42 protein-coding genes, 1 tRNA gene, 2 rRNA genes and 5 pseudogenes (2 of these 50 only partly in view) are annotated in these 56,098 nt (G+C 59.8%); 24 read left to right on the top strand and 26 right to left on the bottom strand.

Annotation, left to right across the window (positions count from 1 at the left end):
* Together HP062_RS06995 and HP062_RS07000 are read right to left on the bottom strand one after the other, a co-directional pair.
* Positions 1-856 carry the 5' portion of a PAS domain-containing sensor histidine kinase gene (locus HP062_RS06995; RefSeq protein WP_042932009.1) on the bottom strand. 1,256 nt of this gene lie to the left of the window's left edge, so 856 of the gene's 2,112 nt are visible here — the first part of the coding sequence; its start codon is at positions 854-856; its stop codon lies beyond the left edge, outside the window.
* Between the two features lie 146 nt (positions 857-1,002).
* Entirely contained in the window at positions 1,003-1,692 is a 690-nt protein-coding gene (locus tag HP062_RS07000; RefSeq protein WP_010460977.1) for a GntR family transcriptional regulator, read from the bottom strand.
* 140 nt (positions 1,693-1,832) lie between these two features.
* Between HP062_RS07000 and HP062_RS07005 the strand changes: the two genes are divergently transcribed.
* The 7 genes and pseudogenes from HP062_RS07005 to HP062_RS07035 all read left to right on the top strand — a co-directional run bounded on the left by HP062_RS07005 (position 1,833) and on the right by HP062_RS07035 (position 9,189).
* Positions 1,833-2,918, top strand: a complete 1,086-nt coding sequence (locus HP062_RS07005) for an ABC transporter ATP-binding protein (protein ID WP_010460980.1) — start codon at positions 1,833-1,835, stop codon at positions 2,916-2,918.
* 1 nt (position 2,919) lies between these two features.
* Positions 2,920-3,837 (top strand): ABC transporter permease, encoded by a 918-nt coding sequence (locus HP062_RS07010; protein WP_102593986.1) that lies wholly within the window; start codon positions 2,920-2,922, stop codon positions 3,835-3,837.
* On the top strand, positions 3,834-4,622 hold the full coding sequence (locus tag HP062_RS07015; RefSeq protein WP_010460984.1) for an ABC transporter permease: 789 nt from the start codon (positions 3,834-3,836) through the stop codon (positions 4,620-4,622). Before HP062_RS07010 ends, HP062_RS07015 begins: the two co-directional genes overlap by 4 nt.
* Before the next feature lie 17 nt (positions 4,623-4,639).
* Positions 4,640-5,701 (top strand): extracellular solute-binding protein, encoded by a 1,062-nt coding sequence (locus HP062_RS07020; RefSeq protein WP_010460986.1) that lies wholly within the window; start codon positions 4,640-4,642, stop codon positions 5,699-5,701.
* Between the two features lie 133 nt (positions 5,702-5,834).
* Positions 5,835-7,031 (top strand): amidohydrolase family protein, encoded by a 1,197-nt coding sequence (locus HP062_RS07025; protein ID WP_172791136.1) that lies wholly within the window; start codon positions 5,835-5,837, stop codon positions 7,029-7,031.
* On the top strand, positions 7,028-8,515 hold the full coding sequence (locus HP062_RS07030; protein ID WP_172791137.1) for an amidohydrolase family protein: 1,488 nt from the start codon (positions 7,028-7,030) through the stop codon (positions 8,513-8,515). Before HP062_RS07025 ends, HP062_RS07030 begins: the two co-directional genes overlap by 4 nt.
* Positions 8,516-8,527: 12 nt before the next feature.
* Positions 8,528-9,189 (top strand): annotated as a pseudogene (locus HP062_RS07035) (flavin reductase family protein).
* A gap of 51 nt (positions 9,190-9,240) precedes the next feature.
* Here the strand turns inward: HP062_RS07035 and HP062_RS07040 are convergent.
* From HP062_RS07040 to HP062_RS07075, 8 genes are all read right to left on the bottom strand, one after another.
* Positions 9,241-9,900: a DUF799 domain-containing protein gene (locus tag HP062_RS07040; protein WP_010460994.1), complete on the bottom strand. Its 660-nt coding sequence runs from the start codon at positions 9,898-9,900 to the stop codon at positions 9,241-9,243.
* Positions 9,897-10,238 (bottom strand): DUF4810 domain-containing protein, encoded by a 342-nt coding sequence (locus HP062_RS07045; protein WP_370654478.1) that lies wholly within the window; start codon positions 10,236-10,238, stop codon positions 9,897-9,899. Before HP062_RS07045 ends, HP062_RS07040 begins: the two co-directional genes overlap by 4 nt.
* Before the next feature lie 60 nt (positions 10,239-10,298).
* Positions 10,299-10,973 (bottom strand): CsgG/HfaB family protein, encoded by a 675-nt coding sequence (locus HP062_RS07050; protein ID WP_162179691.1) that lies wholly within the window; start codon positions 10,971-10,973, stop codon positions 10,299-10,301.
* 215 nt (positions 10,974-11,188) lie between these two features.
* Positions 11,189-14,287, bottom strand: a complete 3,099-nt coding sequence (locus tag HP062_RS07055; RefSeq protein ID WP_218585115.1) for an error-prone DNA polymerase — start codon at positions 14,285-14,287, stop codon at positions 11,189-11,191.
* The gene (locus HP062_RS07060; RefSeq protein ID WP_172791138.1) at positions 14,263-15,678 is read right to left on the bottom strand and encodes a DNA polymerase Y family protein; all 1,416 of its coding nucleotides are present in this window, start codon (positions 15,676-15,678) and stop codon (positions 14,263-14,265) included. The genes HP062_RS07055 and HP062_RS07060 overlap by 25 nt, the downstream gene beginning before the upstream one ends.
* Positions 15,679-15,685: 7 nt before the next feature.
* Positions 15,686-16,303, bottom strand: coding sequence for a translesion DNA synthesis-associated protein ImuA (gene imuA / locus HP062_RS07065; RefSeq protein ID WP_010461005.1), 618 nt, complete (start codon positions 16,301-16,303; stop codon positions 15,686-15,688).
* Positions 16,303-16,920, bottom strand: coding sequence for a transcriptional repressor LexA (gene lexA / locus HP062_RS07070; RefSeq protein ID WP_042932007.1), 618 nt, complete (start codon positions 16,918-16,920; stop codon positions 16,303-16,305). Before lexA ends, imuA begins: the two co-directional genes overlap by 1 nt.
* Before the next feature lie 38 nt (positions 16,921-16,958).
* Entirely contained in the window at positions 16,959-17,876 is a 918-nt protein-coding gene (locus HP062_RS07075; protein ID WP_010461008.1) for a LysR family transcriptional regulator, read from the bottom strand.
* Positions 17,877-17,979: 103 nt separating this feature from the next.
* Between HP062_RS07075 and HP062_RS07080 the strand changes: the two genes are divergently transcribed.
* Complete coding sequence (locus HP062_RS07080) at positions 17,980-19,722, top strand: amidohydrolase (RefSeq protein WP_172791139.1); 1,743 nt, start codon at positions 17,980-17,982, stop codon at positions 19,720-19,722.
* Between the two features lie 109 nt (positions 19,723-19,831).
* The gene (locus HP062_RS07085) at positions 19,832-20,569 is read left to right on the top strand and encodes a TorF family putative porin (protein WP_172791140.1); all 738 of its coding nucleotides are present in this window, start codon (positions 19,832-19,834) and stop codon (positions 20,567-20,569) included.
* A gap of 30 nt (positions 20,570-20,599) precedes the next feature.
* Here HP062_RS07085 and HP062_RS07090 read toward each other — a convergent pair.
* Positions 20,600-21,567, bottom strand: a pseudogene (locus HP062_RS07090) (Gfo/Idh/MocA family protein).
* 15 nt (positions 21,568-21,582) lie between these two features.
* Positions 21,583-22,470 (bottom strand): Dyp-type peroxidase, encoded by an 888-nt coding sequence (locus HP062_RS07095; protein ID WP_077749693.1) that lies wholly within the window; start codon positions 22,468-22,470, stop codon positions 21,583-21,585.
* Between the two features lie 400 nt (positions 22,471-22,870).
* Here HP062_RS07095 and HP062_RS07100 point away from each other — a divergent pair, with 400 nt between their 5' ends.
* Positions 22,871-24,496 carry an NADP-dependent glyceraldehyde-3-phosphate dehydrogenase gene (locus HP062_RS07100; RefSeq protein WP_010461018.1) on the top strand — a complete coding sequence of 542 codons (1,626 nt, stop codon included), beginning with the start codon at positions 22,871-22,873 and terminating at the stop codon, positions 24,494-24,496.
* A 68-nt stretch (positions 24,497-24,564) separates the two neighbouring features.
* The gene (locus HP062_RS07105; RefSeq protein WP_172791141.1) at positions 24,565-25,584 is read left to right on the top strand and encodes an FUSC family protein; all 1,020 of its coding nucleotides are present in this window, start codon (positions 24,565-24,567) and stop codon (positions 25,582-25,584) included.
* A gap of 8 nt (positions 25,585-25,592) precedes the next feature.
* Here HP062_RS07105 and HP062_RS07110 read toward each other — a convergent pair.
* Positions 25,593-26,485: pseudogene (locus HP062_RS07110) on the bottom strand (DMT family transporter).
* Positions 26,486-26,620: 135 nt separating this feature from the next.
* Here HP062_RS07110 and HP062_RS07115 point away from each other — a divergent pair.
* Entirely contained in the window at positions 26,621-27,058 is a 438-nt protein-coding gene (locus tag HP062_RS07115) for an Lrp/AsnC family transcriptional regulator (RefSeq protein ID WP_172791142.1), read from the top strand.
* 57 nt (positions 27,059-27,115) lie between these two features.
* Entirely contained in the window at positions 27,116-27,445 is a 330-nt protein-coding gene (locus HP062_RS07120; protein WP_010461025.1) for a YceK/YidQ family lipoprotein, read from the top strand.
* 59 nt (positions 27,446-27,504) lie between these two features.
* Here the strand turns inward: HP062_RS07120 and HP062_RS07125 are convergent, their stop codons facing one another.
* On the bottom strand, positions 27,505-28,176 hold the full coding sequence (locus HP062_RS07125; RefSeq protein WP_010461027.1) for a Bax inhibitor-1/YccA family protein: 672 nt from the start codon (positions 28,174-28,176) through the stop codon (positions 27,505-27,507).
* Positions 28,177-28,299: 123 nt separating this feature from the next.
* On the opposite strand from HP062_RS07125, the gene HP062_RS07130 reads away from it, so the two are divergent.
* Positions 28,300-28,387: transfer RNA gene (locus HP062_RS07130), tRNA-Ser, on the top strand.
* Between the two features lie 273 nt (positions 28,388-28,660).
* Here the strand turns inward: HP062_RS07130 and HP062_RS07135 are convergent.
* The 9 genes and pseudogenes from HP062_RS07135 to HP062_RS07170 all read right to left on the bottom strand — a co-directional run bounded on the left by HP062_RS07135 (position 28,661) and on the right by HP062_RS07170 (position 40,227).
* Positions 28,661-30,787, bottom strand: a complete 2,127-nt coding sequence (locus HP062_RS07135) for a TonB-dependent siderophore receptor (RefSeq protein WP_172791143.1) — start codon at positions 30,785-30,787, stop codon at positions 28,661-28,663.
* A gap of 273 nt (positions 30,788-31,060) precedes the next feature.
* The gene (locus HP062_RS07140) at positions 31,061-33,130 is read right to left on the bottom strand and encodes a 3-hydroxyacyl-CoA dehydrogenase NAD-binding domain-containing protein (protein WP_172791144.1); all 2,070 of its coding nucleotides are present in this window, start codon (positions 33,128-33,130) and stop codon (positions 31,061-31,063) included.
* A gap of 14 nt (positions 33,131-33,144) precedes the next feature.
* Entirely contained in the window at positions 33,145-34,416 is a 1,272-nt protein-coding gene (locus HP062_RS07145; RefSeq protein ID WP_256666120.1) for an OprD family porin, read from the bottom strand.
* A gap of 84 nt (positions 34,417-34,500) precedes the next feature.
* On the bottom strand, positions 34,501-35,502 hold the full coding sequence (locus tag HP062_RS07150) for an ABC transporter substrate-binding protein (protein WP_172791146.1): 1,002 nt from the start codon (positions 35,500-35,502) through the stop codon (positions 34,501-34,503).
* 36 nt (positions 35,503-35,538) lie between these two features.
* Positions 35,539-36,306, bottom strand: a complete 768-nt coding sequence (locus tag HP062_RS07155; RefSeq protein WP_017339233.1) for an ABC transporter permease — start codon at positions 36,304-36,306, stop codon at positions 35,539-35,541.
* Positions 36,303-37,151: an ABC transporter ATP-binding protein gene (locus tag HP062_RS07160; RefSeq protein WP_083376550.1), complete on the bottom strand. Its 849-nt coding sequence runs from the start codon at positions 37,149-37,151 to the stop codon at positions 36,303-36,305. Before HP062_RS07160 ends, HP062_RS07155 begins: the two co-directional genes overlap by 4 nt.
* 179 nt (positions 37,152-37,330) lie before the next feature.
* Positions 37,331-38,521 (bottom strand): acetate--CoA ligase family protein, encoded by a 1,191-nt coding sequence (locus HP062_RS31305; RefSeq protein WP_306163360.1) that lies wholly within the window; start codon positions 38,519-38,521, stop codon positions 37,331-37,333.
* Between the two features lie 87 nt (positions 38,522-38,608).
* Positions 38,609-39,421: pseudogene (locus tag HP062_RS30985) on the bottom strand (CoA-binding protein); the annotation flags it as partial.
* On the bottom strand, positions 39,418-40,227 hold the full coding sequence (locus tag HP062_RS07170; RefSeq protein WP_172791147.1) for an enoyl-CoA hydratase/isomerase family protein: 810 nt from the start codon (positions 40,225-40,227) through the stop codon (positions 39,418-39,420). The pseudogene HP062_RS30985 and the gene HP062_RS07170, both read right to left, overlap by 4 nt.
* A gap of 120 nt (positions 40,228-40,347) precedes the next feature.
* On the opposite strand from HP062_RS07170, the gene HP062_RS07175 reads away from it, so the two are divergent.
* Positions 40,348-41,142, top strand: a complete 795-nt coding sequence (locus HP062_RS07175; protein ID WP_172791148.1) for an IclR family transcriptional regulator — start codon at positions 40,348-40,350, stop codon at positions 41,140-41,142.
* A 165-nt stretch (positions 41,143-41,307) separates the two neighbouring features.
* Here the strand turns inward: HP062_RS07175 and HP062_RS07180 are convergent, their stop codons facing one another.
* Positions 41,308-42,183 carry a LysR substrate-binding domain-containing protein gene (locus tag HP062_RS07180; RefSeq protein WP_010461058.1) on the bottom strand — a complete coding sequence of 292 codons (876 nt, stop codon included), beginning with the start codon at positions 42,181-42,183 and terminating at the stop codon, positions 41,308-41,310.
* A 143-nt stretch (positions 42,184-42,326) separates the two neighbouring features.
* Between HP062_RS07180 and HP062_RS07185 the strand changes: the two genes are divergently transcribed.
* From HP062_RS07185 to acs, 9 genes and pseudogenes are all read left to right on the top strand, one after another.
* A complete protein-coding gene (locus HP062_RS07185) occupies positions 42,327-42,677 on the top strand; it encodes a RidA family protein (protein ID WP_172791149.1) in 351 nt (116 codons plus the stop codon).
* 48 nt (positions 42,678-42,725) lie between these two features.
* On the top strand, positions 42,726-44,117 hold the full coding sequence (locus HP062_RS07190) for an FAD-dependent oxidoreductase (protein ID WP_077749698.1): 1,392 nt from the start codon (positions 42,726-42,728) through the stop codon (positions 44,115-44,117).
* Positions 44,118-44,420: 303 nt separating this feature from the next.
* Complete coding sequence (locus HP062_RS07195; protein WP_172792552.1) at positions 44,421-45,587, top strand: 2-aminoethylphosphonate--pyruvate transaminase; 1,167 nt, start codon at positions 44,421-44,423, stop codon at positions 45,585-45,587.
* A gap of 265 nt (positions 45,588-45,852) precedes the next feature.
* Entirely contained in the window at positions 45,853-47,196 is a 1,344-nt protein-coding gene (locus HP062_RS07200) for an MFS transporter (protein ID WP_010461067.1), read from the top strand.
* A 39-nt stretch (positions 47,197-47,235) separates the two neighbouring features.
* Positions 47,236-48,063: a phosphonoacetaldehyde hydrolase gene (gene phnX, locus HP062_RS07205; protein ID WP_010461068.1), complete on the top strand. Its 828-nt coding sequence runs from the start codon at positions 47,236-47,238 to the stop codon at positions 48,061-48,063.
* 75 nt (positions 48,064-48,138) lie between these two features.
* Positions 48,139-49,659 carry an aldehyde dehydrogenase family protein gene (locus HP062_RS07210; RefSeq protein ID WP_172791150.1) on the top strand — a complete coding sequence of 507 codons (1,521 nt, stop codon included), beginning with the start codon at positions 48,139-48,141 and terminating at the stop codon, positions 49,657-49,659.
* A gap of 183 nt (positions 49,660-49,842) precedes the next feature.
* Positions 49,843-50,820 (top strand): annotated as a pseudogene (locus tag HP062_RS31430) (cache domain-containing protein); the annotation flags it as partial.
* 201 nt (positions 50,821-51,021) lie between these two features.
* Positions 51,022-51,726 (top strand): methyl-accepting chemotaxis protein, encoded by a 705-nt coding sequence (locus tag HP062_RS31435; RefSeq protein ID WP_372242819.1) that lies wholly within the window; start codon positions 51,022-51,024, stop codon positions 51,724-51,726.
* Between the two features lie 75 nt (positions 51,727-51,801).
* On the top strand, positions 51,802-53,757 hold the full coding sequence (acs, locus tag HP062_RS07220) for an acetate--CoA ligase (RefSeq protein WP_172791152.1): 1,956 nt from the start codon (positions 51,802-51,804) through the stop codon (positions 53,755-53,757).
* 178 nt (positions 53,758-53,935) lie between these two features.
* On the opposite strand, the gene rrf is transcribed toward acs, so the two are convergent.
* Positions 53,936-54,051 (bottom strand): 5S ribosomal RNA (gene rrf / locus HP062_RS07225).
* A gap of 158 nt (positions 54,052-54,209) precedes the next feature.
* Positions 54,210-56,098: ribosomal RNA gene (locus tag HP062_RS07230) — 23S ribosomal RNA — on the bottom strand (it continues 1,003 nt past the right edge of the window).

The raw sequence follows: 56,098 nt of genomic DNA on the forward strand, positions 1-56,098 counted from the left end.
AGCGGAACGGCTCGCCCTGCTCGTTGAACTCGCAGCAGCCGCTCGCCTGCACCCACAAATAACTGCCGTCGGGGCGCAAGACCCGGTACTCGGCGTTGAAGGGCTCGCCGGTCGCCACTGACTGACTGACCCGTTCCTGGACCCAGCTGCGGTCGTCGGGATGAATCTTGGCTTCAGCAATGTCGGCGGGCAGGTCGGCCAGGTTCTGCTCGGTCGGGTAGGAGAACGTCCGGGCGAAGCGCTCGTCACCGGACAGCACGTTGCCCTTGATGTCCCAGACGAACGAGCCGAGCAATGCCCCGGCATTGAGCGCCAGGCGCACCCGTTCGTTGTCGGCGCGATAGGCGTCTTCGGCTTCCTGGCGCCGGCGTTCGGAGATCACATATTCAGTGGTTTCAACGACCATCGCCATGACCCCGGCGGGGCGCCCTTCATCATCGGCGACAGGGCTGTAATAGAGGTCCAGCCAGACGTCTTCGGGGACCCCGTCGCGTAGCAATTCCAGCAGTTTATTACGATAGGACAAGGTGCCGCCGGCCAGGCATGTATCCACCACATGTCGATTGAACTCGGCCACTTCCGGCCAACCCAACTCGACCGGCGAGCCCAGCAGATACGGATGGCGGCCACCGGCAAACGTCGAGTAGGCATCGTTATAGATCATGTAGCCCTCGCGCCCCCAGAGCATCACCATCGGCAGTGGCGACGCGAGCATCAGCCGCACCGTGCTGCACAGACTGGCGGGCCAGGTGTCGATGTTTCCAAGCTCGGTCTGGCTCCAGTCGAACGCGCGGATGCGCCCGGCCATTTCACCGTTCCAGCCGGCACACCCGTGGCTATCAGATAGAAACTGCATCGACTGGCTCTTTGTCCCTGTGAGTGACTGAAATGCGGGATCGCAGTGCGAGGACGGCACGTGCCCGTTTGTTTCGAGCATCGCCGACGCCAATGGTTTCATATGAGGTTAGCCGATTCAAACCGTGCGGGCTTTTGTGGCGAACGCTAGACCTCAATCAGGTGCTTGAGCGGGTGGTAGCCGGTTTTCAGTGTGGCGGCAACGTCGAGGATCGCCTTCTCGATACCATTCAAATGCATGCAGGTCAGCTCGATGGCCGCGCTTTGATTGCCGGCCTCGATGTACTCGATCAGCCGAAGATGTTCGTCATCGCGGCACGCCTCGTGGCTGTCGTCATCGAGGGCGGCGGCGTACAGCGAGGCACGGGAAATCAGCTTCTGGAACCAGTCCAGCAGCACCGGGTTGTTCAGGCTTCGCGCGAGTTTGATGTGGAACTCGCCGAGCAGATGAATCAGCCGTTCGTGGTCGCCGCTGCGGTGCGCTTCATCTTCCAGCAACAAATGATCGCGCAAGTCCTGGGTCACCGCGGTGTCCCGACGACGGCAGAGTTCGCTGACGATTCCGATCTCGATCAACCGCCGGGTTTCGAACAGCGAACGGATCTCTTCGTCGCTGGGCAACGACACCGATGCCCCCTTATTGGGCTCGGTGGTGACCAGCCCATCCGCTTCCAATTGCTTGAGCGCGGCACGAACCGACGTGCGGCTGACATTAAAAAGTTCGGCCAGCGAAGCCTCACCGAGCTTCATGCCGGGGCGCAACGAACGTTTGCTGATCGCCTCGTAAACCCCTTGGTAGACGCGGTCGACTGTGGTTTCGAGTTTCTTATCGGTCATTTCAACCCTCCTTTAGCGCTAAACAACCGGCCCCAGGCGATGAGCAGCCTTTGAAAAAGGGGGTTGCACGGGCAGATTAATCCGGTTATTTGTAGATTGCATCCAGATATTGCATACAATAATTAGAGGATTGCACCATTATGGGTCAACCAATAGCTATCGAAGTGCGTAACGTCTCTAAACGGTATTCCGACGATCCGGGACTGGCTCCAGCCCTCGACAACGTATCAGTCGACATTGCCGACAACGAATTCTTCACCCTGCTCGGCCCTTCCGGCTGCGGCAAAACCACCCTCCTGCGCACCATCGCTGGCTTCGAACATGTCAGCGACGGCGAGATCCGTCTGGCGGGTGAACCGGTCAACGATCTGCCGCCGTTCAAGCGTCGGGTCAACACCGTCTTTCAGAGCTACGCGCTGTTTCCGCACATGAGTGTCGCGCAGAATATCGCCTTCGGCCTCGAGATGCAGGGTCTTGATCACAAGCAAATTGCCCAGCGTGTCGATGAGATGCTGGCGCTGGTGCAAATGCAACACCTGGCCAGGCGCAAACCGGCCGAATTGTCGGGCGGTCAACAGCAACGCGTAGCCCTGGCCCGGGCCCTGGCGCCGAAACCCAAAGTACTGTTGCTGGATGAGCCGCTGTCGGCGCTGGACCTCAAGCTGCGCAAGGAAATGCAGGTCGAACTCAAGCGCGTACAGAAGGAAGCCGGCATCACCTTCATTTTCGTGACGCATGATCAGGAAGAAGCGCTGACGCTGTCTGATCGCATTGCCGTGATGTCCGCCGGCAAGATCCTGCAGATCGGCACGCCCAACGACATTTACGAACGCCCGCAACATCAATTCGTCGCCCAGTTCATCGGCGACATCAACTTCCTCCCCGGACACCTCAAGCGCGGCCAGCAGAACGAAAAACTCTTCGTGCCGAGCGGCATGCCGGTGGAAATTCCTTGCCCGGCTCAAGGCTTCGACGGCGCCAAGGTGCAATTGGCCTTTCGCCCGGAACGTTCGCAACTGGTCGATCCGGCGCAACCGCATCACCTGCGCGGCGTAATCGAAGCGGTGTTGTATGTCGGCACCGCGACGCTTTATCAGTGCCGCTTGAACAACGACATCAAGGTCATGCTGCGCGAAAACAACGAAGGCCTGAACCGTGGCCGGGTGGTCGGTGATCGCGTGGCGGTCAATCTGCCGCCCCACGCCTGCCTGTTGATGGAGGCCTGAGATGAGCGTCAGCAGCACTTCTCCCGCCCTCAACCGCGCCCTGTTACTGAGCCCGGTAATTCTGACCTTGCTGGCGCTGATCGCGATTCCGCTGGGGATCATGGGCTACATCAGCCTGTTGCCGCGCAATGTGTATGGCGGCGTCGACTGGCAGGCCGACTGGCAATTGCAAAGCTACGTGCAGCTGTTTTTCCAGGAAGGATTCGACGGTGAACTGGAACTGAACTGGGTCTACGCCCAGGCGTTGTTGCGCTCGGTGTTCCAGGCGGGTGGCACCACCATGCTGTGTTTCCTGTTCGGCTTTCCGGTGGCCTTGTGGATGTCGAGCCTCACGCCGCGTCGGCGCAACCTCATGGTCTTGCTGATTACCATCCCGTTCTGGACCAACCTGCTGATTCGCAACTACGCCTGGCTGATCATCCTGCGCGAGCACGGCTGGGTCGCGCAAAGCCTCAACGCGCTGTTCCCCCAGGCCGGCGGCATCACCCTGCTCTACAACGACTTCGCCGTCTGTGTCGGGCTGGTCTACAGCTTCTTGCCGTTCATGATTTTGCCGATCTATTCGACCCTGGAAAAACTCGACTGGCGCCTGGTGGAAGCCGCCTACGACCTCGGTGCCAATCGCTGGCATGCGCTGAAGCGGATCATCCTGCCGCTGTCGATGCCGGGGGTGATTGCCGGTGCCCTGCTGGTGTTTGTGCCGAGCCTGGGGGCCTTCATCACCCCGGCGATTCTCGGCGGTGGCAAGACGCTGATGATCGGCAACCTGATCCAGCAGCAGTTCGGCACCGCGCGCAACTGGCCGCTGGGCAGTTCGCTGTCGTTCCTGTTGCTGGGGATTCTGCTGCTGTCGCTGGTGGGTTACGCGCTCTATAGCCGCAGCGCTGCCAAAACACTACGTCGGGGAGCCACCGCATGATCGCCCTGCACCTGAAAAAACTGCCACTGACCCGCGAAGTCAGCCTGCTGATCCTCGCCTATCTGTACGTGCCGATCTTCGTCCTGATCGCCTACAGCTTCAACGCCAACCGCTCGGCGACGGTGTGGACCGAGTTTTCGTTCGCCTGGTACGGACGGATTCTGGCCAACCCGTCGATCCAGACGGCGGCATTGAATTCGATCATCGTCGCCAGCATCGCCACGGTCTGCGCCACGGCGATTGCGCTGCTCGCGGCATTGGCAACGTACCGGCCGTTCTATGGACAGAAGATGGTCGAGGGGGGGATCAACCTGCCGCTGATCCTGCCGGAAATCGTCACCGCCGTGGCCACGCTGCTGCTGTTCATGGCGCTGGGAATCAAGCTCGGTTTGCTGACGGTGATCGTCGCGCACATCGGCTTCTGCATTCCCTTCGCGTACCTGCCGATCCGCGCACGCCTGAATGATCTGGACAAGAGCCTGCTGGAGGCGGCGAACGACTTGTACGCCAACCCGTGGCAGGTTTTCCGCCGGGTGACGCTTCCGCTGTTGTGGCCGGCAGTGCTGTCCGGTTCGGTGCTGGCGTTCGTGGTCAGCCTCGACGATTTCATCATGACCTTCTTCGTCGCCGGCCCGGGTTCGACCACCTTGCCGGTGTACATCTTCTCGGCAATCAAGGCCGGCGTAACACCGGAGATCAATGCGATCTCGACCCTGATGCTGTTGATTTCCATCGTGCTGGTGGTGCTGGCCTTCTGGCTGGGACAGCGCGGTAAACAACAATGAGCCTGGAGCGTTCTCGAATGAAAACAAAAAGCATGCGTCCCGCTGTCGCCGGTCTGGCCCTAAGCTGCTTCACTGCACTCACTGCGTTCGGCGCGCACGCCGCCGAACCCAAGGAACTGTTTTTCTACAACTGGACCGATTATTACCCGGTCGACCTGCTGGCCAAGTTCGAAAAGGAGACCGGGATCAAGGTCACCATGGACGGCTACGACAGCAACGAAACCCTGCTGGCCAAGTTGCAGGCCGGTGGCGCGGCGTATGACGTGATCGTGCCGTCGCAGTCGATCATGCGCACCTTGATCAACCAGAACCTGCTGCTGGAAATCGACGCCTCCACCCTGCCCAACTTTCAATACGTGAAACCCGCATTCCGCGATCCGGTATTCGACCCCGGCCGCAAGTTCTCCGCACCGTATTTGTGGGGCACCACCGGGTTCTCCTATGACAGCGCGCGCGTGCCCGGCGGCAAGCTCGACGATTCGTGGAAAGAGTTCTTCGAACCGCGCAAGGAACTGCAAGGGCAACTCGCCGCCCTCGACACTTCCAGCAGCGTGATCAACGCCGCCAGCCATTACCTGAACGTCGACGAATGCAGCGAAAACCCGCAGGACGCCAAGCGCATCCTCGAACTGCTGCAAAAACAGAAACCGTTCCTGAAGATGTACAGCTCGGACAACACCGTCGACCGCATGGCCTCCGGTGAAGTGATCATGATGCAGAACTGGAACGGCTCGACCGCACGCGCCACCTTGCAGAAGAGCACCATCAAATACGTGTATCCGCGCGAAGGCCTGGCGATGTTCCAGGACAACTTCGCCGTGCCGAAAAGCGCACCGCACCCCGGTAACGCGAAGATTTTCATCGACTGGATGATGAAACCGGAAAACGCCGCCGCCGTGTCCAATTCCATTGCCTACGCCAACGGCATCCAGAGCGACAAGCTGCTCGACGCCAAGTGGAAAGTCATGGACGCCATCAACATGCCCGACGAATTCGCCTCGCGCTTGCGGCCGGAGAAAGAGTGCAGCAACAAGGCGCGGGAGCTGCAGGATCGGGTTTGGTCGAAGCTCAAGGGCTGAGTGCCTGGCTTTAGACCGAGGCGCGGCCTTCGCGGGCAAGCCTTGTTCCTACAGGGGAATGCGCATCCTTGTAGGAACGAGGCATGCCCGCGAAGACGCCGGCCAATCCACCATCAAATTTGAGGTGTATGCAATGACTCACCCCCGCTGGCTACGCAACGTGCGCCCCTACGGCGCCACAGCCGAAGACCTGCTGCTGGAAAACGGCCTGTTCAAACAACGCCGCCCGGCCTCCAACACCGCGCTGGCCGCCACCGACATCGACGGCCAACACCAGCTCCTCACCCCAGCCCTGGTGGAAAGTCACGTCCACCTCGACAAAACCCTGTGGGGCCAACCCTGGCGCCCGAACAGCGCCGGCCCGACCCTCAAGGACTACATCGCCAACGAGCGCCGCGTCCTGCGTGAAGTTGACGCGCCCATCGCCCATCGTGCCGGCGCGTTGCTGGAAAACTGCATCGCCCGTGGCTCGCTGACGATGCGTTGCCACGTCGACATCGACCCGGAATTCGGCCTGCGCCATGTCGAGGCCATGCAACAACTGCGCGACATCTACCGCGACCTGATCGACCTGCAACTGGTGGTGTTTCCGCAAACCGGCCTGATCAGCCGCCCCGGCACCACCGAACTGATGCGCGAAGCCATGGCGCTGGGCGTGGAAAACGTCGGCGGCCTCGACCCGTGCGGTATCGACAACGACCCGGTCGCGCAACTCGACTTCGTGTTCAAGCTGGCCAGCGAATTCGACCGTGGCGTCGACATTCACCTGCATGACAAAGGTGAACTGGGCCTGTGGCAAATCGCGTTGATCGCCGATTACACCGAGCGCTTCGGGCGGCAAGGTCGGGTGATGATCAGTCACGCTTACTGCCTGGGGATGTTGCCGTGGAGTCAGGTCAAACCGCTGGCAGAACGCTTGGCGGCGTTGAGCATTTCGCTGATGAGTTCGGCGCCGGCCGATTGCGCGGTGCCGCCTTTCCTTGCGTTGCGTGAAACAGGCGTGAATGTCTGCCTGGGTTCGGACGGCATTCGCGATGCGTGGTCGCCGATGGGCAACGGCGACATGCTGGAACGGGCAATGCTGCTGGCCTTGCGCTTTGACTTGAACAAGGACGATGAACTGGCCGCAGCGTTCGAAGCGGCGACGGTGAACGGTGCCCGGGCGCTGGGTTGTGAACGGTATGGATTGGAGATCGGCCAAGCGGCGGACTTCCTGCTGATGCCGGTACAGACTTTGGGCGAAGCCGTGGTTTCTCGACCCGTGCGGCAGGTTTATCGCGGCGGTGAGTTGATCGCCTCAGGTGGTCGGCTGCTGGAAAGCCGCTTGTGAAATGCATCGGTCTGAAGGCCAGTTGCGTGGTCGGCTTCGACGGCACGCAGCATGTGCTGTGGCGCGACGGCGAAGTGGTGTTCGAAGGTTCGCGCATTGTGTTTGTCGGGCGTGGTTTTACCGGGCCGGTCGATCAGTGGATCGACTATGGCAATGCGTTGATCGGCCCGGGTTTCATCGATCTGGACGCACTCGGGGATCTGGATTCCACGGTGCTGACGCTGGACAACGGCGATGAACGCGACATGGGCCGGATGTGGTCTGAGGACTATCTGGCGGCCGGTCCGCGCGAGAGTTTCGACCCCGATGAAGAAGTCTTCAAATACCGCTACGCCTTCACGCAGTTGATCCGCAACGGCATCACCACGGCCCTGCCAATCACCTCGATGTACTACCGCGAGTGGGCCGAGACCTACGACGAATTTGCAGCGGTGGCCGGCGTGGCGGCCGAACTGGGGCTGCGCACTTACCTCGGCCCCTGCTACATGAGCGGCATGAGTTATTGGCGGGCCGATGGCACCCTCGGGCATCACTGGGATGAAGCCCGGGGAATGGCCGGACTCGATGCGGCGGTTCGGTTTTTCCATGATTTCGAAGATGCGCACCAAGGCTTGATTCGCGGCGCCTTGTTGCCGGATCGCATCCAGACCTGCACCCCGGCGCTGCTGCAACGCACCGCTGCGCTGAGTCGCGAATTGAGCGCGCCGATGCGTTTGCATTGCTGCCAGGGGCTTGGCGAGGTGGCGATGGTCGAGCAACTGCGTGGTGTGTCGCCGCTGCACTGGTTGCAGCAACTGGACCTGCTGACCCCGCGAAGCCTGCTGCCCCACGGCATCTACACCTCGGGCGATGACGATCTGCAACGGGTGGTGGATGGAGGCGCAAGCCTGGTGCATTGCCCGGTGGTGTTTGCTCGCGATGGTGAGGCACTGAATTCGTTTGGGCGCTATCGGGCCAAGGGCATCAACTTCGCCTTGGGCACTGACACCTGGCCGGCGGATCTGCTGGAAAACATGCGCCAGGGGTTGAACATCGCCCGTTTGATGGAGGGCGGCGATGCGTTGACCTCCACGCTGGACATGTACAACGCCGCCACCCTCGGCGGTGCGAAAGCCTTGGGCCGCGATGATCTCGGTCGCCTGGCAACCGGGGCCAAGGCCGACATCACGGTGTTCAGCCTTCGCGGCCTGCACCTGGGGCCGTTGTTCGATCCGCTGAAAAACCTGGTGCTGGCCGGGCGCGGTGACGACTGCATCGCCAGTTACATCGACGGCCGCTGCGTGATGCAAGACGGCCAGGTTCAGGGCATCGATTACCCCGCTCTGCAACGCCAGGCCCAACAACAATTCGAAAAACTGATGCGCAGCCACAGCGACCGGGCCATGGGCCGACCGGACTGGAAAACCCTGTTCAAACCGGCCATTCCGTTCGCCGATGACTACAGCGCAGACGCGCCGTTGAGCGTAATCAATCCCCTTATTTAGAGATGTCTGCCAATGCAAAGCTTCGACTTCAGCACATTGAGTGCGCGGGACAAATACAAGATTCTGATCGGTAGCGTGGTGCCTCGGCCGATTGCGCTGGTCACCACGATTGATGGCGAAGGCCGGATCAATGCCGCGCCGTTCAGTTTCTTCAATGCGCTGTCCGCCGACCCGCCGATCCTGGCGCTGGGCGTGGAAAACTACGGCGACCAAAGCCCCAAGGACACCACCCGCAACATCCAGCTCAATCAGGAATTCACCGTCAACATCGTCAGCGATGCGCTGGTGGAGGCGATGAATGTATGCGCGGTGCCCTTCGCGCCCGGCTTCGATGAGTTGACGGCTGCGGGGCTGACGGCGATTGCCGGCACCACGGTCAAATGCCCGCGCATCGGCGAGGCGCCGGTGGCGTTGGAGTGTCGGCGGATGATGGCGCTGTCCATCGGGCAGTCGCGGGAAATTATCTTCGGGGAGGTGTTGATGGCGCATGTGCGGGACGAATTGATCGACCCGAAAACCTTGTACATCGATCAGCTGGGGCTGGATGCGATCGGGCGCATGGGTGGGCATGGCTATGCACGGACCCGGGATTATTTCGATTTACCGACGCGGTCGTTGCAGGCGTGGACGGATGCGCCGGGGGTGGGGAGCGGTTTTGGCCTGCCACCAAATGATCGTCCCTTAACTGATCGTTCCCACGCAGCGTGGGAACGATCTCACTGGGTTCAATCAGTACCGTATTTCGGCGAACGCGGTCCGTACAGCAAGCCCGCCGGTTGACCGGCCGACAGCAGGCGCGCACTGGCCACACCGGCAATCGGGTGACCGGCGTCGGTGGCGCTGTTGATCACTTGCTTGACCGCTGCCGTAATCAGCATGCCAACCAAGCCGCCGCCACCGTTGTTGCCGCCCTCTTCGCTCGAAGCCCGGGCCGAGCCGGTCCACAGGGTGGTGCCGCTCTTGAGGTCTACCAGTTTCGCGGTGGCGGTCACCACGGTTTCGCTGCTGATGATCATGTAGCGCGTACCGTAGTCCGTCACGGTGATGTACAACGCCGCATCGGCACCGAAAATTTCCTGCAGCTTGTTGGCCGGGGCCTGGTGAATGTCCGCCGGTGTGGTCAGGCCATTCTGGCGGAATGTCTCATCGACCAGGGTGATCGGCAGTACGTAGTAACCGGCTTCTGCCAACGGGTACGTGACCTGCGACAACATGCTGTAGGACGCCTTGACGTCCGGCGAGTTGTTCAGCGGCGGCAGCACCAGAATGGTTTTCGGACGGGCTTGCTTGTACGCCGAATAGTCCACGGTCTTGGGGCTGACGCAGCCACCGAGCACAGCCAGCGCCAGCAACCCGGCCATCAGTTTCAATGAACGCGCGATCATTGGGTGTCTCCGGTCTTGGCGTTTTTAAGCAGAAAATCCATGTACGGCGTCGACTCGGGAAACAGGGTTTTCTCAGTCCTGAACTGCTGCACCATCTGATCGTCCTTGCCCATGCTCAGGTACAACAGCCCCAGGTGAGCGTGGTAGCCAGGCGGCGGCGTCTTGCCGGTGGACTTGATCTTCTGCAGGTCGCGTTCCAGCGCTTCGGCCTGGGCTTCCTTGGGTTCTTCACCCTTGAAGTACTCGTAAACTTCCGGCTGGTAGCTTTCCCACTGGTAAAGGGTTTTCGGGCCGGCGCAACCGGCCAACAGGCCGCTGACCAGCAATGTCGACGCCATCAGCGCCCACGACACATACGTCTTGAACATGCTTTTACCGCTCCTTGTCATCAACCTTGATCAGTTACCCGGTTTCCATGCCCCGGCGTTCATCCCGTCTACCAGGCGATTGATCGCCTCGCGCATGGCCAGGTCGAGCACCTTGCCGTTGAGGGTCGAATCGTAGGCAGCGGTGCCGCCGAAGCCGATGACTTCACGGTTGGACAAGGCGTACTCGCCCGCGCCCTGAGTCGAATAAACCACTTCGGAGGTGCTGATATTGACGATGTTCAGGTTGACCTTGGCGTAGGCCACCTGGGTCTTGGCGCGACCGAGAATGCCGAACAGCTGATGGTCGCCGGTTTCTTTGCGGCCGAACTCGGTGACATCACCGGTGACCACAAAGTCAGCACCCTTGAGGCGCTGGGACTGGCCCTTGATCGCGGCTTCCTGCTGGATCTCGCCCATGTTGTCGCGGTCCAGCACGCTGAAGCGGTTGGTTTGCTGCAAGTGAGTGATCAGGATGGTCTTGGCCTGACCGCCGAGGCGATCCACGCCGTCGGAGAAGATGCCGCGCATGTAGCTTGAACGGTTGTCGAACTTGCCGACCGCCATGGGCACACGAACACCGGCATACGCCACGCTGGCGCTTTCGACTTTTGCGACTGGCAAGGCGCGCGAGCTTTCCGTGGCGCAACCGGCCATGCTGCCCAAAAGGGCAATCGCTGCCGCCGATACCAACATCCGAGAGATCATTCTCACTGTGCATTCCTTCTGAAAAAACGGTTTATCCCGGCACGGCAATAGCCAACCGCTGCGGATTGCAGCGGCGAAAAAGCGAGGGGGAATCAAATCGATAATCGACGTGCGGGACGTCGGCGGCCGGCATTATGCCAAAGTGCCATCACTGATAACAGTGTTTAATTTTTTATTGGCGCCAATGCATTGGCTGTCGCGATCAGTGGTTGGGATCAGTGGAAATCGCGGCTGCGCACGCTGATGCCATCCAGCAATGGGCTCAGGTCGCTCAAGCGTCCGGCAATCAGGTGGCGCACCTCGCCTTCCTTTTCCCAGCGGCCATCGACCTTGAGCAACTGCGAGCCGACCAGCACTTTTCGCTGCCGATCAGCCAGGTCGCGCCAGACGATGACGTTGATGTTGCCGAATTCGTCTTCGAGGGTGACGAAGGTCACGCCACTGGCCGTGCCCGGCCGTTGCCGGCCGGTGACCAGCCCGGCGACGCTGACCGGTCGCCCGTGCTCGACCTCCATCAGCTCTTTCGAACTGCGGCAACGTCGGGCTTTCAACTCACCACGCAACAACGCCAATGGATGCGGACCCAAGGTGGTGCCGACACTGTTGTAGTCGGCCAGCAGGTCCTCGCCCACTGTGGGTTTGGGCAGATAGATCGCAGGTTCTTCCTGACTCGGCAGGCCGGCAAACAAACCGAGCTGCTTCTGCACCCCCGCCACTTCCCAGCGCGCCCGATGACGGTCACCGGCCAGCCCCCGCAGCGCACCGGCATCGGCCAGTTGTTCCTGGGCACGGGCGTCGAGTCGTGCGCGCTCGCCCAGGTCGGCGATGTCGACAAATACACCCTTTGCCCTCGCCGCTTCGATGCGCCGGGCATCGTCCTCGCGAAAGCCCTTGATCATCCGCAGCCCCATGCGAATCGCCGGCTGCGCGCCGGTGATCGGTTCGAGGCTGCAATCCCAGTCACTGGCGCGCACGTCCACCGGGCGAATCTGCAAATGATGCCGGCGCGCGTCCTGCAGAATCTGGTCCGGGCTGTAGAAACCCATGGGCCAACTATTGATCAGCGCACAGGCGAAGGCCGCCGGTTCATGGCATTTCAACCAGCAACTGGCATAGGTCAACAAGGCGAAACTGGCGGCGTGGGACTCAGGAAAACCATAACTGCCGAAGCCTTTGATCTGCTCGAAGATCTGCGCGGCGAACTCGGCCGTATAGCCGTTTTTCTTCATCCCGGCGGCCAGCCGATCCTTGTGCGGTTCCAGTCCGCCATGGCGTTTCCAGGCGGCCATGGAGCGACGCAACTGATCAGCCTCGCCGGGGCTGTAGTCGGCGGCAACAATCGCAATCTGCATCACCTGTTCCTGAAACAGCGGCACGCCCAAGGTGCGTTTGAGCACGACTTCCAGCGCCGGGGACGGGTAAACCTCGGGTTCCTCCTTGTTTCGCCGTCGCAGGTACGGGTGCACCATCCCGCCCTGGATCGGCCCCGGACGGACGATCGCCACTTCGATCACCAGGTCATAGAAGGTCCGGGGCTTGAGCCTCGGCAGCATCGACATTTGTGCCCGGGATTCGATCTGGAACACGCCGATGGTGTCGGCACGGCCGATCATGTCGTAGGTTTGGACATCTTCGGCGGGGATCGTCGCCAGGCTCAAGTCCAGATGGCGATGACGACGCAGCAGATCAAAACAGCGGCGGATCGCACTGAGCATGCCCAAGGCCAGAATATCCACCTTGAGCAGCCCCACCGCATCGAGATCGTCCTTGTCCCACTGAATGATGGTGCGCTCGGCCATGGCAGCGTTTTCCACCGGCACCAGGCTGTCCAGTGGCTGCTCGGAAATCACGAAACCGCCGGGGTGTTGGGACAGATGCCGGGGGAAACCGATCAGTTGCTGAGTCAAACTCAGCACCCGGCGCAGCACCGGGCTCTCGGGGTCGAAACCGCCTTCAAGCAGGCGCTCCACGGGCGGCGTTGCATCGCTCCAGTGGCCGCAGCAATCGGCCAGGGCGTTGATCTGATCCGGTGGCAAACCCAGGGCCTTGGCCACATCGCGCACAGCGCCGGCCGCGTGATAGGTGCTGACCACTGCCGTGAGCGCGGCGCGGGTCCGGCCATAACGCTGGAACACGTACTGCAAGACCTCCTCGCGGCGCTCGTGTTCGAAATCGACGTCGATGTCCGGTGGTTCATTGCGCTCTTTGGAGAGAAAGCGTTCGAACAACAGCGTGGTGCGGTCCGGGTCGATTTCCGTGATGCCCAAGGCAAAACACACCGCCGAGTTCGCGGCAGAACCCCGGCCCTGACAGAGGATTTTTTGTTCACGGGCAAACCGCACAATGTCGTGCACCGTGAGGAAGTAGCTTTCATAGCCCAGCTCGGCGATCAGCTCCAGCTCCTTGTCGATCTGCACCAGCACCTTGGCTTGCGGACCGTCCGGCCAGCGCCACGCGATCCCTTCTTCGGTCAGATGCCGCAGCCAGGACGTGGCCGTCTGGCCTTGCGGCACCAGCTCGCGGGGATACTGGTAACGCAACTGGCCGAGGTCGAAGGTGCAACGCCGGGCAATGGTCAGCGTTTCATCGAGCAGTGCTTGCGGGTAGATCGATTGCAGGGCATCGAGGCTGCGTACATGCCGCTCGCCGTTCGGATGCAGCCGCAACCCGGCCTCGGCCACCGGCAGGTGATGACGGATCGCGGTCATGGTGTCCTGCAAGGCGCGCCGTCCACGGGTGTGCATGTGCACATCGCCGCTGGCCACCGCAGGAATCCGCAGTTCCCGAGCCAGGGTCAACAGCGCGTCCAGTCGCCGGGTGTCGTCCTGCCCGCGATGCAACTGCACCGCCAGCCACAGGCCATCGGTGAACGTCTGTTTGAGCCAATGACCGCTGGAAAAATCATCGACCGTGTCCGGCACCCACAGCGCCAGCAACCCCGGCATCGGTTCACTGAAGTCCTCACGCAGCACTTGATACTGGCCTTTCTCCGTGCGGCGCCGCGCCCGGGTGATCAACCGACACAGGGTCTGGTAACCCTCAAGGTTTTCCACCAGCAGCACCAGCTTCGGACCGTTCTCGATGCGCACTTCACTGCCGATAATCAGCGGCAGCTCCACGGATTTGGCCGCTTGCCAGGCGCGGACGATACCGGCCAGGGTGCATTCATCGGTGATCGCCAGCGCTTGATAGCCGTGTTTTTTCGCCCGCTGAAACAATTCCAGGGCACTGGAAGCACCGCGCTGGAAACTGAAGTTCGACAGGCAGTGCAGCTCCGCATACTCGACGCTCATGCGAACCAGCCTTGCAGCCACAGCGGGCCACCCTCACCCACCGCACGGTAGGCCCAGCCCTGCTGGCCGGAACGGGTTTCGATCAGGTAGTAATCGCGGCGCACGTCGTCGCCGTCCCACCAGCCGGACTCGATGCGCTCCGGCCCCATGAGGATCCGTGTCGAGCCTTCGTGTACGGCCTGCGGCTCCGTCAGCAACCAGCCCGGACGCTGCACGCCCACCAACCCCGCGCAGAGTTGGCTGTCGACCCGTGCCTGCCACGCGCACTCTGGCCGGTGATCGGCCTGGAAACGCAAGCCATGCACCGCGTCATCCCCGAGCCGTGCACGCAAGCGTTCGCGCAGTTGCTCCCAGGGCAAGGTCTGCTGCGGACGGTCGTCGAACAGTTCCTGACGTTGCGGGACGAAGCTCGGCAGGTCTTCGGCGCGCAGCCGAAAACCGCGCACCGGGGCCTCGACCTGCACCTGTTCCAGCCGTCCCCGGGCCAGTTCGAAGAGCATCGCCGGATCGCGCTCGGCGCTGAGCAGGCCGACCTTGATCAGCGTGTCCGGCAAGCCGGCGTGTTCCAGGTGCAGGTCGAAACGCTGCACGCCACTGTCCCGGCCACAAAGGAAGGCCGACAGATCGCCGGTCAAGCGACGCAATGGAAACAACAACGCCTGATGGGATTGCACATCGAAGTTGAGCTCGATGCGCACATCAAAACGGTCCGGCGGCAGGTAGAACGCCAGCGCCAGCCGCCGCTCGCCGAACAGCGCATCCAGGTGCTTGAGCACTTGGGCCTCGAAACGTCGCGCCAGGCTGTTGCGCGGCAACGCCTGAACCTGGCTCAAGGTGCGCAACCCCATGCGCGACAACGCCGTGGCCACCGCCGGTTCCAGGGCGATCCGGTCAACCGGCAATTGCCCCAGGTGATAGCGCAAGGCTTGATCGTCCGGCACCACCAGGCCGTCATACATATTGGCCAACACCCGCGCAGCCACCGGGTTGGGCGCGGCGACGATCCGATGCCGAAAGCCCAGTTCGCCGAGCTCGGCACGCAACCGCGCCTCGAACTGCGGCCACGGCCCGAACAACCCCAGGCTGGATTCGATTTCAAACACCACGGCACGCGGGTAATGCACGCTAACCTGAGAGCTGAACCGATAGGCCCACGCCGCCAGGAACTGTTGCCAGTGCTCGATCTCGGCGACATCGTATTCGGCCGTGACAAAACCTTTGCTCAAGGCCTGGGCGGCGGTCATCGACTGCCCCGGGCGCAAACCCAGCGCCCGCGCCGGAGCGTTGACCGCTTGCAACACCCGGCGCTGTGCCGGCCCCGTCAGCAGCGCCAACGGTTCATCGGGATCGGGGCGCTGACGCAGTACCGCGTCCAGCGCCAATTGCGGGAAGAGAATGCACACCCAGCGCATGGCAACCTCAATGCCCCACGGGAAAGGCAATCGGCGCCGAACGCGCCAGTCCGCCCCGGCACTTGAGCACACGCAACTGTGCAGGCCGGGCATCGATGGCGATGCGCAGCGCCGCAGGCGAAGGGTTGATGGCTTCGTTGATCGAGCGATAGGCGAACGCCAGGGTCGAGCCGGTTTCGGCCGCCACCTGCAAGCGTCGCAGCGCCCGGTCATCGGCCTTGTGCGGCCAGCACAGCACCGCGCCGCAACTGCCCGAACGCAGGCATTGTTCCGCCGCCCACAGCGCATCGCGCTCGCTGGCCTGGATGATCGACAACTGGCGCAGATCGACCCCGGCGTTCTGCCAGGCCTGGGGATACGGCACGTAAGGCGGCGCCACCAGCACAATGCGCTCGCCCGCCGCCGACAGCCGCGCCAGGGCCGGCCACACCAGTTGCAACTCGCCAACGCCCTGCCCGGCCAGGAGGATTTCGGTCAGCGCCGCCTCCGGCCAGCCGCCGGTGGGCAACGCCGCGTCCAGTGCGGCATGCCCGGTCGGTTGCGGGCTGACAGATGGTGGCGCAGGCCGGCCCTTCCAGACCTGGCCGCCATTGAACAGCGTATCCAACGCAACGACGGCGCCCATCACCCTTGCCTCACCAGACCGCAGAACACGCCTTCGATGGCCAGGTCCTGATTGGCCTCGACGATGATCGGCTTATAGGCCGGGTTGCGTGGCAACAACCGGACAACATCGCCGACCCGCTCGAAACGCTTGATGGTGACTTCGCCGTCGAGCCGCGCCACGACGATCTGGCCGTTGAGCGCTTCGGGATTGCGGTGTACGCCCACCAGGTCGCCGTCGAGAATACCGTCCTCGATCATCGAGTCGCCCTGGACCCGCAGCATGTAGTCCGGCACTCGCGAGAAGATCGACGGGTCGAGCAGCAAGCGGCTGTGCACTTCGGCATCGGCACCGATCGGCGCACCCGCCGCGACCCGCCCGAGTACCGGGATGTCCAGCAATTCGGGCCGCGCCGGTTGCCCGAGCAAACGAATGCCCCGGGCCTGATGCGGGTTGACCTCGATAAAACCGGCCTCGGTCAGCGCCAGCACATGCTTGCGCGCCACGCTGCGGGAGGCGAAACCAAATGCCTCGCTGATTTCAGCGAGGCTCGGGGATTGACCGTGCTCCGCGATTCGATCACGGATAAAGGTCAGGATGGCGGTACGGCGGGGAGTTAAAGTCGTCATGGAGTACATTTGTACTCTTTCGGCATTTTCCTGGCAAGGACCGCCAGTCAGCTCAAGCCACGCGACGCCAGAAACCCTGCGATGTAATCGATGAAGGCCAGCACTTTGGCGGTTGCCCGCCGATGACTGGGGTACACCGCCAGGATGTACGAGCCAAAACTGTCGGGATCGATGTCGTAATCGGCCATTACCCGCACCAGCCGCCCGTCGGCGATGTACGCCGCGGCACTCCACAACGGCGTGTGCAGCAAACCGCGTCCGGCCAGTGCGTTGGCCAGCAGCAGGTCGTAGTTGTCACTGCGCAATCGTGGTGATTGCGGTTGCGCCAGGCTCAATCGTTGCCCGTCGCGCTCGGCCCACCAGAACTCGCGGCTGAGCAGCGGATGACGGTAGAGCAGCCATTCGTGGTCATCGAGGGTGTCCGGCGTGACCGGCAACCCCTTGCGCGCCAGATATTCAGGGCTGGCGCATAACGCCAGCCGATTGCTGCCGACGACGCGAGCAATCAACCCCGGCAAATCGTCATGCCCCTCGCGCAACGCCAGGTCGTAGCCGCTTTCCAACAGGTTGACGAACTCATCGCACAGGTCCACTTGCAGGTTGATCTGCGGGTATTGCTCCAGAAAGCCGCCGCACACCTGATCGAGAAAAGCCTGCCCATACGCCAGCGGCGCGGTGATTTTCAGGTTGCCGCGCAGGCCATGCTGCAACTGCTCGATTTCCTCGCCGGCCTCCTCCAGCCGCTGCAACACCTGGCGCGCGGTTTCCAGATAAAGACGACCCGATTCGGTCAGCAAAATCCGTCGGGTGCTGCGTTCGAACAAGCGGGCGCCGAGCTCCGCTTCGAGGTGATTGACCGCTTTGGTCAAGGCCGACGGGGTCTTGCCCAGTTGCTCGGCGGCGCGGCTGAAACTGCCGAGTTGCGCCGTGACCACGAACATTTTCAATGCACCCAACTTGTCCATTCTTTTTCCATTCAGGCAAAAACGTTTTTCGTGAGCGAGGCGTTCTGCTGGCCGTGACAAGCCACTAATCTGGCCATCAGACGCAATAACAAGGAAACATTCAATGAAAAGATTCATTCCGAATCTATTGATGGCCGCCATCAGTTTTGCCTCGATGGAAGCCATGGCAGCGGCCGATCTGGTGCTGTTCAATGGCAAGATTTTCACCGCCGACCGCGCGCAACCGAAGGTGCAGGCGTTGGCGGTGCAGGACGGCAAAGTGCTGCAAGTGGGCAGCGATGCGCAGATCAAGGCCCTGATCGCTTCGGGCACCAAAGTCGTCGACCTCGGCGGAAAAGCCCTGATGCCCGGCCTGATCGACAGTCATTCCCACGCCATATTCGGCGGTCTGGAAATGACCTCGGCCAATATGGAAGACGAGGTGGTCGACCTCGACGAACTGGAAAAACGCCTGAAAGCCTGGCGCGATGACGGCAAGGCCAGGCATGGCGATGTGTTGGGCGTGGCTGGCATGAGTTCGGCTTATTGGGCCCAGGCCGAAGCTTTTGGCCAGAAATTCAACGCTGGCGAGTGGGCCAAGGTGCCCGTGGTGTTCACCGGCAGCGATCACCACACCGCGTGGGCCAACAACGTGATGCTCGAACGCGCCGGGATTGATGCGGCGCTGCTCAAGTCATTGCCGGACGCCGAGAAAGACACGATCGGCAAACTCGCCGATGGCAGCCCCAACGGTTTTCTGGTGGACGCCGGCTGGGATCGCGTCGCCTCGAAGATGCCGGTGCCGAGCCCCGCCGACATGTTGAAAGCCGCGCAATCCGCCGTGCGCTACAACAACAGCCTGGGCATCACCGCGTGGATGGACCCCGCCGCCAACGCCGCACCCGGCGAACCCGTGTTCGCGCTCAAGCCCACGGAGAACACCGTCGGCGTGCTGCCGGTGTACAAAGCGCTGGCCGAAAGCGGCGGCATGAGCGCCCACGTCGCTGCACTGCTGGTGGCCAATCCGAAAAGCGTGCCGGCCGATCTCGACACCCTGGACAAGGTCCGCCAGCAATTCCAGGGCATCCCGAACCTGACCTTGCCCGGGGTCAAGATCTTTGCCGACGGCGTGATCGAATACCCGGCGCAGAGCGCGGCGATGATCGATCCTTACAGCAACTCGCACAAACAGGGTGAACTGCTGATCGATCCGAAGCACTTTGGCGAATTGGTCAGTGCCATCGATCAGCGCGGCTGGCTGGTGCACATCCATGCCATCGGCGACCGCGCAGTGCGTGAATCGCTGAACGGCATCGCCCAGGCGCGCAAGGACCGCCAGAGCGGCGTGACCCACTCGATCACCCACCTGCAAATGGTCAACCCGAAAGAGTTCGCGCGGTTCAAACCGCTCAACGTCATCGCCTCGATGCAACTGCTGTGGGCCAGCGCCGACGAGTACACCCTGGACATGATCAAGCCGTATGTCAGTGCGCTGGCTTTCCGTTACCAATACCCGGCGCACTCCTTGCTCAAACAGGGCGCGACTATCGCCGGCGCCAGTGACTGGGCGGTGTCTTCTCCCAATCCATGGAACGCCATGGCCCAGGCCATCTCCCGGGAAGGCCCGCTGGGCGTGTTGAACGCCGATGAGCGCATCGATCGCGAAACGATGTTGTATGCCTACACCCTGAACGCTGCGCGCACCATCGGCCTGGAGAAGCAGATCGGTTCGTTGAGCCCCGGCAAGCAAGCCGACTTCATCGTGCTGGACCGCGACGTGTTCAGTGTCGACAACAAAGCCCTGCATGACACCCAGGTGCTGCAAACCTGGTTCGCCGGTCGCGAAGTCTACGCGCCGACGCTCTAAGAAAAATCATCTGAAACCACTGCCCGCCCCCCGCGTTTGTCGCCGGGGTTCGGCGCAGCCTTGCCGTAAAAAATCTGCCCATAACAATCACAATAACGGGACGCACCCCATGAAAGCTTTCACCCTGTTCGCCCTCGGCTCCTTGAGCCTTCTTCCCTTGAGCAGTCAGGCGCTGCCCTTGAATGACGATTTCGCCCTACTGGTCGACCTGACCCTGGCCAGCGACTACCGCACCCGTGGCATTTCGCAAACCCAGAATGATCCTGCAGTGCAGGCCGGTTTGACCCTGGCCCACAGCAGCGGCCTGTACCTCGGCGCATGGAGTTCAAACGTCGATTTCGGCGGCGGTCTGAAGACCCGACAGGAAGTCGATTACTACGCCGGTTGGCTCTGGCAAGCGACCGATACGATCAGCCTGGACCTTGGCTATCTCAAATACGCTTACCCCAGGGAAAGTCAGTTTAACCAGGGTGAGACCTACGCAATCCTCAGCGCTTATGGCGTGAAGCTGGCGGCCTACTACTCCGCGGATGCGCCAGGCATCGACAGCAAGCAGAGCTCGCTGTACAGCTACGTGGGCTACGAAACCGAGTTGCCTTACGACACCGGTCTGAAACTGCGATACGGCAACATGGATTTCAAGGACCCGCACCTTTACTCGATGTCAGGCCAGGCCGAAGACTCGTATCGCGAATGGGAGGTCAAACTGTCCCACGAACTGGCCGGTGTGATGCTGGGTTTGAGTTACATCGATACTGACCTGTCGAAAAACCAGTGCGTCAGTAATTGGGGTTATGGAGATGTCTGCACCGCGACCGTAGTAGCAAGCCTGAGCAAATCCTTCTGACCCCCACAGGATTGCGTTGAAGCTTAAATTTCAGGTGCGCTTGAGGATCTGGTCCATCACCCAGTCGGTTTTCAGCGCGTGTTCGGCCATCGCCGGATGCTGCGCTTCGCCCCGGATATGCGCGTTCATGCCCAGCACGTGATGCCACTGGATGTGCTCGTGATGGTCGATGTGCAGGCTGAGATTTTCATCCGCCTCAAGTCGCACCGGGTGCTCATCGAACACCGAAAAACTGATCCGGCCCTGGCTGCCGATCAGTTCTACCTGATCTTCGCGGCGGTCGGCGACGAAATTCCAGCAGCCCATGCCCAGGGCACCCGAAGCAAACCGCCAACTGGCGCTGACGGCGTCTTCGGCGGCATACAAACCGGCCTGCCGCGCGGTAAAACCGGCGACTTCGACGATATCCCGAGCAAATACTGAAACAGATCGAAGCCATGACTGGCCAGGTCGGCGAAGTAGCCGCCGCCGGCAATCAGCGGGTCGGTGCGCCAATTGTCGGCGCCACCCAGATCGTTCGGAGACGGCGCCTTGGTCAGCGTCCAGGACAGATGCCGCACCTCGCCGATCCGCCCCTCCTCCAGCCACTGCCGCACTTGCGCAAAGCGCGGCAGCGAACGTCGGTAATAGGAAACGAACAGGTGCAGTCCGGCGTCGGCAAAGACCTTTTGCATCTCGCGGCTTTGCCCGGCATTCAGCGACATCGGTTTTTCGACGCAGCAATGTTTGCCGGCTGCGGCGACCTGCAAGCTATAGGCGTGGTGACTGTCGGGCGGCGTGGCGATGTACACCGCGTCCACCTCAGGATCATTGATCAGCGCTTGCGCATCGGTGTAAACCCGGGCGATGCCGTGACGTGCGGCGTAGTCGGTCACCGCGTCCAGCCGCCGCCCCATCACCGCCACCAATGCCGAACCGGGGGCCTTGTAAAAGGCCGGCCCGCTCTTGCGTTCAGCGACACTGCCACAACCGATCATGCCCCAGCGCACTACGTCCATGTTCTCTCCTTATCCTTAGCCGATGCGCAACGCGCGCAGGTCCAGATGACCGTCCTTGAGCGGCGGGCACCAGTAGTAGCCGCCGGTGATCGGGCGGCTGATGCGGTACAAACCGTCGGTAATGCCGTCTTCCAGTCCGCTCATGCGCCGCAGTTGGGCTTCGAAGGCGTCGAGGGAAAAACCGAACGCCAGAAACATCAGGCCGGCGCGGTCCCCTTCGATCCACGGCATCGAGCGACGGACCACGAACGCCTCAGGGGCGAAGCTTTCCTGGGCGGTGCGTTTGACGTGGGCGGAAATCGGCGCGTCATCGAGTTCTTCGTTATCGCTCAAGCGACGGCCCATGATGTTGTCTTTTTCCTGGGACGGCATCGCGTGGAAGCCTTTCAGATCATGCTGCCACTGCTGGATCGCGGCGAAGCTGCCACCGACCAGTCCTTCCGCGCCCTCGCCCAACAACGCGGCGGCCACGGCGGCTTCGTCGTGCGGGTTCTCGGTGCCGTCTTCGTAGCCGGTCAGGTCGTGGCCGGTCATGTGGCGGAAGGTTTCGTTCATCTGCACCAGGCGCAGGGCCGGTGCCAGCGCGGCTTCGATGGCGTTGCTGCGATTGAGCAGTTCACCGCGGTCGACGCCGTGTAGCCAGCACCAGAGCGCGTGTTGGGTCGACGGGTTGTCGACGCCAACGCCGGTCAGCGCCGGAAACGGTCGCAGGCCATCGATCTGTGCGTGCAGCGCCTTGACCAGGGATTCACCGAAGCCGACCACCGCCGATTTTCCGTCCACCAGTTGCATCAAGTTGTCGAGCGCGGCCGGCAATGCTTCGGCGGATTCGAGGGCGAAGAACATATGGCGGGCTTGAGGCGGAACGGGGGTGGCGAGAATGCCCGGCTGGTAGTAACTCATATGAACTCCTTGAAAAAGAGCACGGAGTTTAACCGGAGCACGAGGGTTTGTGTGGCTTTGGCATCCTTCCCCACACGGCGAAATCGCGCTGGGCTCTGATTGCGAAACGCGCTGGGGCTTATCGTTAACACCGCCGAGCAGCGCCGGCAAGACGCCGCCCATCAACGCCAAACAAAGGCTAGGCTTTTCAGAGACTCGAATGGCCCACATGGTCGTCCTCTCGTGGGGTCCCCCTCTGGGGGCCAACCAGAGGGGCATCTGGGACCAGGACCGACGGTGCCGGCCATCCCACGATCGAAAACCCTGAACCGCCGAACGATGAGATGAGTCATGACAAGCGAGGCCGAGGTCTGCTAAAACGATTCATCAGTTCATCACCCAATCCAGACGGGGTAGCGACATGACCACAGCACATATCCTTGGCAACCTGTTTCCCGACTCAAGCGACATCCCGGAAAAATACCGCCTCGACGGTCAGACCGAGCAGCGTGAATACCTGGTCGACGGCGAACTGAAAACCTGGTCCGGCCCCCTCGCCCAAGTCCGCAGCCCGGTGTACCTGACCGGCGAAAATGGCGATGAACAAGTGATCCTCGGCAGCACGCCGCTGCTCGATGCAGAAACCGCATTGACCGCGCTCGACGCCGCCGTCCGCGCCTATGACCGGGGCCAGGGTTTGTGGCCGACCATGCGCGTGGCTGAACGCATCCAGCACGTCGAAACGTTTCTGGGTCGCATGCGCGAACAGCGTGAGGCGGTGGTCAAGCTGCTGATGTGGGAGATCGGCAAGAACCTCAAGGACTCGGAAAAAGAGTTCGACCGCACCTGCGATTACATCGTCGACACCATCAATGCCCTCAAGGAACTCGACCGTCGCTCCAGCCGCTTCGAGCTGGAACAGGACACCCTGGGGCAGATTCGCCGCGTACCGATGGGCGTCGCCTTGTGCATGGGGCCTTACAACTACCCGCTGAACGAAACCTTCACCACGCTGATTCCGGCGCTGATCATGGGCAACACTGTGGTGTTCAAACCGGCCAAGCTGGGTGTGCTTTTGATTCGGCCGCTGCTGGAAGCCTTTCGCGACAGTTTCCCGGCCGGGGTGATCAATGTGATCTACGGCAGCGGCCGCGAGACCGTCAGCGCACTGATGGCCAGCGGCAAGATCGATATCTTTGCGTTTATCGGCACCAATAAAGCCGCCAGCGACCTGAAAAAACTCCACCCCAAACCTCACCGCTTGCGCGCGGCACTGGGCCTGGACGCGAAGAACCCGGGCATCGTGTTGCCGGAGGTTGATCTGGACAACGCCGTCAACGAAGCGGTGACCGGCTCACTGTCGTTCAACGGTCAGCGTTGCACCGCCCTGAAAATCCTTTTCGTCCATGAAGACGTGGTCGAGTCGTTCATCGAGAAATTCAACGCCAAACTGGCCACTCTGAAACCGGGTATGCCATGGGAAAGTGGTGTTGCGCTGACGCCGCTGCCGGAAGCGAGTAAGGTCGATTACCTGCACTCGCTGGTCGCGGATGCAGTCAGCAAAGGCGCCACCGTAGTCAATCCAAATGGCGGTGAAGCGCGCGCGTCGTTCTTCTACCCGGCGGTGCTGTTCCCGGTGACGCCGCAGATGCGCGTCTACCAGGAAGAACAATTCGGCCCGGTGGTGCCGATCGTGCCTTACCGGCATCTCGATACGGTGATCGACTACGTCCTGGAATCGGACTTCGGCCAACAGTTGAGTATCTTCGGCACCAACCCGGTGGCGGTCGGTCGGCTGGTGGACACCTTTGCCAACCAGGTCGGCCGGATCAACCTCAACGCCCAGTGCCAGCGCGGCCCGGACACCTACCCATTCAACGGCCGCAAGAACTCCGCCGAAGGCACATTGTCGGTGCATGATGCGCTGCGGGTATTTTCGATCAGGACGCTGGTCGCGACCAAGTTCCAGGAAACCAACAAGGAACTCATCAGCGAGATCATCAGCGGACGCAGTTCGAGCTTCCTGACCACCGATTACATCTTCTGAGGACACCGAGCCTGAACACGTTCAGAGCCCATCGACTGCCACCGCTGCTGCGCCGGTTACTGCGTCCGTTGCTGGACCCGTATCGGCGCTATCGCTACGCCAAGCTGATCCATGCGGTCCGCGTGTCGCTCGGCTTGTTGGCATCGATCATGCTGACCACCGGCATCAACCTGCCCCACGGTGAGTGGGCGTCGGTAACGATGCTGGTGGTGATCGGCGGTTTGCAGCACCACGGCAACATCGGCAAAAAAGCCGCCGAGCGTGCCATCGGTACGTTGATCGGCGCCGCTATCGGCCTGCTGCTGGTGGCGCAACAGGCCTGGCTCGGGATGCCTTGGCTGACCTATTTTGTGATGTCGGCGGTGTGCGGGTTTTTCTCGTATCACGCCATCGGCAAGGGCGGTTACACCGCGCTGCTGGCGGGGATCACGGTGTTTATTGTCGCCGGGCATGGCGACAACCTAATCTCCGACGGACTGTGGCGCGCAGTGGACATTCTGATTGGCGTGGCCCTGGCACTGGCCTTTTCTTTCGCCCTGCCGTCGTATGCGGTTTTTTCCTGGCGCTACAACCTGGCCAGCTCGCTGCGCGATTGTGCGACGATTTATGGACGCATTATTGATGGTCAGTCCGTCTCGGATGACGAACACCTGAAGCTGATGAATCGCCTGAACGCGTCGATGGTGCAATTGCGTTCGCTGATGCCGTCGGTGTCCAAGGAAGTGAAGATTTCCATGACCGAACTCGATGCGATTCAGCGTCATTTGCGAATGTGCGTCAGCACCTTGGAAATCCTTGGTAACACCCGGCCGGACTCCAAGGATCGCGACGCCATGGCGCATCTGCAATCGAGTTTCAAAGCCGAACACCGGCAGATTCGCGTGCAGCTGATCGGCATGGCCCGGGCGCTGAAAACCGGCGCATCGCAGCGACTCAGTCGCCCCATCGATTTGCCGGTTGATTCAAGTCTTGAAGCACCGGTCTACAACCCGCTGGACGGCCATCAATTATTGATACGCCAGTTCGCTTCGAACATCGGCGAGATGCGCCAACGACTGGCGAAGACCGCGCCGCGCTGGAACATCTGACGCCCGTCTTATTGTGTGACCGCCCGACGAGACTTCAAGCCCCAGCCCTGCTGCATGCCTGCGGCAGCCAGCAGAATCGCGGCAACACCGACCCACTGTAGCGGTTCGAGGCGATGACCGAAGGCAAACCAGTCAACGAAAATCGCCGCAATCGGGTAAATGAAAGACAACGCCCCGGTCAATGCCGTCGGCAGTTTTTGAATCGCGCCGTACAGCAGCACATACATCACGCCAGTGTGGACGATGCCCAGCGTCACCAGGCTGGCCCAGGCGCTGGGTGCTTGCGGCAACGCTGAAAAGTGCGCAAATGGCGCGAGCAGCAGCACCCCGGTGCTGACCTGGATCAGGGCAATCAAATGCGGTGGCGTGCCGGTCAGGTGTTTGATAATCAGGGCTGCAATCGCATACAGAAACGCCGCCCCAAGGCCAGACCGATGCCCATCAGGTAATCGTTGCCACCTGCGCCCTGCTCGCCATGAGCGCTGACAATGGCCAGCATCCCGAGAAACGAAATGCCCAGCCAGAACAGTTTTTGCAGGGTGATCTTCTCGCCCAGAAACAACGCCGCCAACCCGACCAGCATGAACGGTTGAACGTTATAAACCGCCGTGCCGATGGCAATTGAGGCACGGGAATAAGAGGCGAACAACAACACCCAGTTGCCGACAATCGCGACCCCGCTGAGCACTGCCAGCAGGAAGGTGGTGCGGGTCAGAATGCCCGGACGCAGGAAGCCGAATGCCGCGCAGATCAACAACAGCGTGCCGGCGCCGAACACGCACCGCCAGAACACCACGTCCAGCACGGGCTGCCCGGACACCAGCACGAACCAACCGATGGTCCCGGAAATCAGCATGGCGGCGGTCATTTCGAATGAACCGCGACGTATGTTTTTGTCCATCATCAGACTCCTGTGATTGAGGCCAAATTATGCCAATCCGTCCAAGGGCATCTCCAGCGCAAAAAGCAGGCTAAACTCGGTTTCTGCCTTTTTTATCAAGGCGTATTCAGTCAACGGCCTAACAGGGGATTTGCCATGATCGACGACATCGACCAAGTGCTCATCACCGCATTAATGGAAGATTCACGCCGCTCGCTCAAGGCGCTGGCGCAGATCAGCGGCCTGTCCTCGCCCAGCGTTGCCGAGCGTTTGCGGCGACTCGAAGAGCGTGGTGTGCTTAAAGGTTACACCGTCGAAATCGATCCCAAGTGCTTTGGTTATCAACTCCAGGCCATCGTGCGGATCCGCCCGTTGCCGGGCCAGTTGCAGGAAGTCGAACGGCAGATTCAGGCCATCCCGGAATTCACCGAGTGCGACAAAGTCACCGGCGATGACTGCTTCATCGCCCGCTTGCATGTGCGCTCGATGGAGCAACTGGACACCCTGCTCGATCGCCTCAACACCCACGCGGAGACCAACACCGCCATCGTCAAGAAGACCCCGGTCAAACGCCGCTTGCCACCGATGGCGTGAGTGCGGTTTTGATTGGAAACGCGTAAATTGACCGCTTTCCGGCTAAGGATTGGCGGTATGAAAATTCAGGTGGTTTTACTCGCGACGTTGTTGCTCGCCGGCTGCGGCACGGTTCAAACAGTTGTGCGCGGGGATGAAGTGGCTTCGAAGAGTCTCAAGGAGTACAAAAGTTACTGCGGTGCTGTTCCCCGTATCTACAGCGGCGTGACTTACGATTTCTGCATGCTCTATGCTCCCCTGCAAAAAGGACGGGATGCACAGGTGCATGACAGTGCTCCGGCCATTGTCCTTATCGACGCAGTCATTTCCGGCGCCCTCGATACGTTGCTCCTGCCCTATACCATCTACCGCCAGCAGGCCGATGGCAGCATTATCATCACGGAATGAGCCCGAATTCCGGGCGATAAAAAACCCGCCTGAGCGGGTTTTTTACTTAGAGCCTGCGATTAATCATCGCGGCTCATGATGCCGAACAGCTGCAACAAGCTGACGAACAGGTTGTAGATCGATACATACAGGCTGATGGTCGCCATGATGTAGTTACGCTCGCCGCCGTGAATGATGGCGCTGGTCTGGAATAGAATGCAGACCGAGGAGAACAGCACGAAACCTGCGCTGATCGCCAGTTGCAGACCGCTGATCTGGAAGAAGAAGCTCGCCAGCGTCGCACCCAGCAGTACAAAGAAGCCTGCGGTGATGAAACCACCAAGGAAACTCATGTCCTTGCGGGTGATCAGCACGTAAGCCGACAGACCACCGAACACCAGCGCCGTCATCGCGAATGCCGAACTGACAACTTCAGCGCCGCCCTGCATGCCCAGGTAGCGGTTGAGGATCGGGCCAAGCAGAAAACCCATGAAACCAGTCAGGGCAAATGCCGACACCAGGCCCCAGGCCGAGTCACGGAGTTTGTTGGTGAGGAAGAAAAGCCCGTAAAAGCCGATCAGCACCACAAAAATATTCGGGTAGCCGACACGCATCTGCTGAGCAACGAACGCCATCACGCCGCTGAATGCGAGGGTGAGAGCGAGCAAGCCGTATGTGTTGCGCAGGACGCGGCTAACCTCTAGCTGCTCAACCTGCACGCTGTTATTAACTGCGTAATCCTGTTCGCGCATGGCGACACTCCTGTTGGTTTGAAACGTTCAGTCGCAAAGATCATAACAGACGCTCTGTAACAAGCCATGCAGAGAGTTTGACAGTGTGTTTCATTCAGGTATTATGGCGCCCGCAACGCAAACGGAGGTGTGGCCGAGTGGTTTAAGGCAACGGTCTTGAAAACCGTCGACTGTAACAGGTCCATGAGTTCGAATCCCATCGCCTCCGCCATCTTTATACAACAAAGCCCTGATTATTCAGGGCTTTGTCGTTTCTGGGGTTTGGGAATTTTGCTCCTTCCTCTCTGGACCATATCCGCATCTTTTCGTCAGTTTCCGCAACCTTGCCCAAGCACCATTGAATCCAGCTCCAAATTTGCGCACGGCCTAAAACGCCTTAACCTGCAGTTGTCGTCTATGCGGGCGGAACGAAATCTACCGCTGGTGCACATCGCCTCACCTCCCGCGTTACCGCGGAAGACTCGGCGTGCACCAGCACTGCACGCTACAAGGTGTAGGAAATGCCAACTTGTACTGTTCGCGGCGCGCCCGGATAGGCATAGACGTTACCGAATGCGCCTTCTTCATAGTCACGATCAAACAGGTTTTTCACGTCAAGATTGAGCCGCACCTTGTCATTGATCTTGTAGAAGCTGAGCAAATCGACAACGGTGTAGCTGCCCATCGAAAACGCGGTGTTGGCGGTTTGCCCGGCGCGCTCGTCGACGTACTTGAGCCCGGTACCCAAGCCCAACCCCTTGAGGGTGCCATCCTGGAACTCATACATATTCAACAGGCTGAAGCTGTTTTTCGGGATGTTCAGCAGGCGCGTGCCAGAGCGCAGCACGTTGTCTTTGGTCACTTCGGCATCGACATAGGCGTAGCCGCCAATCACGCGCCATTCGGGCGTTAGGTTGCCGGCAACATTGACGTCGAAGCCACGGCTGCGCACCTCACCGGCCGCAACGCTGAAGGTCGAATCAACAGGGTCGGTGGTCAACACGTTACGTTTTTCGATCTGGTAGACCGCCGCGTCAACACTCAACTGCTGATCCAGCGCTTCCCACTTGATACCCATTTCGTAAGACTTGCCCTTCTCCGGCGCAAACCCGCCGCCCTCACGGCTTGCGCCGGTGTTGGGTTTAAAGGAGCGCGCAGTGTCGGCATAGACCGCCAATGTCTCGGTCAGGTCGTAGGTCACGCCGATGCGCGGGGTCACCGCGTTGTCACTGGCCTGCCAACTCTTGCCGCCCGGCACGAAGGTTTCGTAGTCATGTTCGAAGCGTTCGAAACGCGCCCCGGCCAGCACCTTCAATTTGTCGGTCAATGCCACCTGATCCTGCACGAACGCTGCATACGTCTTGAGGTTTTCCTTGTCATGAGTCGGCGTGCGAGTCAGCGCCGGACGCGGCTGGCCGTACACCGGGTCGAAGATGTCGATCGGGTACGCGCCGACCGCACCGCTGGAGCGTTGAATAATCGACTTGTAGTCGTAATCTTCGTACTCGATACCGGTGAGCAACGTGTGCTGCAAACCAGCGGTATCGAAATGGCCGGTCAGATTGAGTTGGGTATCCTTATCGGTCCACTCCAGCTTGCGATAGTTGAAGTTGCGCCCCAGGGTGCGGCCGTCAGCGGCAATACCGTTGGCCTCGACCGCGTTGCCCTTGAGCGATCCGTCGAGCCACTGGAAACCGCCCCCCAGCGTCCAGTCGTCGTTGAGCATGTGCTCGAAACGCAATTGAGCCATGTTGTTGTCGTTGTGCAATTTGCCAACGTCTTTTTCGCCGAAAAAGCTGTCGCGGGAGGCGGTGCCAATCTGTTTGGCGTAACGCGTAACGCCTCGATCCAGAGGCGCGTTGTTGCGCATGAAGTCGCCTTCGAAAATGAGCTTGGTCGCATCGGTTGCCTGCCACGTCAGCACCGGAGTGATACCGTAGCGTTCGGTTTCGACATGATCGCGGAAGGTGTCGCCGCCCTCGCCCACTACGTTCAGTCGATAGGCCAGGCGCCCTTCTTCGTCGAGCGGGCCGGAAGCGTCCAGCGTGCCGCGTTTCATGCCCTGATCGTTGAGTTGACTGCCCAGGGTGACGGTGCGCTCGGGCAACGGCTGTTTGGAAACCACGTTGAAGGTGCCGCCAGGATCACCCCGGCCGTAGAGCATGGTGGCCGGGCCGCGCAGCACTTCGAGTCGCTCGATGGTGTTGGCATCCGGCATGTTCGGATAGCCACGGTTGATCGGAAAACCGTTGCGATAAAACTCGCCAGTGGTGAAGCCTCGAACGGTAAACGTGGTCAGGCCCTGCCCACCGAAATTGTTCGCCCGCCCCACGCCCCCGGCATAGTCCAGCGCGTCCTGCAAACGGGTGGCGCCCAGATCCTCGACTGCATCCTTCGAGACCACACTGATCGATTGCGGGGTTTCATGGATCGACGTGTCGGTACGCGTGGCGCTGGCCGAGCGCGTCGCCCGATAACCCTGAACCGGGCCGTCCGCCCTCTCGTAATTCGCAGTACCGATAACATCGGTTGCGTCCAGCTCAAGCGTTGAGGGAGCTACATCCGTTTGTTCAGCCCACGAGGAAGACGACAACGCTTGCAGTACACAAATGGAAAACAGGGTTCGACGCATGGAGAGGAAAACCTTAACAAATAGGCCAATACAGAGGGTGCAACCGCCAAAAACCAAGCGAGCATGCTATATAAAACCATTCGCAATTAACACTAATTCCCATTCACACACAAAAATAGTTACCGAACAACTCATCACGTCATTCGGACAATTGCCGTTTGTGGCTTGGGTTTGCCGTGAGGTGCGCCGACACTGATGCGGCCCTCGACGCGGTCAAGGACGTCTGACTCAACATGGCCCCGGCGGGCTCGGTCAGCGGCCGGGGCTTTCTCGTCAATGAGCGTGGAAGGTCTTGCGGTGAGTCATGAACGCCGAGAGCGCCCTGCCCGACTCGGGGTTGTAGCGCTTAAGCGCCTTCGCCACATAACCGAGCCCTGTCTGGTCGGCATAGTAGGTCAACCCGCCCTTGTAACGCGGGAAGCCGTAGCCATGAACCCATACCAGATCGATATCAGCAGGGTGCTCCACAATATCGTTGTCGAGCAACCAGGCAGCCTCGTTGATCATCGCAAACAGGCAGCGTTCTTCGATTTCCTGATCAGAGATGCTACGGGGCGCAATATTCCATTGCTGGCGATGCTGCTCCAACAATTGCGCCAGCCATGAATCCGGCACAGCCTGGCGGCTGCCCGGCGCATAGCAATAAAACCCAAGCCCGGTTTTTTGCCCATGCCGTCCTGCCGCATACAATTTATCGATCCAATCGCAGCGTTGCTCACGCTCGCTCAGCTCCAACAGACGCCCCTGGCGGTTGCGCCAGGCGACATCCACACCGGCCATATCACGCAGTTCAAAGGGGCCGATGGGGAAGCCAAAACCACGCATCACCCGGTCGACAGCCTCGATTGATGCGCCCTCTTCCAGCAGGAACATGGCTTCGCGCTCCCTCGCGGCCAACAGCCGATTACCCACGAAGCCGTCGCACACCCCCACGGTGACCGCCACCTTGCCCAGACGCTGCGCCAAGGTCAGCACCGCAGCCAGGACCGACCTGTCGGTCTGGGTGGTGCGCACCACTTCCAGGAGCTTCATCACCGGCGCGGGACTGAAGAAGTGCATGCCCAACACCTGTTGCGGGCGACGTGTGCAATCGGCGATGGCCTCGACGTCCAGGTACGAGGTGTTGGTCGCCAGAATCGCCTCCGGCTTGCACAGGGTATCCAGCTGGCGAAACACCGCGCGCTTGACCTCAATGTCTTCGAACACCGCTTCGATAACCAGATCGGCGTCCGCCACAGCGTCCATTGAAGTCGATGGCAGGATCAACGCCCGGCGTTCCTGACAAGCGTGTTCATCCATGCGCTCCTTAAGCAACGCGTCCCGGTAATAATCGTCGATGTTCTTTACGCCGCGTTGCAGCGCGGCGTCCTGCACATCGATCAGGCTCACAGCGAAACCTGCGTTGGCCACGCAAATGGCAATCCCGGCGCCCATGGTGCCCGAACCGATCACCGCGACCTTTTGAATCGCGTGCGCCTGGCCATTGATGGCGAGCTTGCGTGTACGGCCGGCCAGGGCCCGCTCGGCGAAAAACAGATGCCGCAAAGCCTTGGCCTGGGCGGATTGCCGCCGTCCGATAAACAGCGAACGCTCCAACGCCATGCCGTCGTCAAACGATTCGGTCAGGGCTGCATTGATCGCTTCAAGAGCGGCCTGGGGGGCTTGTTGCCCAGCCAGTCTTTTCATCACCCCTGCCACCTTCGCATTGAATTCAGTAGCGTCGTGGGCAGGTATCAATCGATCCCGCGTGCGCCGCCAGAATGGCTCGGTGAGGAGGAAGCGCATGGCGTGCTCGATCGCCGCACTTTGCAGGTCGGTGGTCACGCAGTGGTCCACCAGCCCGACGGCCTGCGCTTGCGCCGCCGTCAGCCGCTGCCCGGCAATTACCACGTCAACGGCAACCAGCGCGCCGCACAGGCGAACCAGGCGCTGCGTGCCGCCCGCGCCAGGTATCAGGCCCAGACTGACCTCAGGAAGGCCCAGCACGGTGTGTTCATCGGCGATGCGCAAATGACACGCCAGCGCCAGCTCCAGGCCACCACCGAGCACCGAGCCATGCAGAGCGGCGATCACCGGTTTCTGGCTGTTTTCGATAGCGTTCAGAACGTCCGGCAGGTGCGGTTCCATCAACGGCTGGTCGAACTCCTTGAGGTCGGCGCCGGCCACAAACGTCTTGCCCTGGCAGGTGATGACAATGGCCTGCGCAGCGGGGTCGGCCTGCGCCTGCGCCAGACAGGCTGACAGTTGTTGCCGCACGCCCTGGGACAAGGCATTCACGGGCGGGTTGTTGATGGTGATGACACCGATGCCGTCATCTGTTTTCAGACTTACCAAGGAATCCATGAGGGTTACCCGAGTCACAGGAAGGAAATGGGATAGCTGAGGATCACCCGCGTGTCGTTGGCATTGCGGGAGAAGTCCGAGCGGTAAGCGGCGTTGCGCAAGCGTATGTCCAGGGCCTTGAGCGGTCCGCTCTGAACCCGATACTGCAATTCGATATCCAGCTCGCGCTCGCGGCCTGAATCGGTGGCCAGCACTTCTGCATCCGTGCCCTTGATATAGCGAGTCATGAAGGTCAGCCCCGGCAGGCCCCATGTCGCGAGGTCACGGGCATACCGGAGTTGCCAGGAACGCTCGCCCTTCTCGGCGAAGTCGCCCACCTGCACGAAGTTGACCAGATACGGGTCGGTGCCCTCGACGTAGGGAAAGGCCGAATCTCCACTCATGGCCTGATAACCCAGGCTGAACGCGTTGCCACGCCATTCGTAGGTGGTCATTGCGCTGAACGCGCGGTTGTCCACCTGCCCGGCGCGTGCCTGTCCCTGATCGTCGCTGATGAACAGCCGCAAGTCCGACTTGAACTTGCCCCCGCCGACCTCGTGGGCGCTGGTGAGCCCCAGGAAATGCTGCTGGTAGACATCTTCCAGGCGACCGACCTGGTAGGTCAGCTGCACGGTCTTCCAACGATAGGCGGCGCCCGCCAGCTCAAAGTTGCCGCCATCCAGCGGGCCCCTGAATCGTCGATTCTTGTTATTGATGGCCAGCCCTTGCGCACCAGTGACATCGCGGTCAGTGACTTGATCAAGGTGCCCGCCAATCAGTTCCAGGCCGCCCCACTCGCGGGATTCGAGCATGCCGCCGCGGAAGGTCTGCGGGAGCAAACGCCCGAAGTTCGATTGCAAGGTAGGCAGCTTGGGCATCAAGGTACCCACCTTCAACTCGGTTTTGGACATGCGCATTTTTGCCGTCAAGCCGGCCTTGGAATATTCATCGGGCGCCCTGCCGTCATCGTGAACCGGCAGCAAGCCGGTACCGGTGCGGTCCGGGCTGGAGTCGAGTTTCAGGCCGACCATGGCGATAGCGTCCAGGCCGAAGCCGACAAATCCGGGGGTGTAGCCCGACTGTGCACGAAGAATGAAGCCTTGGGCCCATTCATCGCGTTTTGATTGGCCGCTGCCGTCGCGAAAATCGCGGTTCATGTAGAAGTTGCGCATCTCCAGGTCGACTTTGGCATCCGCCAGGAAATCCGTGGCCTGAGCGTTGGCAAGCCATGGCCCGACGGCGACGATGACGATGACGATGACGATGACGATGACGCCCCAGGATGCAGCTGTTTTCTTATTATTCATGAGCAATTCCGGGCCGTACTCGGCCACACCGAACTCAGTCGAGATCGGTGGACCGGCACCTGCATCAGTGTTGAGAGGGGGGGATCAGCGCATGGAGGTCATGTAGTCGCTGGCCTTGCCGGGAATCGATTGGCCCTGAATCTTGCCGAGAAACACGATGGCCCGAGCCACATCTTCTTCGCTCAAGTAGGGCGTTTGCGGGAACGAGTGCTTGTTGGATTTCCAAGCCGCCGCATAGACGTTATCCGGCGTACCTTCAAAACGGGCGCGCACCAGCTTCATCGCTTGCTCAGGGTTTTCGTTGATCAGTTTTGTCGCTTGTGCCAGGCCGTCGAGGAATTGCTTCACGGTTTGCGGGTTTTCATCAGCCCACTGTTTGCGTGCGCTCAAGGCGATCGAAGGATAGCCATCGAGTTCCTTGACCTGCCCGTCGGCCATGTCCAACAGTGTGAAACCTTTGTGCTCGATAATCGCGCTGTCCGAAGTTGGCGAGGACAAGGCAAAGCCATCGATACGTCCTTGGGAGAACGCGGTCAGAATGGCACTGGCACTGGCGCTGTTGAGGTAGAGCAAGGTGAAGTCTTTCTCTGCCGAAAGACCACCTTTTTCACCGAGGAAGCGCACCAGGAAGTCGGCACTGCCACCCGAACCGCTGACGGCAATCTTCAAGCCCTTCATCGCCTTCAAGCGCTCTTCCATAGGGGTTTGCGCGGTCAGACCGAGCTGGTCAGCTTTCTTCTGGCTGATGACCACATTGCTCGCATACTGCCCGACCAGTCGCCCCAGCAAGGTCAGGTCGGCGCCCTTCAATTTCGCATTGATCGAATTCTGGATCGCGCACGAACAGAACTCGACGGTTCGACTGGCCAGGCCCGAGGTCGCGGCGCCGCCGCCCTTGAACTTAATCAGTTCGACATTCATCCCCTGTTTCTTGAAATAGCCGCCATCCACCGCCACGAACAGTGGCATGTGCACGAAGCCGTCGGTGCCCAGGGCAACCTTGATGTCCTGCGCATAGGCGCCAGCGCTTGCGGCCACCAGCGAAGCGACCAGACCCAACTTTGCAATCAGCGTTTTAATAGACATGCGTACACCTGTATTTTCTTGTGCGTTATGAACAGGTCAAACCGAAGCTTCACGATCACCCAGGTCTTTTTTCCACGGCATCAGACGGGTTTCAACCATCCGCACGACCGCTTGCAGCAGCAGCGCCAGGGCGATAATCGCGACCAGTGCAGCGAACACACCGGCGGTGTCCAACTGCCCGGCGGCATCCTGCAGCAGGTAGCCGAGCCCACGATTGGAGGCCATGATTTCGCCGACGATGGCGCCGATCAGGGCGTAGGGCACCGAAAGCTTGAGGCCGGTGAACACCCATTGGATGGCCGAGGGGAATACCACTTTGGTGATCAGGTGGTGTTCGCGGGCACCCATCAAGCGCAGGATCTCCAGCTGCTCGCGGTCAACCGCACGCACGCCGCTGTAGGTGTTGAGGAACACCAGGAAGAACACAATGGTGGCGGTCAGGATGATCTTCATCTCGATGCCGATGCCGAACCACATGATGAACAGCGGAGCCAGGGCCACTTTCGGCAGGCTGTAGATCGAGATCAGGATCGGATCGAGCAGCTTGGCCAGCAATTCGTTTCGGCCCAACAGCAGCCCCACCGCAATCCCGACGGTCGCCCCGAGCACGAAGCCTGCGAGCGTCTCCACCACGGTTATCCCGCCATGAGAAAACAGCCTGCCACTGATGACCAGCTCGTAGAACTTGCCGGCGATCTCACTGGGTGAGCTAACGAAAAAGGGATCGATCAACGGCCCCGATGACAGTTGCCAGGTACCGAAAATCACGATGAAAATCGCCAGGCGTCCAAGGAAAATATTCATGCTCGGTTATCCTTTGCTGCATCGTTCAAAGACGGGGTCATGAAATCCCACAAGTCACCGCAGAGCTGGTGATAGCGGGGGTCCTTGCGCAACTGCAAAATGTTGCGTTCCTCGCCCAGGGGAATCTGTACATCCTTGACGATGGTGCCGGGGCGGCCGGCGAAGATCAGGCAACGGTCGCCGAGTGCCACGGCTTCATCCAAATCGTGGGTGACGAAGATCACTGTCTTGTTCAACCGGCGACTGAGGCGGATCAATTCGGTTTGCATGCGCATCCGCAGTTGCGCATCCAGCGCCGCGAAGGGCTCGTCCATCAGCAAGGTTTCGGGGTCATAAGCCAGCAGCCGAGCCAGGGCCGCACGTTTACGCATGCCGCCGGAGAGCTGGCTGGGATAGGACTTTTCAAAGCCTTCAAGGCCCACCAGTTGAATCAGTTCCTGAATGCGCACGCGCCGTTCGGCCTTGGCCATGCCCTGGATTTCCAACGGCACGGCAATGTTGCCGACCACATCACGCCAGGGCAGCAAGTGGTCACTCTGGGTCATGTAGCCGGTACGGCCATTGACCCCGCAAACGGCCTTGCCGTTGTAGACCACCTGCCCTTCAGTGGGCGCAAACAGCCCCGCGACCATGTTCAGCAGGGTGGACTTGCCGCATCCCGACGGCCCGACCACGGTGACCACTTCGCCCTTTTTGATCGACAGGTTGATGCTATGGGAGGCCTGCTTGGCGACACCCTTGACGGTGAAGGATTTGGAGACGCCGATAAACTGAATGAGCGATGAAGCCTGCTCGTCGCGTTCAGCGCCTTTGGGCTGGGTGATGGATTTCAATGCGACAGGCATGATGGGCTCCCGCTCTGAAAATGGACGTTACCCAGAGGGAGCCGTTGATTTGATGTGCAATTAAATACGTTCATAGCGACCTACTTGTTTTTATGAGTCGTTGATGAAGCTGTCTTGATTATGAAACCGAGGGTGTGGGGGTCAATCCACCTATTCCACACAGTGGAACAGGTGGCACCTCAGGCCAGCAGTGTCAGGCCATCCACCGCCCTCACGCCCTGCCCTTCGGCAAAAACCCGCAACGGGTTGATCTCTGCCTCGTCGAGCTTTGTGCCCAGGGTGGTGGCCATGTCGGCGAACGCGACAATGCAATCGATCAGCGCGTTGATATCGGCCTTGGGCGCGCCGCGATAACCATCGAGCAACGCAAAGGTTTTCAACTCCCGGAGCATCGCGTCCGCGTCTTTGCGCGTGATCGGGAGCAGCCGCATGCTGGTATCCCGCAGCAGTTCGGCGCTGACACCGCCCATGCCCAGCAGCAGCGCAGGCCCCAGTTGCGGGTCACGATGGAAGCCCAGAATCAGCTCGTGGCCACCACTGACCATCTCCTGGACAAGAAAGCGCTCGGGCACGAACCCGACCTTGCCCGCGACCACGCTGCGCATGTCGTCCAACGCTTGGCCAATGCTGTGTTCGGTCAGGCCGAGCGCAACGCCGCCGACTTCGGTCTTGTGGGTGATGCGCTCGGAGAGCACCTTGAGCACCACCTTCGGTCCGAGCATGCGGGCGGCCTCGATTGCCTGGCCGGCATCCCCGACCGCCTGCTCGCGGGTGACGGGCACACCGAAACGGGTAAACAGGGCTTTGCTTTGCTGTTCATCAAGGGTTCCGCTCGGTAACTGCTGAACTTCCTCGGCCGTCATATGCTGGCTGCTCGATTGCGCATGCGTATCTTGAGCAACGTAGGCTTTGGCTTTCATCGCCAGCAACGCACTCGCGCAGGCCTCAGGCGCAGTAAAGGCGACGCCCTGGTTGCTGTTGATGCGCAGCAAGGCTTGCGGCGCGTGCGGGCTGACATAGGCGAGTACGGGCTTGCTGCTGTCGCGCTGGCTATTACGGATCGCGTCGGCCATCAGCGTTGGGCGCGCGACGCCGGATGAGCCCACTACACTGATGACCGCGTCGTAGTCCGCGCTTTCCAGCAGGATGCGCATGGCCTCTTGCATGATCTGCGGCTGCAGGCCGGCCAGCGTCAGGTCGATAGGGTTGCGATCGAGCACCGCCTGGTCGCCGATATCCAGATCGCGCAAACGTGCGGCCGTGGCCTCACCCGGCGGCGGGGTGTCGAAACCATTGGCACCCAAGGCATCGGCGATCAGCGTGCCGGCACCGCCGGTCGAGGTCAGAATCGCCACCCGGTTACCCACCATCGTGCGTCGGCTGGCCAACGCGAACGGCAGGTCGAGCAGATCGGCAAACGTCTGCGCCCGCACGATGCCCAGTTGTTTGAAGTAAACGTCGTAGAGTGCGTCGGCTCCGGCCAGGGCGCCGGTATGCGACGCCGCCGAGCGGGCGCCGGCTTCCGAACGCCCGACCTTGAACACCACGATGGGCTTGCCGGCGGCGCGTGCCTAGAGTGCGGCGCGGCTGAACTTCTCGGTATCGCGCAGCCCTTCCAGGTACAGGGCGATGACTTCGGTGGCTTCGTCATCCACCAGGTAGTCGACGAAATCGGCGACATCCAGGTCGACTTCATTACTGGTCGCCACCAGCTTGGAAAAACCAATGCCGGCGGCGGCACCGCGGGACAGGATCGAGCCCAGGATTCCGCCACTCTGGGAAATCACCGCGATATTGCCTGCTCTCAACGCATCCTGATCCAGCGCGCCGCTAGCCGACAAGGTGATGCCCTGGGTGAGGTTGATCAGACCGATGGTGTTCGGCCCCAGGATACGCATGTTGCCCCGCGCCTTTTGCAAGGCTTGCTGGCGCGCGATGCCTTCCTCGCCAGCCTCGCCATAACCACCGGCAAGCACGATGGCCGCTGGCGTGCCCATGGCCGCCAGTTCGGCAACGGCCTGGTTGGCACGTTCGGGACCGAGCAGGATGATGGCGGCATCAGGCACCTCGGGCAGCGCGGCGATAGAGGGATAGCACGTCAGCCCGTCGATCTCGGTGTAACGCGGGTTGACCGGGTACAAGCGGCCCTCGAAGCCATGTTTGCGCAGGAATGCGATGGGCCGTCCGGAGGTCTTTTGCGCATCGCCGGACGCACCAATCACCGCGACACTGCGCGGGTTCATCAGGCGGGAAATGTTATCCATGCTCATCCCCTCTTCGCCTTGGCCGCCAGAAAGGCCGCGACCGACGCCTGATGCTCGGCCGAGGTGTAGCAGATGCCCTGGGCCTGGCTGCCCATGGCCAATACCTGGGCCTGGGTAAGTTCGAAGCTGTTGTTGAGAATGGATTTGCTCAATGCCAGCGCGGTCGCTGAGCCAGCGGACAATTCCAGCGCCCAGCGCCGGGTTTCGTCGAGCAGGTCATCGTGGTCGACCACCCGATCCACCAGGCCGATCGCCAGACCTTCTTCAGGCTGTACGCTGCGCCCGGTGTAGATAAGCTCCTTGGCCTTGGGCAGCCCGACCCGACGCGGCAGCAGGTACAAGCCTCCACCGTCGGGGATCAGGCCTCGTGCGATGTAACTCATGGCGTAGCTGGCTTGCCGGGAGGACACCACGAAGTCGCAGCTCAAGGCCAGGTCGCAACCCAGCCCAGTGGCAGCGCCATTGACGGCGGCCAGGGTCGGTTTGGGCAGATTGAGCAACAGGGAGACCGCATGATGCACACGCTGCTGGCGCTTCCAGCCGTTAAAGGCCACCTCGCCCGCCGGTGCGCTCATACGTTTTTCCATGCCCTTGATGTCGCCTCCCGCGCAGAAGCCTTTGCCGGTGCCGGTGATGATGAGGGCGCGGATCTGGCTGCTCGCTGCCACCTCTTCCAGCAACTCGATCATGTGGCTGCGCATCTCGTCGCTGATCGCATTGCGAGCCTCGGGGCGATTGAGGGTCAGCACTGCGATGCCGTCGTCATCGACGGCCATGTGGATCGGCGAAGTAACACTTTGCAACATCGTCATGGGGAATCTCTCTCTTGTTGTTGGCATGGCAGCGGCCCAAACTGAAGAGCCTTGCGCTGATCCCAAGTCTATGGAGCTCCCCATGATTGACAATCCGGCAATTCCACTGGGTGGAACACGATGAGCGAGGACGACGGGTTTGATACGCCGGGCGCCGGCAAAGCGCCGATAAACCGTTCGCTTGAGCGCGGCCTGGAAATTCTGCGAGCCTTCCGTGCAGGCACCGAATACCTGGGCAATGGCGATATCAGCGAGCGCACCGGGTTATCCAAGTCCACGATCAGTCGTTTGACCCAGACACTGATCAACAGCGGCATGCTGGTGTACGACGGCCAGCGCAGTGCTTATCGCCTCGCACCCGCCACCCTTTGCTTTGGCAATGCCATGTACAACAGCAGCTCGCTGATACACCTTGCCGCGCCGCTGATGCGCGAAGCCGCTCAGACGCTGAAAGTGAACGTAGGTTTGGCCGCTGCCGACCGAGATGAAATGATCTATCTGGAATCGATCCGACTGAGTCGCAAGAACACACCGCGCACAGTACAAACCGGCCAGCGAGTCCCCATGGAATTCACATCCCTGGGGCGTGCCTATCTTGCAACTATTCCCGCTCAAAAACGGCAGACGCTGATGGAGCAATTCAAGTCCAAACGCTGCGATGCCAGATGGAAGGTGCTCAAAACGGATATCGAAGAATCATGCGAAAGTGTTCGACTCAGGGGGTACTGCGCTGCGTCTTGGCAAGCTGAAGTAGTCGCTATTTCCACTCCTCTGGGCATTCACAATTACAAAGATCACATTTTGAATATCAGCTTATCTACTCCGCAGTCCATCGAAGCCGTACTGGAGCAATACGCTGAGCATTTGCTGGCTCTCGCCGACAAAATCCGCGCGGTTGTTGATACCTTGGATTAATCCTCGATGTTCGACGAGCGGCTGATATTTGAACCCCTCATCGCTGGCAACCAGTGGGGTCGCAAGAACAGAAACGTTTTACGTATCGATCAGGTATGTAACGCGAAGGCATTGATCTTTTAATGGGTGACGTTGCTGGATAGCATCCACATCGAACCCCATACTTCATTCAGCCAATCTCTCTCGAACCATCTCAAAAAAGGTCGTCAGGATGCGCCGGGAACTCTGTGCGCGCAGGCAAACCAGTGTCTCGGTGAAGCGTCGCTGACTATCGACGATTGGCAACCCGCGAAGCCGCGAGTCGAAGCCAAGCTCGGTCGCCGAGACAACACCTACGCCCATACCTATCGCCACGGCTTCGCGCGCGGCTTCACGGCCTTCCACTTCGATCGCCTTGCGGATGCGCAAGCCCGCGGTTGCCATCTCTTCCTCCAGGCACAGGCGCGTCACTGAGCCTTTTTCGCGCAGGACCAGCGGCGTGTCGTGCAGATCGCCAAGGCTGATGGATTCGCGTTGCGCCCAGGGATGGTCAAGCGCGACGAACGCGAGCATCGGATCGCTACGCAGGGGCAGCGACAGCAGTCGGTCGTCTTCGATATTGCGCCCCAGCAGAGCAATGTCGGCCTGATGACCGAACAACCGCTGCAACACCTCATCGGTATTGGCGGTTTCAATCTTCACATCGATACCGGGATAACGACTGCAAAAGCGTGCGACATAGGGCAGTACATGCACCGGCGCATCCACGGCGAGGTTCAAGGTTCCCGTGGACAGGGTGCGGTAGTCCATCAGCATGTCGTGGGCATCGACACTGATATCAAACAAGCGCCGGGTCAGGCCGAACAACCTCTCGCCCACTTCAGTCAGGCGTACCAGACGCTTGTCGCGGTAGAACACCATCACCCCGTAGTAATCCTCAAGCTTGCGAACCTGGTCGGACACCGCCGGTTGAGACAGGCAGAGCTGCTCTGCCGCGCGGGTAAAACTTCCGTTGATAGCGACAGCGTGGAACGCCTTGAGTTGAGTATGGGAAATCGTCATCGGGGAAGCCTCAGCATAGGTTCAGCTTATTCATGCATACGTTAAATCGATTTTATTTATAAACGATGAACTGCAAGCATGGTTTTCACAAGCCCCGACCAGTGTTCGAACACTGCGCCCTCCTATCAACCTGGGAATGCTTAATGGAAATCGAACGTTTCACAGCCCTAAAACGCCGCTCGGACATGGTCCGGTACGACAACCACCTCTACATCGGAGGCCAGGTTGCCACCGACCTCAGGGGCGATATCGAGGAACAGACCCGCGAGGTGCTCGCCGGTATTGAGCAGCTATTGCTCAGTGCCGGCAGCAGCCGCAAGCAGGTGCTTTCGGTGCGTATCCTGCTCGCCCATCGCGAGGACTATGCAGGGCTCAACAAAGTCTGGGACGCGTTCTTTCCCGAAGGCCATGCCCCCACACGAGCTTGCACCCTGGCGGATTTGATCGACCCCGGTTGGCGCGTGGAAATGATCGTGGTCGCCGCGTGCGGCTGATTGCTTCCTGAAACCCTGCCCTCAAACCGCTCCAACGGAGATGACCTCATGCGCCCCTACTGGCTCGATCAGGCCCTGAAAACTCAACCCGACTCGCCCTGCCCGCCGCTGCGGCAGAACACCCGCGCCGATGTCTGCATTGTCGGTGGTGGTTACACCGGTTTGTGGACCGCGATCATGCTCAAAGAACAGAATCCCGAGCTGGACGTGGTCATCGTCGAAGCCGACATCTGCGGTGCCGGTGCCAGTGGGCGCAACGGCGGCTGCGCACTGTCCTGGTCGGCCAAGTACTTCACCCTGGAACGCTTGTTCGGCGTCGAGGAGGCAATACGCCTGGTCAAGGAATCGGAGCAGAGCATTTACGCCATCGGCAGCTTTTGCGAGAAGTACGCAGTTGATGCCGATTACCGTCTCGATGGCACGCTTTACACGGCAACTAACCGCGCTCAGGTCGGTTCGACCGACGGGGTGATCGCCGCGCTGGAGCGCAATGGCATCAACTCTTTCTCCAAATGCGCGCTAGCTGACGTACAGCGTATGGCGGGTTCAACCCGACACGTTGAAGGCTGGTTCTCGCCTGCGGCAGCCAGTGTGCAACCGGGCAAGCTGGTGCGTGGTCTGCGTCGAGTCGCAATGGAGTTGGGTGTGCGCATCTACGAAGGCTCGCCCATGACCGGTTTGGAAGAGGGGCTGCCCACCATCGTCAACACGCCGAACGGGAAAGTGACCTGCGATCGTGTCGTGTTGGCGATGAACGCCTGGATGGCCCGTGCCTTTCCACAGTTCTCGCGGTCGGTAGCCATCGTCTCCAGCGACATGATTATTACTGAGCCACGACCTGACCTGCTCGAGCGCATAGGCCTGACCAGCGGGGTCACCGTGCTCGACTCACGTATCTTCGTGCATTACTACCACAACACTCCGGACGGCCGGATCATGCTCGGCAAAGGTGGCAATACCTTCGCTTACGGCGGGCGCATCCTGCCCGTATTCGACCAGCCTTCGCCCTACAAAGGATTGTTGCGCAACACCCTTGCGGAGTTCTTCCCGGACTTTGCCGATGTCGGCATCGCCGCCACCTGGAATGGCCCGTCCGATCGCTCCGTCACCGGGCTACCGTTCTTCGGTCGCATGGGCGCTAGCGGCAACATCTTTTATGGCTTCGGCTATTCCGGCAGCGGCGTCGGTCCGTGTCATATGGGAGGGAAAATCCTCTCATCGCTGGTGTTGGGGATGGACAACCCATGGACACGCTCGCCGCTGGTGCAAGGTCCGCTCGGCCATTTCCCACCGGAGCCGATCCGTTACCTGGGCTCGCTGATGGTGCGCAACGCCATTCGCCGCAAGGAGCATGCCGAGGACCACAACCTGCGCCCCCGTCGACTGGATGTGCGTCTGGCGAAATTCGCCGCGGCGGCTGGCAAGTCAGACAAGGGCTAACGCCTCCATCACGCAGCGAAAACATTTACGCTTGCCACTAAAAACCGCCTGGCCATTGGCCGGGCGGTTTTTTTGTTCAACACAGATGCGTCGCGCCGCCCAGTAGCCTTTGATCGCTCAGGGCGCGGCGATCTGAACCCGATAACCATGGAATCGCGATAATAGAGCGCGAGATCCAACATGCTCACTTATAAGCTCAGCTTGTTATTGACATGTGATAAATCGATTTCAGTTATTTCTAGGCGAGTGTTTTTATTGGCCCATGCATCACTCCTTACAAAAACAACACCGCCGGAGAAGATCATGACCAAAGCTGAATTCCCGACCACACATGCGCTGGCTACTCCAGCCTTGGGTGAACCTTACCTGCTGACGCCAGGCCCGTTGACCACGTCCAAAGCCACCAAGGAAGCGATGCTGCGCGACTGGGGTTCATGGGATGTTTCCTTCAATCAAGTCACTGCTGAAGTTCGCCAGAACTTGCTCAGCATGGCAGGCATAAAGGACGACAGCTTCGTCTGCGTGCCTTTGCAAGGCAGCGGCAGCTATTCGGTGGAGGCTGCTTTAGCCACTGCCATCCCTCGAGACGGTAAAGCGCTTGTATTAATGAATGGCGCCTATGGCCAACGCGCCACCAAGACCTTGGAGTATCTGGGTCGCGCGTTTATCACCCTGGACAAAGGGGATTACTTGCCGCCCCAGCCCGAGGAAGTGGACACCCTGCTCAGGGATAACCCGGACGTCACCAACGTCTTCCTCGTCCATTGCGAAACCAGCTCCGGCATTCTCAATCCGCTGCGCCAAATTGCCGATGTGGTGAAAGCGCATGGCAAGAGCCTGATCATCGATGCGATGAGCTCCTTCGGAGCTGTGCCATTGGCGGTCGATGAAATACCTTTCGACGTGGTGGTGTCTTCTGCCAACAAATGCATCGAGGGTATTCCGGGGTTCGGTTTCGTTATCATCCGTCGCTCCGTGATCGAGGCCGCCAAAGGCCGCGCCAATTCACTCAGCCTCGACCTTTACGAGCAGTGGGTTTACATGGAGCGCACTGGCCAATGGCGTTTCACGCCACCGACCCACAGCGTGGTAGCGTTCCATAAAGCCTTGGAGCAACACACTGCCGAAGGCGGCGTGCATGGCCGGTTGGCGCGCTACACCCGCAATCGCGATGTACTCGTCACCGGCATGCGCGAACTTGGCTTTAGAACATTGCTTGAGGACCGTTGGCTGTCGCCAATCATCACCACGTTCTTCAGTCCAGAACATCCAAATTTTGAGTTCAAACGGTTCTACGATGAACTCAAAGCCCGTCAGTTCATCATCTACCCCGGCAAACTGACGGTAGCCGAAAGTTTCCGTATTGGCTGTATCGGCCAGATCGACGAATACATCGTCCATCAGTTGCTGCGCGCCATCGCCGACAGTCTTGTGGCGATGAACGTCGATATGCAACAGCCGACAGGCTGACCGCCCCTTTAAAGGTTCTTGTCAATTCGAGCACAGGTGCAATGGGTAGCACCTTTGGACAGGGATCTTTTTTTAAAACATGGATCCGGTGACTTATCGCTAGGCAATGCCGAGCAGCAGTCAGTGACCGTGGCAATTTAAAACTTAAAGCCTGATGCCATTCACTGCCATCTAATCGATGTCGTGTGCGTGGACAGATTTTCTGTACCGAAAACAAAAACAATTACTTTGCGCTGTCTGGCACCACATACGGGATCAGAACACCATGAACAAGAATGCTACAAGTCCTCTCGCAACCGGCTGGAAATCGCTCCAGCGTTGGCGCGTGCAAATTTTCCTCATCACCTGGGTGGCCTATGCCGCCTTCTACTTTACCCGCAAGGCGTTTTCTGTCGCCAAACTGGGTATTGGCGAAGACCCGAACTTCATCCTCGAAAAGTCCATGATGGCCAATCTGGATGCCCTCTACCTTACCGCGTATGCAGTCGGACAGTTTCTTTGGGGCAACTTCTCTGACCGCTTCGGCCCGAGGGTCGTGGTACTTAGCGGGCTCGTCATTTCCGCGTTAGCTGCGCTACTTATGGGCACTTACGCCACCTTACCGATTTTCGCCTCCTGCATGTTAATCCAGGGCCTGGCTCAGTCCACCGGTTGGTCTGGCCTATGCAAGAACGTCGGTAGTTTTTTCAGCACTGGCGAACGCGGCCGCGTACTGGGTTACTGGAGCACCTGCTACGCCTTCGGGGGGCTGGTAGCGACACCGTTTGCCGGTTGGTGGGCCTACAACCAATACCATGACTGGCGCATAGCGTTCATCAGCAGCGCCGTGGTGGTACTGGTTGTAGCGGTATTGTTCTTTTTCCTGCAGCGCAACCAGCCAGAAGATGTCGGCCTGCCTCCCGTCGAGATCGAAATAGAACCCGTCAGCAAGGTCGCAGTTCCGCGCGAAAGTATGTGGGCTGGCTTGCGCACGGTGATGAAAAATCGAACTGTGCTGGTGCTTGGCCTCGCGTATTTCATGCTCAAGCCAGCGCGCTACGCGATCCTCCTGTGGGGGCCAGTCATTATCTACGAACGGATGCCCGAGATTGGCAAAGTGGCATCCGCGATCGTTCCAACGGCTTTTGAACTAGCGGGTCTGGCAGGTCCGATCCTCATCGGTATCGCATCAGACAAGTACTTCGGTGCTCGTCGTATGCCGGCCTGTGTCCTTAGCCTGGTTCTCCTCACCATTTGCCTTGCGCTGTTCGTCCCCGCCATGCAGAGCGGAAGTCTTTACATGGTGGTTGGCCTGCTATTCATGATGGGCCTGACACTCTACGGGCCGGATTCAATGATGAGCGGCTCGGCTGCCATTGATTTCGGCAGTAAGGACGGTGCGGCCTCCGCCGCAGGTTTCGTCAACGGTTGCGGTTCGATAGGGGCGGTCCTCGGCGGCCTGTTACCCGGATATTTCGACACCACCACCATATTCCTGGTGTTCACCGTCGCGGCGCTGCTGGCCAGCTTGATGTTGATTCCATTTTGGAACAGTCGCCCGAAAACGGTGGAAAGCAAGGAGCTGGCCTCAACTCCAGTGCAACCGGTCATTGTCGGCACCAACTCCTGAACCCGAATCAATCACTCACCCATTACTGGAGCAATCATCATGGACTACAAACAACCTTCCCAACTGCAAGCTGTGGTTCTGGACTGGGCGGGCACCGTCGTTGATTTCGGTTCTTTCGCACCGACCCAGATTTTCGTCGAAGCCTTTGCCGAGTTCGGCGTTGCGGTTTCCCTGCAAGAAGCTCGCGGACCGATGGGCATGGGCAAGTGGGACCACATCCGCACGCTGTGCAACGAGCCACAGATTGCCGACCGCTACCATGCCGCCTTCGGTCGGTTGCCAACCGATGATGATGTCACCGCCCTCTACGAACGCTTCATGCCGCTGCAGATCGAAAAGATCGCGCTGCACTCGGCGCTGATTCCTGGTGCGCTCGACACCATCAACGGCTTGCGCGACAAGGGCCTGAAAATCGGTTCCTGCTCAGGCTACCCGGCTGTGGTCATGGAGAAAGTCGTAGAGCTGGCGCGCAAGAACGGTTATGTCACCGACCACGTGGTGGCGACTGACGAAGTGCCCAATGGACGCCCGCACCCTGCTCAAGCCTTGGCCAACGTGATTGCGCTGGGGATTAGCGACGTCGCCGCGTGCGTAAAGGTCGATGACACCTGGCCCGGCATTCTGGAAGGTCGTAGTGCGGGCATGTGGACCGTGGCGCTGACCTGCTCCGGCAATGCATTGGGCCTGACCTATGAAGAGTTCAAGGATTTATCCCTGGAGGAATTGGCCGAGGAACGCGCGCGCATCGTCAAGATGTTCGAAGGTTCCCGCCCGCACTACCTGATCGACACCATCGTTGATTTGCCGGCGGTCATCGAAGACATCAATGCCCGTCTGGCACGTGGCGAAACCCCTCAGGGCTCTTGAGCCTGTAGCGCTTGTGCAACTGACAGTGGCCGTCCCAAGGACGGCCACAACCAAAAACTACAAGAGAACGCCATCATGAACTACGCCCACCCTGGTACTCCCGGTGCCATTGTTTCCTTCAAGTCTCGTTACGGTAACTACATCGGCGGCGAGTTCGTCGCGCCTGTCAAAGGTCAGTACTTCACCAATACCTCGCCCGTGAATGGCCAACCGATTGCCGAATTCCCGCGCTCCACGGCCGAAGACATCGACAAAGCCCTGGACGCCGCCCACGCCGCTGCCGATGCCTGGGGCGCCACGTCCGCCCAGGCGCGCTCGCTGGTGCTGCTGAAAATCGCCGACCGCATTGAACAGAACCTGGAAGTCCTGGCAATCACCGAATCCTGGGACAACGGCAAAGCCGTGCGTGAAACCCTCAACGCCGACATCCCGCTGGCCGCCGACCATTTCCGCTACTTCGCCGGTTGCATCCGCGCCCAGGAAGGCAGCGCCGCCGAGATCGATGGCAACACCGTGGCCTATCACATCCACGAACCGCTGGGCGTGGTCGGGCAAATCATCCCCTGGAACTTCCCGATCCTGATGGCCGCCTGGAAACTCGCCCCGGCCCTGGCCGCCGGTAACTGCGTGGTGCTCAAGCCTGCCGAGCAAACCCCGCTGGGCATCACCGTACTGATGGAGCTGATCGGCGACCTGCTGCCGCCGGGCGTGCTGAACGTCGTGCAAGGCTTCGGCAAAGAAGCCGGCGAAGCCCTGGCCACCAGCAAACGCATCGCCAAGATCGCCTTCACCGGCTCGACCCCGGTCGGCTCGCACATCATGAAATGCGCCGCCGAAAACATCATTCCGTCCACCGTGGAGCTGGGTGGCAAGTCGCCGAACATCTTCTTCGAAGACATCATGAAGGCCGAACCTTCCTTCATCGAAAAAGCCGCCGAAGGCCTGGTGCTGGCGTTCTTCAACCAGGGCGAAGTCTGCACCTGCCCTTCCCGCGCGCTGGTGCAGGAGTCGATCTACGACGACTTCATGAAAGTGGTGATGAAGAAAGTGCTGTCGATCAAACGTGGCGACCCGCTGGACACCGACACCATGGTTGGCGCCCAGGCGTCCGAGCAGCAATTCGACAAAATCCTGTCGTACCTGGAAATCGCCAAGGGCGAAGGCGCCGAGCTGCTGACCGGCGGCAAGGTGGAAAAACTCGAGGGCAACCTGGCGACCGGGTATTACATCCAGCCGACCCTGCTCAAGGGCACCAACAAAATGCGTGTGTTCCAGGAAGAAATCTTTGGCCCGGTGGTGAGCATCACCACCTTCAAGGACGAAGCCGAAGCCCTGGCCATCGCCAACGACACCGAGTTCGGCCTGGGTGCCGGCCTCTGGACCCGCGACATCAACCGCGCCTATCGCATGGGCCGCGCCATCAAGGCCGGTCGAGTGTGGACCAACTGCTACCACCTGTACCCGGCGCATGCCGCGTTCGGTGGTTACAAGAAGTCCGGCGTCGGCCGTGAAACCCACAAGATGATGCTCGATCACTATCAGCAGACCAAAAACCTGCTGGTGAGCTACGACATCAATCCGTTGGGCTTCTTCTAAAAATCGGGGGCGATACAGGTAATCCTGTGTCGCCCTTCCGATAGCTTTCGCGAGCAGGCTCGCTCCCACATTTGAAATGCGTTCCCGCTGTGGGAGCCGGCTTGCTCGCGAAGGCGTCCTCGATAACCTGACATTCAAGGACTGGATGCCCTGCTCCCCTTGATCGATCCTTTGGAGTCCTCGATGAAAATCCGTTACAAGGTGAGCCTTGTGGCTGCTTGTGTGCTGTTCGTGACAACCAGTCTTCTGTCGCTGGTTCAGGTAGAGCAGATACGTACGATTTTGCGTCATCAGGTCGAGGCGAGCATCTCCGAATCGAGCAATGCTGTGGCACGTCAGATCGAAAACTGGCTGAACGGCAAACTGCGTCTGATGGATTTGGCGTCCCAAGCGATCGACCGCCAGTACAGTGCGCAAGCGACCCAACGAATCATCGATTCGCCCATTTTGAAAGATGAATTCAAGCTGTTATTCGGCGCCCTTGAGTCTGATGGAAAACCCATCAAGAACACTGCCTCCTGGAATCCAAAACCTGATTATGACGGTCGCACCCGCCCTTGGTACGCAACCGGAAAAGCCGGTAGCCAAGCGGTTTTAACCGAACCCTACAAGGACTCCACCACGGGTGAAATTCTGATATCGGCAGTCGCGCGGATCAGCGACGCCGGTCAGTTGCTCGGGGTATTTGGTGGTGACATCCGTCTGACTACGGTTGCCGATGCCATCAATACACTGGATTTCGGTGGGGCCGGTTATGCGTTCCTGCTGAGTAAAAGTGGCAACATTATTTCCCATCCGGACGCCGAGCTGAACGGCAAGCCCTACAACCAGCTTTTCTCAGGCAGCGTTCTGCCTCTCGACAGTCAGCTTCAGCAGGTCAGCAGCGGTGGGAAGTCTCTCCTGGTGTCCTTCATTCCGCTCTCCGGTCTCAAGGGCATGGATTGGTATATCGGTGTGGTGCTGGATCAGGACATCGTTATGGCCGCAGCCCACATCCTGAGCTGGCGTGCCGTCATCGGTACCGGCCTGGGCGTGCTGATTAGCCTGTTGGTGCTGGGCCTGCTGGTAAGGCGGCTACTGCGCCCCCTGGATCAACTCAAGGATTCGTTGGCAGACATCAATCGCGGAGAAGGCGACCTGACCCGCCAACTACCCGTGGTCGGCAATGATGAAATTGCGTTGGTCGCCGGAGAGTTCAACCAGTTCCTGCAGAACCTGAAAGCGCTCATTGGCGATGTGAAAAACAGCTCGCAACGCGTTCGTGAGAGCACCACAGCGACGTCATGCGAAGCGGACCAGGCAGCCAACCGTGTACAAGTTCAATTACAAGAACTGGATCAATTGGCCACCGCCATGACCGAGATGGCATCGACAGCCGAAGATGTCGCCCGTAACGCCCAAACCGCTGCCGAAGCGGCAATCGCTGCTAACGAGGAAACAGCGGACGGGGTTGCTCTGGTTTCCAGATCTACGGGGGCCATCAAGCGTTTGGCTGAAGAGATGGACGCCACAGGTCATGCGATCAATGAGTTGTCCACGCTCAGTCAAAACATTGAGTCCATTGTGGCGGTTATCACCAGCATCGCCGACCAGACCAACCTTCTTGCACTCAATGCGGCCATCGAGGCGGCACGTGCCGGCGAATCGGGACGCGGATTTGCTGTGGTGGCTGATGAGGTGCGCTCACTGGCCTCGCGAACCCAGCAATCCACGCAGGAAATACGCGAGATGATCGACCAGTTGCAGACAGGCGTGAAACACGCCCAAGTGCAAATGCAGCAAAACCGCGATACGGCCAGCAAGACTGCCGGGGATGCCAACGCAGCCAATGACACCCTGAAGCGCATACGCGAGGCCATTTATCGTATCAATGACATGAACCTGCAGATCGCCGCGGCGGCTGAAGAACAAAGCGCCACGACCGAAGAAATCAATCGCAACACGACCAATATCCGCGATATCAGTCTTGAGGTATCCGGCAGTGCGGACAAACAGGTTCGTCAATGTTCAGTGATGGTGGACCACGTCGGCCAGCAGGACAAACTGCTCAGTCGTTTCAGGATTTGAGTTTCGCAATTGCCTGAGTGCTCAGGCTGCAAACAGTGACAAATCACAAACAACTATTCCACCGAGGTAAGAAAGATGAGTGCGGCTTCTCTGTATCCCGTTCGTCCCGAGGTTCTGGCCAATACGCTGACTGACGAGGCAACCTACAAAGCCATGTACCAGCAGTCGGTCGTCAACCCGGACGGCTTCTGGCGCGAGCAAGCCAAGCGCCTCGACTGGATCAAGCCTTTCACCACGGTGAAGCAGACCTCCTTCGACGATCACCATGTCGACATCAAATGGTTCGCCGACGGCACCCTCAACGTTTCCTACAACTGCCTCGACCGTCATCTGGCCGAGCGCGGCGATCAAGTCGCGATCATTTGGGAAGGGGATGACCCGGCCGAAAGCCGCAACATCACCTACCGCGAGCTGCACGAACAAGTCTGCAAGTTCGCCAACGCCTTGCGCGGCCAGGATGTGCACCGCGGCGACGTGGTGACTATCTATATGCCGATGATCCCCGAAGCCGTGGTCGCCATGCTGGCCTGTACCCGGATCGGCGCGATTCACTCGGTGGTGTTCGGTGGTTTCTCGCCGGAAGCCCTGGCCGGTCGCATCATCGACTGCAAATCCAAAGTGGTCATCACCGCTGACGAAGGCATTCGTGCCGGCAAGAAGATCCCGCTCAAGTCCAACGTCGATGACGCGCTGACCAACCCGGAAACCAGCAGCATCCAGAAAGTCATCGTGTGCAAGCGCACCGGTGGCAACATCAAGTGGAACCAGCATCGCGACATCTGGTACGAAGACCTGATGAAAGTGGCGGGCAGTGTCTGCGCGCCGAAAGAGATGGGCGCTGAAGAAGCGCTGTTCATCCTTTACACCTCCGGTTCGACTGGCAAGCCGAAGGGCGTGCAGCACACCACCGGCGGTTACCTGCTGTACGCCGCCATGACCCACGAGCGCGTGTTCGACTACCGCCCGGGCGAAGTTTACTGGTGCACCGCCGACGTCGGCTGGGTCACTGGCCACAGCTATATCGTCTACGGCCCATTGGCCAACGGCGCGACCACGCTGCTGTTCGAAGGCGTGCCGAACTACCCGGACATCACCCGGGTGGCGAAGATCGTCGACAAGCACAAGGTCAACATCCTCTACACCGCACCGACCGCGATCCGCGCGATGATGGCGTCGGGTCAAGCCGCTGTTGAAGGTGCTGATGGCAGCAGTTTGCGCCTGCTCGGTTCGGTGGGTGAGCCGATCAACCCGGAAGCCTGGGACTGGTACTACAAGAATGTGGGCAAGTCCCGTTGCCCGATCGTCGACACCTGGTGGCAGACCGAAACCGGCGGCAACATGATGAGCCCGCTGCCGGGCGCTCACGCCCTCAAGCCGGGTTCGGCGGCACGTCCGTTCTTCGGCGTGGTGCCAGCGTTGGTCGACAACCTGGGCAACATCATCGAAGGCGTGGCCGAGGGCAACCTGGTGATTCTCGATTCGTGGCCAGGCCAGGCGCGCACGCTGTACGGCGACCATGACCGCTTCGTCGACACCTACTTCAAGACCTTCCGTGGCATGTACTTCACCGGTGACGGCGCACGTCGCGATGAAGACGGTTACTACTGGATCACCGGGCGTGTGGACGACGTGCTCAACGTGTCCGGCCACCGCATGGGTACTGCCGAGATCGAAAGCGCGATGGTTGCGCACCCGAAAGTTGCCGAAGCGGCGGTGGTCGGTGTGCCGCACGACATCAAGGGGCAGGGCATTTATGTCTACGTCACGTTGATCGCGGGTGAAGAGCCGAGCGAGCAACTGCGTCTGGAATTGAAAAACTGGGTGCGTAAAGAGATCGGTCCGATTGCATCGCCGGACGTGATCCAGTGGGCACCGGGGCTGCCGAAAACCCGTTCGGGCAAGATCATGCGCCGGATCCTGCGCAAGATTGCGACCGCCGAATACGATGGGTTGGGTGATATCTCCACCTTGGCGGACCCGGGTGTGGTGCAGCATTTGATTGATGAGCACATATCAATAAACGTGGCCTAACAGCTATCCGTAGTCCCTGGCAGCAGATATTCGTTCATTCCGTTGTTCAGGATGAATGAGGCTCGCTGGGGACATTGAATGTTTCTTGGTAGTCCATACGGAGTTTCAAAAAGCACGTTGTCCTGCGGACAAAACAAAACCCCTACCTGCATACGCAGATAGGGGTTTCGGAATTTAATCTTGACGATGACCTACTCTCACATGGGGAAACCCCACACTACCATCGGCGATGCATCGTTTCACTGCTGAGTTCGGGATGGGATCAGGTGGTTCCAATGCTCTATGGTCGTCAAGAAATTCGGTAGCCAGGTCGTTTGCCTTACGGCGCACGCTCCAGCGAATGGGTATGTGATAGATCTCGGTGTTTGTGAACAATCGAACTTTCGGTTCATTTCGTCTTCACACACCGCAATCTGGTGCCCTTTCAGGTCAGCAAATTGCTTGGGTGTTATATGGTCAAGCCTCACGGGCAATTAGTATTGGTTAGCTCAACGCCTCACAGCGCTTACACACCCAACCTATCAACGTCGTAGTCTTCGACGGCCCTTCAGGGGACTCAAGGTCCCAGTGAGATCTCATCTTGAGGCTAGTTTCCCGCTTAGATGCTTTCAGCGGTTATCTATTCCGAACATAGCTACCCGGCAATGCCACTGGCGTGACAACCGGAACACCAGAGGTTCGTCCACTCCGGTCCTCTCGTACTAGGAGCAGCCCCTCTCAAATCTCAAACGTCCACGGCAGATAGGGACCGAACTGTCTCACGACGTTCTAAACCCAGCTCGCGTACCACTTTAAATGGCGAACAGCCATACCCTTGGGACCGGCTTCAGCCCCAGGATGTGATGAGCCGACATCGAGGTGCCAAACACCGCCGTCGATATGAACTCTTGGGCGGTATCAGCCTGTTATCCCCGGAGTACCTTTTATCCGTTGAGCGATGGCCCTTCCATACAGAACCACCGGATCACTAAGACCTACTTTCGTACCTGCTCGACGTGTCTGTCTCGCAGTCAAGCGCGCTTTTGCCTTTATACTCTACGACCGATTTCCGACCGGTCTGAGCGCACCTTCGTACTCCTCCGTTACTCTTTAGGAGGAGACCGCCCCAGTCAAACTACCCACCATACACTGTCCTCGATCCGGATAACGGACCTGAGTTAGAACCTCAAAGTTGCCAGGGTGGTATTTCAAGGTTGGCTCCACGCGAACTGGCGTCCACGCTTCAAAGCCTCCCACCTATCCTACACAAGCAAATTCAAAGTCCAGTGCAAAGCTATAGTAAAGGTTCACGGGGTCTTTCCGTCTAGCCGCGGATACACTGCATCTTCACAGCGATTTCAATTTCACTGAGTCTCGGGTGGAGACAGCGCCGCCATCGTTACGCCATTCGTGCAGGTCGGAACTTACCCGACAAGGAATTTCGCTACCTTAGGACCGTTATAGTTACGGCCGCCGTTTACCGGGGCTTCGATCAAGAGCTTCGCGTTAGCTAACCCCATCAATTAACCTTCCGGCACCGGGCAGGCGTCACACCCTATACGTCCACTTTCGTGTTTGCAGAGTGCTGTGTTTTTAATAAACAGTCGCAGCGGCCTGGTATCTTCGACCGGCATGGGCTTACGCAGTAAATGCTTCACCCTCACCGGCGCACCTTCTCCCGAAGTTACGGTGCCATTTTGCCTAGTTCCTTCACCCGAGTTCTCTCAAGCGCCTTGGTATTCTCTACCCAACCACCTGTGTCGGTTTGGGGTACGGTTCCTGGTTACCTGAAGCTTAGAAGCTTTTCTTGGAAGCATGGCATCAACCACTTCGTGTTCTAAAAGAACACTCGTCATCAGCTCTCGGCCTTAGAATCCCGGATTTACCTAAGATTCCAGCCTACCACCTTAAACTTGGACAACCAACGCCAAGCTGGCCTAGCCTTCTCCGTCCCTCCATCGCAATAACCAGAAGTACAGGAATATTAACCTGTTTTCCATCGACTACGCTTTTCAGCCTCGCCTTAGGGACCGACTAACCCTGCGTCGATTAACGTTGCGCAGGAAACCTTGGTCTTTCGGCGTGGGTGTTTTTCACACCCATTGTCGTTACTCATGTCAGCATTCGCACTTCTGATACCTCCAGCAAGCTTCTCAACTCACCTTCACAGGCTTACAGAACGCTCCTCTACCGCATCACCTAAGTGATACCCGTAGCTTCGGTGTATGGTTTGAGCCCCGTTACATCTTCCGCGCAGGCCGACTCGACTAGTGAGCTATTACGCTTTCTTTAAAGGGTGGCTGCTTCTAAGCCAACCTCCTAGCTGTCTAAGCCTTCCCACATCGTTTCCCACTTAACCATA

Origin of the sequence: Pseudomonas sp. B14-6, assembly GCF_013260315.1 — a bacterium.
GTDB classification, from domain to species: Bacteria; Pseudomonadota; Gammaproteobacteria; order Pseudomonadales; family Pseudomonadaceae; genus Aquipseudomonas; species Aquipseudomonas mandelii.

What these genes read in the sequence shown, in the direction of transcription:
- HP062_RS07000 (WP_010460977.1), bottom strand. Translation starts at nt 1,692, where the DNA reads ATGACCGATAAGAAACTCGAAACCACAGTCGACCGCGTCTACCAAGGG.
- HP062_RS07005 (WP_010460980.1), top strand. Translation starts at nt 1,833, where the DNA reads ATGGGTCAACCAATAGCTATCGAAGTGCGTAACGTCTCTAAACGGTAT.
- HP062_RS07010 (WP_102593986.1), top strand. Translation starts at nt 2,920, where the DNA reads ATGAGCGTCAGCAGCACTTCTCCCGCCCTCAACCGCGCCCTGTTACTG.
- HP062_RS07015 (WP_010460984.1), top strand. Translation starts at nt 3,834, where the DNA reads ATGATCGCCCTGCACCTGAAAAAACTGCCACTGACCCGCGAAGTCAGC.
- HP062_RS07020 (WP_010460986.1), top strand. Translation starts at nt 4,640, where the DNA reads ATGAAAACAAAAAGCATGCGTCCCGCTGTCGCCGGTCTGGCCCTAAGC.
- HP062_RS07025 (WP_172791136.1), top strand. Translation starts at nt 5,835, where the DNA reads ATGACTCACCCCCGCTGGCTACGCAACGTGCGCCCCTACGGCGCCACA.
- HP062_RS07040 (WP_010460994.1), bottom strand. Translation starts at nt 9,900, where the DNA reads ATGATCGCGCGTTCATTGAAACTGATGGCCGGGTTGCTGGCGCTGGCT.
- HP062_RS07045 (WP_370654478.1), bottom strand. Translation starts at nt 10,238, where the DNA reads ATGGCGTCGACATTGCTGGTCAGCGGCCTGTTGGCCGGTTGCGCCGGC.
- HP062_RS07050 (WP_162179691.1), bottom strand. Translation starts at nt 10,973, where the DNA reads ATGATCTCTCGGATGTTGGTATCGGCGGCAGCGATTGCCCTTTTGGGC.
- HP062_RS07060 (WP_172791138.1), bottom strand. Translation starts at nt 15,678, where the DNA reads ATGCGCTGGGTGTGCATTCTCTTCCCGCAATTGGCGCTGGACGCGGTA.
- imuA (WP_010461005.1), bottom strand. Translation starts at nt 16,303, where the DNA reads ATGGGCGCCGTCGTTGCGTTGGATACGCTGTTCAATGGCGGCCAGGTC.
- lexA (WP_042932007.1), bottom strand. Translation starts at nt 16,920, where the DNA reads ATGTACTCCATGACGACTTTAACTCCCCGCCGTACCGCCATCCTGACC.
- HP062_RS07075 (WP_010461008.1), bottom strand. Translation starts at nt 17,876, where the DNA reads ATGGACAAGTTGGGTGCATTGAAAATGTTCGTGGTCACGGCGCAACTC.
- HP062_RS07080 (WP_172791139.1), top strand. Translation starts at nt 17,980, where the DNA reads ATGAAAAGATTCATTCCGAATCTATTGATGGCCGCCATCAGTTTTGCC.
- HP062_RS07085 (WP_172791140.1), top strand. Translation starts at nt 19,832, where the DNA reads ATGAAAGCTTTCACCCTGTTCGCCCTCGGCTCCTTGAGCCTTCTTCCC.
- HP062_RS07095 (WP_077749693.1), bottom strand. Translation starts at nt 22,470, where the DNA reads ATGAGTTACTACCAGCCGGGCATTCTCGCCACCCCCGTTCCGCCTCAA.
- HP062_RS07100 (WP_010461018.1), top strand. Translation starts at nt 22,871, where the DNA reads ATGACCACAGCACATATCCTTGGCAACCTGTTTCCCGACTCAAGCGAC.
- HP062_RS07115 (WP_172791142.1), top strand. Translation starts at nt 26,621, where the DNA reads ATGATCGACGACATCGACCAAGTGCTCATCACCGCATTAATGGAAGAT.
- HP062_RS07120 (WP_010461025.1), top strand. Translation starts at nt 27,116, where the DNA reads ATGAAAATTCAGGTGGTTTTACTCGCGACGTTGTTGCTCGCCGGCTGC.
- HP062_RS07125 (WP_010461027.1), bottom strand. Translation starts at nt 28,176, where the DNA reads ATGCGCGAACAGGATTACGCAGTTAATAACAGCGTGCAGGTTGAGCAG.
- HP062_RS07135 (WP_172791143.1), bottom strand. Translation starts at nt 30,787, where the DNA reads ATGCGTCGAACCCTGTTTTCCATTTGTGTACTGCAAGCGTTGTCGTCT.
- HP062_RS07140 (WP_172791144.1), bottom strand. Translation starts at nt 33,130, where the DNA reads ATGGATTCCTTGGTAAGTCTGAAAACAGATGACGGCATCGGTGTCATC.
- HP062_RS07145 (WP_256666120.1), bottom strand. Translation starts at nt 34,416, where the DNA reads ATGAATAATAAGAAAACAGCTGCATCCTGGGGCGTCATCGTCATCGTC.
- HP062_RS07150 (WP_172791146.1), bottom strand. Translation starts at nt 35,502, where the DNA reads ATGTCTATTAAAACGCTGATTGCAAAGTTGGGTCTGGTCGCTTCGCTG.
- HP062_RS07155 (WP_017339233.1), bottom strand. Translation starts at nt 36,306, where the DNA reads ATGAATATTTTCCTTGGACGCCTGGCGATTTTCATCGTGATTTTCGGT.
- HP062_RS07160 (WP_083376550.1), bottom strand. Translation starts at nt 37,151, where the DNA reads ATGCCTGTCGCATTGAAATCCATCACCCAGCCCAAAGGCGCTGAACGC.
- HP062_RS31305 (WP_306163360.1), bottom strand. Translation starts at nt 38,521, where the DNA reads ATGGTGGGTAACCGGGTGGCGATTCTGACCTCGACCGGCGGTGCCGGC.
- HP062_RS07170 (WP_172791147.1), bottom strand. Translation starts at nt 40,227, where the DNA reads ATGACGATGTTGCAAAGTGTTACTTCGCCGATCCACATGGCCGTCGAT.
- HP062_RS07175 (WP_172791148.1), top strand. Translation starts at nt 40,348, where the DNA reads ATGAGCGAGGACGACGGGTTTGATACGCCGGGCGCCGGCAAAGCGCCG.
- HP062_RS07180 (WP_010461058.1), bottom strand. Translation starts at nt 42,183, where the DNA reads ATGACGATTTCCCATACTCAACTCAAGGCGTTCCACGCTGTCGCTATC.
- HP062_RS07185 (WP_172791149.1), top strand. Translation starts at nt 42,327, where the DNA reads ATGGAAATCGAACGTTTCACAGCCCTAAAACGCCGCTCGGACATGGTC.
- HP062_RS07190 (WP_077749698.1), top strand. Translation starts at nt 42,726, where the DNA reads ATGCGCCCCTACTGGCTCGATCAGGCCCTGAAAACTCAACCCGACTCG.
- HP062_RS07195 (WP_172792552.1), top strand. Translation starts at nt 44,421, where the DNA reads ATGACCAAAGCTGAATTCCCGACCACACATGCGCTGGCTACTCCAGCC.
- HP062_RS07200 (WP_010461067.1), top strand. Translation starts at nt 45,853, where the DNA reads ATGAACAAGAATGCTACAAGTCCTCTCGCAACCGGCTGGAAATCGCTC.
- phnX (WP_010461068.1), top strand. Translation starts at nt 47,236, where the DNA reads ATGGACTACAAACAACCTTCCCAACTGCAAGCTGTGGTTCTGGACTGG.
- HP062_RS07210 (WP_172791150.1), top strand. Translation starts at nt 48,139, where the DNA reads ATGAACTACGCCCACCCTGGTACTCCCGGTGCCATTGTTTCCTTCAAG.
- HP062_RS31435 (WP_372242819.1), top strand. Translation starts at nt 51,022, where the DNA reads ATGGCATCGACAGCCGAAGATGTCGCCCGTAACGCCCAAACCGCTGCC.
- acs (WP_172791152.1), top strand. Translation starts at nt 51,802, where the DNA reads ATGAGTGCGGCTTCTCTGTATCCCGTTCGTCCCGAGGTTCTGGCCAAT.